The organism is Shewanella donghaensis (assembly GCF_007567505.1).
Classification (GTDB): domain Bacteria; phylum Pseudomonadota; class Gammaproteobacteria; order Enterobacterales; family Shewanellaceae; genus Shewanella; species Shewanella donghaensis.
This window is the reverse complement of record NZ_CP041783.1, coordinates 3,460,287-3,517,957: the sequence shown is the minus strand read 5'-3', so window position 1 is coordinate 3,517,957 and position 57,671 is coordinate 3,460,287. Positions and strand designations below refer to the sequence as shown.

The following is a 57,671-nucleotide window of genomic DNA, read 5'->3' as shown; positions in this document are numbered from 1 at the left end:
GGGCAGCCTGAATGGCTCAATGAGTGTTCAAGCTAGTAGTAAGCAACATAGCAGCTTTGATAATAATGCTGAAGAGCAAGCGTTTATGGGCTTTGTGATGCCTGACATTGCCAATAACGTCCCATTATTAAACCAAAATACTGTTACGACCCATCAACAGGGTCCTAATCATCAAGGTGCTCATATTCAAAGTGATCATCACAGTGCTGTAGCAAACAGTATTCTTGTCAGTCAACTGCCAGCCAATTTGCAGACTGAATTAAAACAGTTGCCACAATTAAGCACACAGTTAACCCATGATACCCAGGGACAGCTGCATTTTCAGCTACCTGCTGATGTGATGGCGAAATCATTAAGCACTGAAGCGGCGTCGTTAATTCAGCAGCAGGCTGGCCAGGTAGATAAACCTGCCGCACTGCCTGTAATGCCGACAGCACCTGTTTACCAGCAAGCGTTGATGCCAGCCACATCGCCTCAGCAAACTGCAGCCATACAGCCCCAAACCTATAACCCTAGCTTGAAACATTTCTCGGAAAATCAGCCACAGAACGCTAATTTCACACCTAACCAATTCAATAGCCAGTTTACGACTAGCGCCCTTGGCAATACTGAAGTGGCCAATAGTGAACTTGATAGTATCAATCAAGTGATCCAGCAGCTCACCACAGCGGCCAATAAAAGCCCAAGCAGTGTTAGCCAATGGGGCCCTGTTTCAGTCACGCAATCAGCGCCATTATTACACCAGGCCCACGAAATGATGTCGCCGTTAAGGGAGCAATTGCGCTTTCAAATCGATCAGCAAATTAAACAGGCTGAACTGCGATTAGATCCGCCAGAGCTTGGCAAGGTTGAACTGAATATTCGACTTGATGGTGACCGCCTGCATGTGCAAATGCATGCTGCTAACCCCGCAGTTAGAGATGCGCTACTTATGGGGCTAGACCGCCTTCGTATGGAGCTTGAAATGGACCATGGTGGCCAGGTTGATGTTGATGTTGATGTTGATGTTGATATTAGTCAGCAACAACCTGGGCAAGATGCTCAAAAACAACAGCACAATATCCAGCCCGAATTGCACATTGCACCTCAAGCAAATGAGCAAGTACATACCGCAGCAAAGAATCAACAAGACCAGGTAGATTTACTCGCCTAATTAAGGAATAAAAAATGGCTATTGGTAAAAACAAACTTAGTAAAATTATCGGCTTCGCCATTCTATTTTGTACTTGGTCTGCTGGTGTTTTTTGGATGGGATGGAAATCTCCAGAAATGATAGGAGCCCCATTCTCTGTTTATCAACCCGCGCCTAAACCAGCCAGTTTTTTCCCATTGGATAAATTTGTGTTCTCTATTCAAGGCACGAATAACTCACATTATTTGTTATTGGAACTAGCCTTAAAAAGTCGATCTAAAGATGCTGAAACTACGATTAAAAATGCTGATTCCTTGATTAAAAATGCCTTGATGAAAATGTTTTCAGAGAAGAGTCACCAGCAACTGATCACCGGTAACCAATTGGATCCGTTACAAATAGAAGCCCTAGAATTACTCACTGCCGTTTTGAGTGAGAACGACTTCAACATCGAACTCGAAGACGTCCTGTTCACCAAAATGGTTATCCAGTAGAAGGAAACTGTCATATGCAATCAGGCCAACTCGCTTACCAAGCCGCCTCTGACGGAGAAAATGTTAATCGCCTTACAGAAGCTCAGGTGATGAAACAATATTTACCGCTAGTAAAAAAGTCAGTATCACACCTAAGGACTCATTGTGGAGCTGCGCTGGCAATTGAAGATATGGAACAAATAGGCTTAATGGCGCTACTCGAGTCGGCTAGGCGTTACCCTGGCGAATATGACAATGGTTTTCTCTCATATGCTGGTCAGCGGATCCGTGGCGCAATTCTCGATGAATTACGCCGTCAAGATTGGCGGCCTCGACCTGTGAGACAGCAAGCCCATGAGCTCAATGACACGGTGCGTAAACTCATTAGAGAGTTAGGACGTGAGCCCACCGATATGGAAGTGGCTGCGACTTTAGATTTATCAAAAGAGCAATATCGCGAACGATTGTTTGCGACACAATCAGAATCAATGAAAAGCCTTGATGAAATGCTCAATGATGGCATTAATTTCAAAGATAAAAGCTGCTTTATCGAACAAATAACCAATAAAGACACATTATTCAAAGCTATTTCAAAATTAAACAAAAGAGAACAGGTAATTCTGTCGCTTTACTATCAGCATGAACTTAATTTAAAAGAGATCGCTGCCACCTTAGGGTTGACTGAAACGCGAATATGCCAGCTGCATAAGCAAACGATAATCAACCTTCAGCAAATCTATCAACAGTGGGAGCGATAAAACCAGGTAGGAAATATGAGCAAGTTAGTAGGGATATTGATCATTCTTTTTTCAGTATTTGGTGGATATATGTGGGCTGGTGGCAGCCTAAAATCATTATGGCAACCTGCTGAAATTCTTATTATTTTTGGAGCTGGACTGGGCGCATTGATTATCGCCTCTCCTCGTGCTGTTCTTGATGAAATGCTCGAACAAATTAAAGACGTATTTTCTACAGAAAAAGAAGACCCTGAACTCTACCCTCAACTATTTGGGTTAATGAATATGTTAATGAGCCAGATCCAATCACAAGGATTAAAGGTACTTGATGAACATATTGATAAGCCCAACGAAAGCTCTCTATTCCTTATGTATCCAGCGGTATTAGACCACCCAAATGTACTGCAATTCCTTATCGACAACTTACGCTTACAGTCAATTGGCAAGCTCTCTCCCCACGATTTGGAACATATGCTAGCTGAAGAAATCGAACGCATCGAAGATGACAGTTTACGCCCATCTCATGCGCTATCCAAAATAGCTGAAGCCATGCCTGGCTTTGGTATTCTTGCTGCGGTTATGGGGATTATTATCACCATGTCTAATATCGATGGTCCTATCACTATGATTGGCGTAAAAGTCGCAGCTGCATTGGTTGGAACCTTTATTGGTATCTTCGCCTGTTATTGCTTTTTTGACCCATTATCTAAGTCACTGGAACATTTAGTTGAACGCAGAACAGCGCAGCTTCGTTGTGTTGCAGCCGCTTTAAGTGCATTTGCCAAAGGTAAACCACCAATGCTGGCTTTAGACGCTGGGCGTAAACAAATTCAGTCAGAAAACCGTCCATCTTTTATTGAGCTAGAACGCTGGATAGAGGAGCAACGTGGCTAATGGCTATTCAACAAGAACCGGTGATAATAACCCGCAGAAAACGTAAGAAAGGGGTAAGTGCACATGGCGGCGCTTGGAAAGTCGCCTTTGCTGATTTTACCTTAGCGATGATGGCACTATTTATGGTGCTGTGGATCATGCAAGTTGCTGATCAGAAAGAGCGAACTTTAATTGTTCAATATCTAAAGGGTGACATGTACTCATCAGGACCAATAAATCCATTTGATTTAAGTAATTCATCATCCTTGATTGACCTTAATGGTGGCTTATCGATTGAAACTTCTATTATGCCAAGCGCAGGGCAAGGAAAAAATGCCATTGCAATCGATAAACGTCATGCATTAGGCGAACAAAGTTCACCATCAGGTGAAGCTAATAAGCTTAACTCACTGCTGCCCGGAGAATTTGAAACTCAAATACAACTTGAAGTGCTAGCTCGTGAAATTGATCAAGTTATTACCAGTATGGACATGTATGCCAATGTAGATTTACAAATCGTCCCGCAAGGAATTCGAATTCTGGTACATGACAATGTCGAACAGTTTATGTTTACCCGTGGCAGTGCTGAAATACAAAATTATTTTGAAGATTTACTGCTCGCATTAGGTGAACTTCTTGGCCAAATCAATAATGGACTGAGTATTTCTGGCCATACAGATTCATTACCATTCGCAGGTTCGACTTTTACCAACTGGGAACTGTCAAGCAAGCGGGCATTGCTCGCCAGACGGATACTTGAAACGGGTGGAATGGGATATAAACAAGTGGTTCAAGTTACGGGGATGGCTGATCAATCACTTTATGTTTTAGATGATCCTGGGGCTGCAGCTAATCGACGAATTGAGTTGTTAGTGCTGACAAAAAAAGCAGAAGATGAGCTTCGCATGATGACGGGACAGCAAAGTCGGTATACCCCTAATAATGCACCGATTAGCAATAAAGTGGATCAAGCGATAAAAGCTGCTGAGGATAATACACCAAGAGTACGGTATTCAAACTAATGACTGACGAATCTAATGATATAGCGGTATTTATTAGCAGAGAAAATCGCGCCGAAGCCGAACTAACCGTCTCGGTAAATAATCGAGTACATTCTAGATTAAACCTTCGGGATTCACAGCAAGAACTGGCAATAGCTTGCGATGGAATTAGCGTTAAACTGCATCAAAAAAATTGGTTGTTAATGCAAGAGTTAGGCATAGCCAATATTAAGGATATCAGTTTAAGTGGATTGGGGTTAATCACGCCACTATCGCTTGAGCTGAATAGTATTTTATGGATTGAAATTCAGCAGCAGTTTTTTGAATTTAAAATTATGCGCATGTATTCCATTAATCAAAGATTAAATTTTATTGGCGGCAAATGGGAGTTAGGTCATCAACCTAAGTTGATCAAACTTTTAGCCGAAATTAATCGCTTAAAAAAATCTTGATTAGTTCTTAATATTCAGTGTGATTTCTGCCATAAAAATAGGGATGAACTTATGCAGACTAGAGATAAAAGGAAAGGACCAGATGGCTTGCAAAAGCTATTTCTATATCTGATTCTTCTTGAATGGTTTTTACTGATTTACACCACAACAACTATTAGCAGAATGACCTTTCGACAAGGGATGATGACCTTGGTGCTGTTACTCGGATTTAACCTAATATTAGGCAAACTCTGCACTAAAAGAGCTAAGCGGTCGACTGATGGTTATATTATTTATCCAGTTATCTGCGGCGGATTATTGTCGTTTTTATTAATGCTATTCTTTATTTTTTAACGTAAAATTTTTTAATCAGTCAGAAAAATAACCCTAATAATCCTCAGATTTAGATCCACCAACAGCATTAAGTGTTTTTACATCAACACACGGTTTAGAATTAGCACTGCAAGCTAAAAGTGTCACTTCAATACCTGCGGGATGTGTTTTTTCCGCCAATGCGAGCCCTAAATGATTGACCTTTTTATATAGCGCTTTGTAGCTGTCACTCTCTATTGACGCAAACTTAAAACTATCACCAATAGCAAATAATCTGGGCTTATTCAGTATGAGTCGATTTGAGTTTTGATCTGATAATTGTTGATAGGTTAAAGCAAGTTGGCCAGCTAAATCATCACGACTAATCACTGCTGTTATCTTTGATGAATCATCGAAATCAAACATGACGGTCGGTGATAAATTTTCAATTGGGGTATTTGCTGCCACGCTATGTTGATAGGCTTGCTGCCATGTATTTTTAAGCCCTTTATAATCCGCTTGTTGCTGCCATAAATCCGTTAAAGCTCTTTGCATACTCAACCCTGAATTTGGGGTATCAAAAAGCAACTGATTAACACTTTTTGTATCAATTGTGGTATCGATTACATCAGTTTTCAGATCTACTTTGATGAGGCTTTCATGGAGAAGTAACTGCCAAGCTGTTGCTGCAAAATCAGCACTGACTTTCACATGATAGTCATCAAGTAAGTCTTGTTGGACGAGATATTCAGCGAAAGAGATAAAGCGTTCACGCTCAAGATTGGTGACGGGCAAAACTTCAACTGATGAGTGATCCTTTAGCTTACAAAAACCGCTAGTGGCAGATTTTTTGTAATCAGTGCAAACCTCAATTCCTAATTTTTCAATCTGGTATTTACGCACTTCAAATTGACGAAAGTTGATCACACTAACCGTCGCACTCTGGCGATCAGATAAACTGTTTAGCGCAGCCTCTGTAAACTCAACCTCAGCAAAACACCCGTTACACTGGATGTTAACCCTCAAGTCATGAGTGTTAGCCTGAGTCGCTGCAGTTACACTAGCAAACATCCCTATTATGACAACCACGGCCTCAATAATGCGGTTGTATGCTCTCATATTATAAAGTCCATTTTATTCAGCAGTTCCTATTTATAACCATTTCCCAATAGCAAACTTACAATTGCATCGACGCTATTTTATATAACATAGTAAGTCATCTATTCTTGAAGCTACATCTTGTGATGTCGCTAAACAAAAACACTAACAGCCTTCTAAATCAGACTCAACTAAAGGTAAATCAATCGCGCTTTGCGGTTCAGAATATCGTATCTCGCAATCATTAACGGAATAGTCTGCAGCAGGTCTAATTCTTAGACCATCTCGACCCGCTTTGGTATATCGAGTCAATTCAAAGTCATCACCATCAACGATATTAATCGCTCTAGCAATACCCGCTTCTGTATCTCGAGGGTAACCATAGGCAAGCCTAATACTTGCCCCTTGAACAATAATCAAATTACTGCTGCCAGCGGGTATTGTAGAATCACAATCAGCACGGATCACACACGCTGAATGAACCAACTCTTTAGCGCTACCAATTGCACCCGATACGCCACGCATATTGGCACTGTAAGCATCTTCTTTTAACGAAATAAAATTCGGCGCTGCAACAACTGCAAGTATGCCGAGAATAATAATGACCACCACAAGCTCTATTAAAGTAAAGCCATAAGATGATTTTCTAGCGTATCTTGATAATATTGCCACTGACACTCCTTAAAAATAATGAATACATATGGCTATGTATACATACAAACTTGATTCTTGCCTTGGTGTTTTGCATTGTACATTGCCGTATCTGCACGATGGATCAAGCTGTCAGTATCTTTATCTTCACCTTTCGCAATAGCTAAACCAATACAAGCACTGATAGAAATTGAGTGGTTATCAATCTGAACCGGCTTTCTCAATAATTGTAATACTTTCTCAGCCGCACATTTTGCGGGTTCAATAGATTCTATATTAGGCATTAAAACAATAAACTCATCACCGCCATAACGAGCCAGTATATCGTCGATAAAAAGGTGTTTGTTAACTCGCTCAGCAAGACTCTTAAGCAGTTTATCTCCTACACCGTGACCATACTTATCATTCACCTTTTTGAAGCCATCAAGGTCAATAAACAATAATGAGAAATATTTTTGTTGTTGCAGTAAATCAGCAATTTTATTTCTGATTGCCATCCTGTTAGCAAGCCCAGTAACCGCATCATGATGAGCTAGATGTAACGCTTGTGCTTGCGCCTTAGCAAGATCTGCGGTTCTGTTGGCCACCCTATATTCTAACTCTTCCCGCCCACTGCGGATCTCCAGTGCCATTTGTCTAAAGCTATCAAAAAGTTTGGCAAACTCTGCAGTATGAAAGCCCCGATATAGCCTGGGGGTCTCATCTTCGCCAATATCTGTTAAGCCGCGAGTTTTGTTGGTTAAAATATCAATAGGACGTGTTATAAGTCCGACAATCCACCAACTAAACAAACTACATACAACTAATGAAATAATACCCACCAGCAAAGTAAATTGAATAACGTCAAAAGCGCGCTGCTCAAGCTCAGCTATGGGTTGCGGGATCATAACTCCCCAGCCAGTGGTAGGCACAACATCGAAGCCTGCGATCATATCGGCCTTAACTGCTGGAGAGTAAAATTGACTGACACCGGTTTCACCGGCCATCATTTGCTGCACGATACTTATCTTACTGATATTTTTAGCTTCAGCTTGCCACTGCTTATTGGGATGGGCTAACACATTGCCCAATTTATCAACGATAGCTGCGTGCCCTTTTTCACCAAAGACTAATGCTGACTGCAATTGTTCAATATAAGTGGCATGCATGGTGGCAAGCCAAATTCGGTTATCTGTGGTTTGCCTAATCATGTAAAGAGTCGGCTCGACCACTCCCTCTTTATGAATCGGGGTGAAATGAGGATGATTTAAATTAGAGAGATTAAATGGATTTTCTGGGTTGGTAAGTGACTTAGGCTGAGAGGCTTCAGGGCCAAACAATATCGCAGTCCGTTGTCCATTTTCGTCAAAGACCCCAACAGACACCACATCAATAACGTCTAAGAGTTGCATCAATTCATCATCAACAACTTGTTCACTGCCGATATTGGTTACAGTGGTGAAAATAGCCAAAGCGTCAACAGCATATCGGTTTAGTGCTTTAGTAATATTGCTGGCAAGTAACAAGTGCTTGTCGTGAACCATATTGAATTCATTGTTTAACGCTGAATTAACCGACCACAAAGAAAGTGTACTGATAGGAATGACGGAAATAAGTGTCATCACCAAAAAAATGAGGTGTCGAAAAGGTAGCTTCATTGAGTATCCATGCTCGAATTTTAATAATTCTATGCCTTATCGAGACATAGTTAACTAAACGATGATGCTAAACATTGCTGTTAAAAATAAACAATACATAGGCTTCAAAATTTCTCATGAAGCGAGGGATTTTCACGGCAAAATAACGTTAACAACTGTTACAAAATTAAGGGTCGCATTGTCACACATGGTTAAAGCCCGTTCAACTAATAGCTTATGATAATCGAACAAATACCCTACAAGTTTGACCTCGTACGCAGAACAATTCATGACAATGAAATAAAAAACGCCATAAATAGTAATTTATGGCGTTTCATCAATTAATTTCAATGCTTAAGTAATGATATTCAAGAACCTGCGTTGTTATGGCGCTGAGGATAAATATTGCTTGCCATTAATTCGTTCGATGATTTGTGTCGCTGTTAAATCATGGACTACGTTTATAACAGTGGAAGCAGCATCAGTGATAGCCCCTAGCACCACTAATATTGGAATCACTTCTAGTGGCAAACCTAAGGTCGTCACAATAAAGATTTCACCTAAAAAGGCCCCCCCAGGAACCCCACCAATAACAAACGCTGACAATATCGAAATCAAGATAGTTAACATGAATACGTCAGAGGTAAACTCGAGCCCCAACAGCGAATAAATAAACACGATTTTAAGCGCGGTGATCATTGCTGCGCCGCCTTTATTTAAGTTAACCAATAACGGTAAACTTATTTCCGCAATTTGCTCATTTAAGCCCATTTTACTCGCTGCGCGGATATTGACGGGAAGTGTCGCTAACGAAGAACTGGTACCCAATGCAGTTACTGCCGGATCCAGCATATTTGCCCAAAAGGTTCTAACCCCTTTTACTCCACCACCAATCCAGGCATAAAAACTGGACCCTACGGTTAAATAGAGGAATGTCGCAACCAGAAAGATCCCCACAGCACGAGCAAATGTGCCCATAAGCTCAGCATCTTGACTGGCCATCGTTGCAGCAAAATATGCACCTAAACCAATTGGCGCGGCATACATCAAAATGGCAATGATCTTCATAATCACAGTATTAAGACTATCCAGTAAAGCGGACACTTTAAGGCCATCCTCACCTGACTGACCAATCGCTATACCACTAATTACCGACATAATAATCAGGGCGAGAATATTCGATTTTGACAACAATCCCACAAAGTCGTTGGTGGTTAATAAGCTCACAAAATCCATTTGACCTGTAGCTTCAACAGTGTCAGCTAATTCGAGTGTGACTCCCTGAGCAGGATCATAGGCCAATGCCAATAACACAATCCCGACAGCAGGGATCATGGCCATGAGAACTGACACTCCCATGATAGTGGCCAAAATAGAACCGAGCTTTTTGAGATCTGTCATTTTGGCAATAGATGACATAACACTGACAGCCACCAACGGCACTATAATCATGAACAATAAATTAAGAAAAATTTGCCCTATGGGTTTGAGTTTTATTGCCACTTCAGGCACTAAAAAACCTAGCATTCCACCGAGCATGAGTGCCGAAAGTAAAATGATTGATGAGCGGTAGGCGCTAAGAGCGTTCCACATATTGCTTTTCCATAAGTTCTGTTGTTTAAAATTAAGAGAGATAAACCATAACGTGAATGTGCAAGCATAGTCTATATACAGTTACTTGAAGCCGTTGGTTATATCCTTAAAAAACTAATTAATTAACTAAAGCTATTTAGTTCTGGTCAAAGAAGCTCCTAATCTTAAAAATAAAAAAACCTGCAAAAGCAGGTTTTTTATTTTAAGTGCTAATTAAATAAGCACGATACTCATTATCGAATGACTATTATCGCCCCCCTCTTGCACGACCTTCTCTAGCCACTCCCGACTGACGAGCTTGTCTAGAACGATTGAGACTTTGATGATCAAAGCCGCCCGATGGACGCGTTCGATTGATAGAACGATTGGTGTTACTAGGCTGATTAAAAGTAGGTTGCCTTGTGGGTGTAGTTTGGCGTGTTGATGTTGCAGGCCGAGTTCTCGTCGATGGGAAACTACTCTGATTGAGCTTAGACGGCTTATTTAAACTCGATGGCTTAGTCACATCTCTCGTGGACGGTGCATTATTCCACTTGCCATCACTACGGTTTTCCCAGCTGCCTTTGTTATCGCGGGCAACGTTACCGTTTCGATCGGCAAAAACATCATTACGACGTTCTTTGTTATGAGTCGCCTTATTAAGGTTCTTATTCGCAAGCGCAGGGCTAGCAATACGATTGCGGGTTTCAGGGCGGTTATACAAGTTGGTTTTACCCACCCTGTTACCTTTAATATTGTTGGTACTCATGCGATTAGAAATCTTAGTTCGATTACCTACACTGATACTATTTCCAATATTAATATTGCCAGTATTAATCACCACAGGACGTTTATAACCGCCACCGTAAATACCGCAACAAGGACGACGGTAACCATAACCTCCGCCCCACACTACACCAGCTCGGTAAAAGCCATTACTCCAACTAACGCCAACATTCCATCCAGTCCATGGGTTATAACCCACATGTAAGCCCCAGGTTGGAGGTCGAGGATAATAGTAGCGCCCCCAATAAGGTGGATAGTAGTAACCCGTTCCATAAATAGGCACGCCGTAATAAGGATATGACCACATATAACCTGGTGTGTAGCCTACATAGACAACTTCAGGCGTTGAATCATAAACCTGTACATATGTGGTGTTATAAACGGGTGAACTTGCAGGGATCTTAGCGATTTCCTCATTAGGGATATTGTCAGCAACAATCCAAGGCCCTTTAGCGGTTGTTGATGTAAACCACACTCCATTGTCAACGGCGTAGTAAGCTTGTTCGATCAAAAGCACTTGTGTCGCTGTGTTTACGGCATACGAAATTGCCGTACCCGTAACCGCTTCGAACTTAGGCTCACCATCGTATTCGACTTCAAGTTTGGCTTCATCACGCTTGATTGCCGCGGTTTGGGGAATTTGTGCATCAAGCATGGCTTGATTGGCTTCATCAGTCCCAGCTACCGACACCCTTAAACCACCAATATCAGATTCTGGTGGAATATCTTTAAAGCTTTCAGGCAGCTTGTCAGCTCTGACGAAAGCCCAAGGTCCAGCCTGTTTCTTCGATTTAAACCAACGACCGGATAACAGCACATACATATCACCTGAAGTGGTCTCTCTTACCCATGGTGTTTCTGTATTACTCACATACAGCAATTTACCAGCAATAAGACTCTGCCATTGAGGAGAACCATCTGTTGCGACTAATTCGGTTGGAGTATCGGAGGCGATAATATGCGGCGCATTGGCAGTACTTTTGGCTGGTTCCTCTTCAGTGTTGACCATTGCCACTAAATCTTCAGGTGGATATAGCGTTACTTGCCAAGGTCCCATAGCATCATCCGCCACGTACCAAAAAGTACCACTGCTTAAGTACAGCTTTTTAGTTTCAATGTTGCGAGCAACTGCAAAAGGCGTATTCAAAATCCTTTCGTAAGGACTGTTTTCGATTTCTCGGAACTGAGGTTCGCCATCATAAGAAAGCAGCACACTCAACTTGCTGCTAAATAAAATCTCCGGCGCATCATTTTTAATATTGTCTAAGCTACGTTTAACTTGCTCCGCACTTTCAAGACTAGCAGATAATCGCGCCATCGAAATATCAAAGCTAGAGCTTGCTAATGCCTCGGTAACAGTATCGGTAAATGTTTGTTGATCTTCAGCAGTTGATGACGGCCAACGCACTTCAGTCACTTCAATATTTCGCACTAAAGCTTTATCGTCTTCAGTATCAATTCTGGCGCTAAACCAAAAAGCACCAAATACAGGATCTTCTTGCCCTTTAACTTCGAATGACATAGCTGCACGGCTCATTAAAACGTTTCCATCTAAGGATTCGGGTTGTGGTTGATAAACCACTAGCGTACCCAGCTTGGTTTCAACATCTTGCGGCCATTCCACTGCAATCGCTGAAAATGGCAGTAAAATCAAGATAACCCACAGGGTCACTTGTTGTAGGCATCGACCTATACCATTAATGATCATCATGCGTCCTTATTCTTAATATCGCTTAGCTGAATCCAGGCGAGATTGACTAATTTGGGCTTAACTACTTAAACTTGGTAATTAAGTATATGTAATAAAATCCATTTCTTTTGATAGTTTACTCATCTTTAACATAAAAGCGTCAGTCGTTGGTTGTTTAACCTGCTCTCTCAATCATCCTGATGGGTAAATAACGATATAGATATTGAGTGCAAGTAAACTAGAAAATTCAAAACTTTCCATTCAAAGATCAAAAAAGCCCTTACTGAAAATCAGTAAGGGCTTTTTACAAGCAATTCGTGTTAACTATTCTTATAAGCGGTCTATAAAACCTTTTTATAAAGACTTCTTATAACGAATAATAAAGTTCGAATTCAACTGGGTGAGTAGTACGTGCAACACGCTCTGCTTCACCTTGCTTGATAGCAATGTATGAATCGATAAAGTCATTAGTGAAGACTTCACCTTTAAGCAAGAATTCACGGTCCGCATCTAAGTTTGCAAGTGCATCTTCTAATGAAGTGGCTACTTGTGGGATCTCAGCCGCTTCTTCTGCTGGTAAGTCGTATAAATCTTTATCCATTGCTTCACCTGGGTGAATCTTATTTTGGATACCGTCTAGACCTGCCATTAATAGCGCAGCAAAACCTAAGTAAGGGTTTGCATGTGGATCAGGGAAACGAGTTTCAATACGACGACCTTTAGGGCTTGGTACCACTGGGATGCGGATTGAAGCACTACGGTTACGTGCAGAATAAGCAAGCATTACAGGCGCTTCGAAATGTGGAACAAGACGCTTGTAAGAGTTTGTACTTGGGTTAGTAAATGCATTCAACGCTTTAGCATGCTTGATAATACCACCAATGTAGTAAAGAGCCATTTCACTTAAACCAGCGTACTTGTCGCCTGCGAATAAGTTAACGCCATCTTTAGCTAAAGATTGGTGAACATGCATACCACTACCGTTATCACCCATAACAGGCTTAGGCATAAATGTTGCTGTTTTACCGTATGCGTGTGCCATGTTATGCACAACATACTTAAGAATTTGAACTTCATCTGCTTTAGCAGTTAGCGTGTTAAAGCGAGTAGCGATTTCGTTTTGACCCGCTGTTGCAACTTCATGGTGATGCGCTTCAACAACTTGACCCATTTCTTCAAGTACTAAACACATAGCACTACGTAAGTCTTGAGATGAATCAACTGGCGCTACTGGAAAGTAACCACCTTTAACAAATGGACGGTGACCAGTGTTACCATCTTCATAGCTAGTACCTGAATTCCATGCAGCTTCTTTTGCATCAACTTTAGCAAAACAACCTGACATGTCAGCACCAAACTTAACATCATCAAATAAGAAGAACTCTGGCTCTGGACCAATTAATACAGTGTCAGCAATACCCGTAGACGTTAAGTATTCTTCTGCTTTCTTAGCAATAGAACGTGGGTCACGATTGTAACCAGTCATTGTGCCTGGCTCTAAAATATCACAACGAATAAGAGCAGTAGTTTCTTCAGTGAAAGGATCAAGAACAAACGTGCTCGCATCTGGCATAAGTACCATGTCAGATTCGTTAATGCCTTTCCAGCCAGTAATAGACGAGCCATCAAACATTTTGCCGTCTTCAAAAAAATCTTCATCAACTTGATGTGATGGGATAGAAACGTGTTGCTCTTTACCTTTTGTATCGGTAAAGCGTAAATCAACAAACTTAACTTCCAATTCTTTAAGTTGCGTTAAAACAGATTCAGCTGACATTCTAAAGCCTCCGGTAGAGTAAGGGTATTCCCTTTTATAATTCAAGTTTACTACTAAACATCAAGTGTTAGTGCGCAAATATCACATAATTGACAATCAATAAGCGATTATCATGCCAGATAGATAAGTAACTGATTCTATTAGCCATGACATCTTCGAATAATTTCAAAATAAACAAATTGCACCGCCACAGTGCATCACTATGCCCCCGTATGGTGCATAAGTCTATATTGGTGCGTCACGAAAAATACTTCTATTGTCATTTGTCACATTTCTGAATAGTTACTACTCTATAATGCAATAAAGTCGAAAAATAACGGTTATTTTTTAGCTAATCATAAAGTGTACAAAAATAATCCTATCCGCAAAGCGTCTCGTGGAGTAGAATGGCACGCTTTTTTATGGTGGCTAAACTTAAATGTCGCTATAAACTCCTATTTATTTGTTTGATGGTATAGAGGTTTTATCCGTGCTAGAGAATTTACGTAACATCGCCATTATTGCTCACGTCGACCATGGCAAAACGACCTTGGTAGACAAGCTTTTGGCACAGTCAGGCACAATTGAAAGCCGAGGCGAAGCCACAGAACGTGTAATGGATTCTAACGATCTTGAAAAAGAACGTGGTATCACCATTCTGGCTAAAAATACCGCCATCAAATGGAACGACTACCGTATTAATATCGTAGACACTCCTGGTCACGCCGATTTCGGTGGTGAAGTTGAACGTGTTCTATCTATGGTAGATTCAGTATTACTATTAGTAGATGCAGTTGACGGCCCAATGCCGCAAACTCGCTTCGTAACTAAAAAAGCGTTCGCTCAAGGCCTTAAGCCAATCGTTGTTATTAACAAGATTGACCGTCCTGGCGCACGTCCTGATTGGGTTATCGACCAAGTATTCGACTTATTCGACAACTTAGGCGCAACTGACGAACAGTTAGATTTCCCTATCGTATATGCTTCTGCATTAAATGGTTTTGCGACTCTTGATCCAGACGAAATTACTGACAACATGACACCTTTGTTCCAAGCAATCGTTGAGAAGGTTTCTTCTCCTGATGCTGATTCAGAAGGTGATTTCCAAATGCAGATTTCTCAAATCGATTACAACTCATACGTGGGTGTTATCGGTATTGGTCGTATTAAGCGTGGTAGCGTTAAACCTAACCAACAAGTGACTATTGTTGGTGCTGATGGTAAGACTCGTAACGGTAAAATGGGCAAAGTATTAGGTTACATGGGCCTTGACCGTCACGAAGTTGAAGAAGCTACTGCTGGCGACATCGTTGCTATTACAGGTTTAGGTGAACTGAAAATTTCAGACACTATCTGTGCACCAACAGCTGTAGAGGCTTTACCACCACTTTCTGTTGATGAACCAACGCTAACAATGACTTTCCAAGTAAACACTTCTCCGTTTGCTGGTAAAGAAGGTAAGTATGTTACTTCACGTAATATCCTTGAGCGTTTAGAGCAAGAGCTTATTCATAACGTTGCATTACGTGTTGAAGAAACTGAATCTCCAGATCGTTTCCGTGTTTCAGGCCGTGGTGAATTACACCTAGGTATCTTAATCGAGAACATGCGTCGTGAAGGTTACGAGTTAGCTGTTTCACGTCCAGAAGTAATCGTTAAAGAAATTGACGGTGAAATGTGCGAGCCATTTGAAACACTTACCGTTGATGTTGAAGAAGAACATCAAGGCGCTGTGATTGAAAAATTAGGCATACGTAAAGGCGACATGAAAGACATGCAGTTAGATGGTAAAGGTCGCGTACGTATCGACTTTATCATTCCTAGCCGTGGCTTAATCGGTTTCCAAACTGACTTCATGACAGCTACATCTGGTAGTGGTCTTATTTACCATTCATTCGACCATTACGGTCCAGTGAAAGGCGGCGATATTGGTCAACGTGCACGTGGTGTATTGATTTCAAACGCTACAGGTAAAGCACTGACTTTCGCATTGTTTAACTTACAAGAACGTGGTCGCCTATTTATCGGCCATGCTGCAGAAGTTTATGAAGGTCAAGTTGTTGGTCTACATGCTCGTGCAAACGACTTAACAGTTAACTGTTTGAAAGGTAAGCAACTTACTAACATGCGTGCATCTGGTACTGATGAAGCACAAGTGTTGACTCCTCCAATCGACATGACACTAGAGCAAGCGCTTGAGTTCATCGATGATGATGAGTTAGTAGAAGTAACACCTTTAAGCATTCGTGTACGTAAGCGTTTCTTAACTGAAAACGAACGTAAGCGTCATAACCGTAAGTAATATGGTTTTGCTTAACTAATTTCTCATTTATGAGAAACAAAAAACCCGCTTAATGCGGGTTTTTTATTGTCTAAAATTCACTAATTAGTAATAAAGCTAATTAATTCAATATCATTCGATAGCCTAAATGGCCCACCATCGATGTTATAAACTTCTACCCTATAACTAAATTTAGCTTTTAATTCATTGAATATGAATATATATTCACCAGCTATGATAATTTAAATAATAATGTAGAAGAAATTGAGGTAACTAATGACAGTAATTAATCAGGTTAATGTAGCCAAGCAAGCAAATGTCTATTTTGATGGCAAAGTCATCAGTCGTACCATTCACTTTGCTGATGGCAGTCATCAAACTCTTGGGGTGGTATTGCCGGGCGAATATACTTTTGATACAGCAGTAGCTGAGGTAATGAACGTCACTTCAGGATCATTTGAAGTACAACTACCAAACACAACTGAATGGAAAACCGTTCCTGCAGGTCAGCTTTTTACACTGGATGCGAAAGTCACATTTAAAATTCGTATCAGCGAAATCAGCGAATACTGCTGTGAGTACAATTAATTAGCCGATGTTAATAGCTAGTTAATGCTGATTTTTAATCCAAAAAAGGCTAATATTAGATTATTTAAAGCTGAAGGTGAAGGAACCCCAAATGCGTTTAACCCTAATTATTAGTCTTATTTTATGTAGTATGATCTTTTCAATCAGCCATGCCACAGTATATCGCTGGGTAGATGATCAAGGAAAAGTGCATTACAGCGACCAACCCGTCGAAAATGCAGAGCCTTTAGAGCTCAAACAAAATACTCAAAATAGCGTCACGGTTCAAATTCCTGCAGAAACAGAAGGCTCAGGAAAAGCTGCAGAAGCAGCAGAGTATCGCATTCGCATTGTAAACCCGACTCAAGAAGAAACCATTCGTAACAACAACGGTAACTTCACTGTCGTGGCCAGCGCCGCACCAGAATTACCTAGTGGTTTTTTAATTGCCCTCTATATTGATGACCTCCTCTATGGTCAACCTCAATCAAGCAGTATTTTTAATGTCACCGAAGTTAATCGCGGTGAACATAACCTAGTGGTTAAAATTTTAGCCCAAAACGGCAAAGTCCTTGCATCAAGTTCTCCAAGAAAGATTTTTCTACACCAAGCATCTGTTTTATCAATTGCTAAACCGGCAACAAGGCCAGCTAAATAACTATATATATCATAACGATAAATATAATTAACTAGGAATTGTATGAACAAATTGTCAGTGTAGAACAAGTTGCACAACGCACCAAAACGGTGCAACATGATGGTGCAACTCTATTATGCAGGACAATTGATGGACACAAACAATCTGCTGAACCATTTGGTTACCGCTGTATTCGTTATTGATAACGAATTACGGCCGCATTACGCCAATGCCGCAGCTGAACAGCTTCTTGGGATCAGTAGCAATAAACTGCTGGAACAGCGTTTGCCTGAGCTATACCAGTTCATGGGCGTTGACTCTGAGCTGTTAAAAGATTCTGTCACCGCCAACCAAGGCATCACTGTAAACACCGCTGCACTCATCACCTTAGACGGTGTTCATCACATGATCGACATTACCCTGAGTCCGATGGAACATGAGGACAACTTGAGTTTACTTGAGCTAAGGCAAGTTGATCAGCAACATCGAATTCACCAACAGCTCAATCTCGATGCTCAACAACAGGCAGCCCAATTTCTAGTTCGAAATCTCGCTCACGAGATTAAAAACCCATTAGGTGGGTTAAGAGGCGCAGCCCAGCTATTGTCCCGAGAGCTCAAAGAGCCTCGTCTAAAAGAATTTACCGATCTTATTATTGAACAAGCAGATAGATTGCGGAATTTAGTCGATAAATTGTTAGGCCCACAGCGCCCAACACAACACTCTGATCATAATATTCATCAAGTGGTGCAGAAAGTATTACAACTTATCGATCTGACATTACCTGCCAATATTACATTAGCTCGAGATTATGACCCTTCCATCCCAGATATGCATATGGATCCCGATCAGTTACAGCAAGCAGTGCTTAATATTGTCCAAAATGCGACTCAAGCATTAGAGCACCATGGTGGTGAAATTCTGATTAGAACTCGCACTCAGCATCAAGTCACTATTGGTACTAAGCGCCACAAACTCGTACTCGCATTATCGATAATCGACAACGGCCCAGGGATCCCAGCAGAGCTATTAGACACGCTGTTCTATCCCATGGTCACAGGAAGAGAAGACGGCTCAGGCTTAGGGCTATCAATAGCCCATAATATTGCGCGTTTACATGGAGGTCGCATTGATTGTGTATCGGCACCAGGACACACCGAGTTTACAATTACTTTGCCATTACAATAATTTGCCACTGATGGCTATAGAGGAAGCAGTATGAATATTAGCGAACAAGTTTGGATCCTCGACGACGATAGTTCGATTCGCTGGGTATTAGAAAGAGCGCTAGCAGGGGCAAAGTTAACAACTGCGAGTTTTGCAGCGGCAGAATCTTTATGGCAAGCCTTAGAAATATCTCAGCCAATAGTCATTGTTTCTGATATTCGTATGCCAGGTACCGATGGGCTGACACTACTTGACCGTATTCAAACACATTACCCGCATATTCCTGTCATTATTATGACCGCACATTCCGATTTAGATAGCGCGGTTAGTGCCTATCAGGCCGGTGCTTTTGAATATTTACCCAAGCCATTTGATATTGATGAAGCCATTGCGTTGGTTGAACGCGCCCTGACCCATGCAACAGAACAAGTGCCAACACCGGTTGAAGAGCCTGAAAAAGTCAAAACACCTGAAATTATTGGTGAAGCGCCTTCGATGCAAGAAGTCTTTCGCGCCATTGGTCGTTTATCGCGCTCGTCAATTAGTGTGCTGATTAACGGTCAATCGGGTACTGGTAAAGAGCTTGTCGCAGGCGCTCTGCATAAACACAGCCCCCGCAAAGACAATCCCTTTATTGCGCTAAACATGGCGGCGATCCCAAAGGATTTGATTGAATCTGAGTTATTTGGCCATGAAAAAGGTGCCTTTACCGGTGCTGCCAATGTGCGCCAGGGGCGATTTGAGCAAGCCAATGGTGGCACATTATTCTTAGATGAAATCGGTGATATGCCGTTAGATGTGCAAACGCGTTTATTGCGAGTGCTGGCTGATGGACAGTTTTATCGTGTCGGTGGCCACATTGCAGTGCAAGTTGATGTAAGAATCATCGCTGCTACTCACCAAGATTTAGAGCAACAAGTACAAAAAGGCGATTTTCGCGAAGATTTATTTCATCGCTTAAATGTCATTCGTGTACATTTACCACCACTTTCACAACGCCGTGAAGATATCACTCAGCTAGCTAATCACTTCCTGACAACCGCAGCAAAAGAAATTGGAGTTGAGCCTAAAATACTCACCAAAGATACAGCCAAAAAGCTCGAACAACTGCCTTGGCCTGGTAATGTGCGTCAACTAGAAAATACCTGTCGCTGGTTAACCGTGATGGCATCAGGGCAAGAGATTTTACCCCAAGACTTACCCCCTGAATTACTCAAAGATCCCGTTAATAGCAGCGAAAGAACCAACGGAGTATCCGATTGGCAAGTGGCATTAACTCAGTGGATTGATGAGAAACTTGCTGCAGGTGAAAGTGATTTATTAACTGAAGTGCAACCAGCATTTGAGCGTATCTTATTAGAAACTGCGCTAAAACATACCCAAGGGCATAAGCAAGAAGCAGCTAAACGTTTGGGTTGGGGACGAAATACATTGACCCGTAAGCTCAAAGAACTGGCAATGGATTAATATTCCATAAGCTAGAATGTTATAAAGCAAAAAGGAGTCCAATTTCGATCACGAAAGGACTCCTTTTTATTATCTATAATTCTGCTCTAAATCCCTTAATTAAAAAGCGATTCATTGATGGTTATTACAGAATAAGTGTTAACACCGCCACAATAATGAACGCGATAGAACCTAATAAGGTTTCCATCACCGTCCAAGTCTTCAACGTTGTCTTTTCATCCATTTCCATCAAGCGGCCGACTAACCAAAAGCCTGAATCATTAAAGTGAGATAACACCGTTGAACCACCCGCAATCGCGATAACAATAAAACATAAATCTAAGTCAGTTAGACCCGTTGTTGCAGCAACCATAGGAGCAATTAACGCCGCCGTAGTGGTTAATGCCACAGTAGCTGAGCCTTGTGCAACACGCAGACAAGTGGCAATAACAAAAGCGGCTACGATTAATGGCATGCCAGTGTCTGATAATGCATTAGCTAATGCTTCACCAATGCCACTTGCACGTAAAACACCACCAAACATACCACCAGCACCGGTCACTAAAATAACCGCACAAATCGGCGCTAATGAATCACCACAAAGCTTTTCAAGGTGCTTCATACCGTAGTCTTTAGCAAAGACGACCAAGCAAACCAATAGCGTAATCAATAGTGCTACAGGTGTTTTACCTAACATTCGCAGCGTTTCAACTAATGGGGAAGATCCATCAATCATTCCCGCTACCGCTAAGGTATTTAAACCTGTATCCATAAAGATTAATAAAACCGGTAACACTAGAATCATCATCACAGTACTAAACTTTGGCAACTTAGCAGGATCAATGACTCCATTAGCATTAAAGAATACTTTTGATAATGGAATATCAAACTTCTTACCTGCATATAAGCCAAATAAGTAAGCACCCACATACCAAGTCGGAATCGCAACCATCATACCGACAAACAGCAACATACCAATATTGGCACCCAGTAAGTCAGCTGCGGCCACTGGGCCAGGATGCGGGGGAACAAAAGCATGCATGACTGCAAATGCACCCGCTGATGGCAAGGCATATTTAAGCGGCGAGCCACCAAACTTATGTGCCACACTTAAAATAATCGGCATCATCACGATAAGACCGGCATCAAAGAAGATAGGAAAGCCAAATAATAGCGAAGCCACACCTAACGCTAACGGGGCTTTTTCTTTACCGAAGCGACCAATCAAGGTATCTGCCAGCACTTGTGCGCCGCCAGTCACTTCTAAAGTTTTACCAATCATAGCCCCAAGGCCAACAAGTAATGCCACTGAGGCGAGTGTTCCACCAAAGCCAGACATCATGGTCGGAACAACTTGTTCACTTGAAATACCCGCTGCTACAGCAGTGGCAAAACTCACTAATGTTAGCGACACGAATGCATGCACTTTGAGTTTGATGATCAGTATCAGTAATGCAAAAATTGCCATTGCTGCAACGGTTAATAAATAGGTTGGATCTGCTACTTGAGCTATTGATTCCATTTTCTGTCCTAGGGTATTTTAGTATTAGTATTATGGGGGTTCACAACGCTACATCTCATCAGTAAACTGTATCGCAACAACAAGATGCGTCGTAAAACTCGCGAAGTATATAGCTCAAAATAACTGCAAGGAACGAAAATGACCGGTAAAAGCATTATTGTAATGGGCGTGTGTGCCTGCGGTAAAAGTAGCGTTGGTGAACAGTTGGCAAATGTTATCAATGCTAAGTTTATTGACGGCGATGACTTACACCCAAAAGCTAATATTATAAAAATGGCCAGTGGTGAACCGCTTAATGATGACGACCGAGCGCCTTGGCTTGAACGGATCAGAGATGCCGCTTTTAGCGTTGAGCAAAAAAATGAAACTGCTGTGATCGTATGCTCAGCACTTAAAAAGAATTATCGAGAACAAATACGCGATGGCAATAATCAGGTGATATTTCTGTATTTGGAAGGGAGTTATGAACTCATTTTGAATCGCATTAATGCCCGCAAAGGTCATTTTATGAAACCCGGCATGGTTGATAGCCAATTTTCGACGTTGGAAGACCCAAGTGGTGAACCTAACGTTATTACGGTCAACATTGATAATACCATTGCAGGTATTGTTGAACAGGCAGCGCAAAAGCTAACATCTTTAGCCTAGTATTTCATCGAAAAAACCAGATCCTCTCTAGAAATAAATCCTCTCAACCTAGTAATAAAAAAAGCCGCTTACGCGGCTTTTTTATTGTACTAATTATTAAATGGGGTCTTGGTGAATAATCACTTCGGCATCAGCAAATTCAGCCCGCAATCGATCTTCTGTGCCATCGGTAATTTCATGTGCCTCTTGTAATAACAGTTGGCCATTAAGCTCGATATGGAACTGTATAAAGGTCGTTTTACCCGCCTGACGAGTACGTAAATCATGAATGCCATTCACTCGAGGATCTTGTACTGCAATTGCCACGATTTGAGCCCGAGTATCTTCATCTAGCTCGCGATCCAATAATGACTGAATCGAGCGGTAACCTAAATCGATAGCTTGATGACCGATATAAAGCGCAATCAATACTGCAAACAATCCATCAGCCCACCACCAGCCATACTGAGCCAAAACTAACGCTAGCAGCACTGCGCCATTTAAAAACAAATCGGACTTATAATGTAATGAGTCAGCTTCAACCACGGTACTGTTGGTTTTCGCTAACGCTTTCTTCTGTAGCATCACCAAAGCAAATGTCATGATAAGCGCGATAATAGACACCACCACACCAACACCCACATTAGTTACTTCAACGGGATTAAATAACCGTTCGCCACCATAAAACATCAATAAAAAAGCTGAGCCAAGAATAAAGGCAGATTGTGCAAGGGAGGCTAACGGTTCAGCTTTACCATGACCGTAACGATGATCGTCATCGGCAGGTAAAATCGCATAGCGAATCGCAATGAAGTTAACAATGGATGCGAGAGCATCAGCAAAGGAATCAGTCAGTGAAGCTAACATGCTCGCCGACCCTGAATAGAGCCAAGCGAGCATTTTTATCACGATAAGGATTAACGCTGTAGCCACAGCCGCACGGCTGGCGAGCTTTACCCAAAAATCGTATTCAGATTCTTCAGTCATAATAGAGAAAACACTAGTCATTAAAACAATTTAGTTGATCTCTAGTATAGCTGAGTCGTTGTTAAATTAACGAGAACCTTTACTTTTTACCTTAGTAAAACGTGACTCAAATTTCTGTTGTTGCTCTTCAGTCAGCAATTGAAACACTTCATTTTGCATTTTAAAGAAGTTAAGCATGTGCTGCTTTTGCTTAGCTTGTTTATCAGCAATCATTAGCTCTGCTTGAGCTTCATCGAAATTAGCATTACTAATCAATGCCAACATATCAGTTTTATGAGCGCTACGTTCTTCAGCAGAAGGACGGTCATCTTTATCTGCTCTGTACTTTGCCACAATCGCTTTAACATCCGTTTTTTGCGTATCGCTTAGGTCTAATGAACGTAGCATTTTACGCATGCCTTTTTCCATGCTTTTACCATGATGCTTGCCGCCATGGGCTCTTTCACTTTTTTGCGTTTGCTCAGTTTGAACTGACGTATCAGTGTTAGCAGCATAAAGTTGACCGGCTAATAATGCAGAAGAAGCCACTATCGCAATAACACTCGCTTTGATTTTTGATGCTGTTTTCATAATTTCACCTTATTAAGTCATTTATTCCAACTACACATTCCGTAATTGGTTTGAAAATTTGCGCTATCAACACAGTGAACAAATACAAGCTGCATTGATAACTGAATCCGGGGATACCTACATCGTGTTTCGTAGGAATGAATTAAGTTTACCGAATGCAATGTCAATGAGGGTTAAGGCTCAGTAAAAGAGTGTAAAGATGTTTTTTTAACCAAAGTGACAACTTAGCCTTATTTCAATAGTTTGCGATGAATCACAGTCGTTATCGCTATAGTGGGAGCGAGTTCACGTATATAAAAACAGATAGTTTCCATACTGAACAAAGTTAAGAATCTGCTATCAGAGTTACTAATTAGTATCTAACGTTGTACGCAGTTTATATTGAGGTTACAAATGAACAAGTTTGCCACCAGCATCATTTTTATATGCAGTTTACTATTTTCACTCAGTGGAACCGCACAAGCTGTGGAAGTTCCAAATAATAACAATGCCAATGTATGGGTTAACCAAACTCAAAATGAGCCCAGTGTTAACTTACACTTCTTCTGGTCAGAAACCTGCCCGCATTGTCGTGAAGCACACCCTTTTATTGATGCTTTAGCGGAACGCTATAGCTGGATTAATTTACAAGCCTCGCTAATTAGTGAACCTGGTAGTGTTGATAAATTAATGAAGATGGGAGAATTGACTGGTGTTGAACCTAAGTCAGTGCCCTACTTTGCCGTTTGTGGCGAAGCAATTGTGGGTTACAACAATCATGATGTCACTGGACGCTATATTCTAGAACGCCTTGAAGCGTGTTATAGCAAATATGGTGGTAAGATAAAATCGGGTGATTTAATGGCTGATTTTTATCAAGATAAATCTACCGCCGACGCCCCATTATTTGAAACATGTTCCGATGACTCAGACCCAAATAACCCTAGCACTTGCGGAATGGATTTCGATAGTGAAATAACCCAAGATAACACCCCACACATACAGCCGGTTAATATTCCATTAATTGGCGCCGTTCAGCCGGAGAAAATGTCTCTGCCCGTTCTCACCTTAGTACTTGCTGGTGTCGACGCCTTCAATCCCTGTGCATTCTTTGTATTATTATTCTTACTGAGCATTATGGTAAATGCAGGCAGCCGTGGCCGCATGTTATTAGTCGGCGGTATTTTCGTGTTCTTCTCAGGCTTTATTTACTTCATCTTTATGAGTGCTTGGCTCAACTTGTTCCAACTACTTGGCGGCAGCGATGGGGGCTGGATAATTACAGGCGCAGGCTTAATTGCCTTAATCGCCGCCACAGTGAACATCAAAGACTTTTTCTACGGTAAAGGCGATGTCAGTTTATCGATGTCGGTCGAAAACCGCGGCAGCTTGATAAAACGTATGGGCAAACTGTCTAAAGCAAGTTCCTTACCAGCACTTATTTTCGGTTCTGCCGTACTGGCAATATTGGCTAATGCCTACGAATTACTCTGTACTGCGGGTTTCCCGATGATTTACACCTCGGTGTTATCAATTTCAGGGCTAGATAGCATGGAACGCTATTTGTATCTCATTGCCTACAACGTTATCTATATCATTCCGTTAGCGACGATTGTTATCGTTTTTGCTGCAACATTAGGTAAACGTAAGCTCACTGAAAAAGAAGGTGAAGTACTCAAACTCATGTCGGGCATCATGATGCTAGGCTTGGGCGGAATGCTGGTTATCAACCCTACGGCATTACAAGATGTGGTGTTCTCTGTTGGCTTGATTGCGGGATCGATTTTACTGACTTATATCGTGGTTAAAATTAAGCGTTATTTGCAAAAATAGGTCATGTTGTAATTAACATGATAAAAGCGAGTGCCAAAATGGCGCTCGCTTTTGTTTATTGGTTTTCCAAAACTTAGTTTGACTTAAGAGCGTGGCGAGGTATTTAGCTAAAATCCAAAGCTCAATCCAATCGGAACTATTTAGCAAAAAATATTACACTCAATTTCACTTTTTTTACCATGAGGGCCGAATTTTCAATGCTTTACAGCTGCAACAACCCAATATGTAAAAGAATGCAATGATGCTACAACTTAGAGCGCCATTCGTTATATAGTAACGGCTAATTATTGAGTGAGGTTTCCATGAGTCGAATTTTATTAATCGATGATGACGCAGGTTTATCAGAATTATTAGCCCAGCTTTTAGAGCTTGAAGGGTTTACCCTAACTCAGGCATTTGATGGCCAGCAAGGCCTCGATTATGCTCAGCATCAAGATTTCGATTTAATCTTACTTGATGTGATGTTACCAAAACTCAATGGCTTTGAAGTTTTACGCGCATTACGCACTCAAAAGCAAACGCCAGTATTGATGCTAACCGCTCGTGGTGATGAAATTGACCGTGTTGTGGGTTTAGAAATCGGCGCCGATGATTATCTACCAAAACCTTTTAACGACCGAGAGTTGATTGCTCGTATTCGGGCTATTTTACGTCGTTCAAATCTAACTCAGGCCGAATCTAATGCTCAAGAGACTATTACTTTTGGCGACTTAAGCTTAGACCAAGCCAGGCAAGAGCTTTACTGCAATGAGCAACTGATAATTCTAACGGGTACTGAGTTCTCCTTATTGCATAGCCTGATTACCCAAGCAGGTGATTTAGTCACCAAAGAGCAACTCAGTGAAACCGTACTGGGTAAAAAACTGATGCCGTTTGATCGCAGTTTAGATATGCATTTATCTAATCTTCGTAAAAAATTACCTGAGCGTAAAGATGGTCGCCCTCGCGTTAAAACCATCCGTGGCAAAGGCTATATCTGGATCCCGTAATGATCATGTTGTCGTCGTTGAATCGTTTATTTGTTAAGTTACTGCTGGGCTTTTGGCTCTGCAGTTCACTGACTATTGGCTTTGTTGGCATCTTGCCTTTTTTACAAAAAAGTCATGATCAACTCCCAATGGATCAAGGGCAAAAACGTTTACTTAAACGGACTGCTAGCCATTTTATTGAAAGCCCCAAGTTACTCGAAAATCCTAAGGCATTGAAACGTCTGCATCGTAACAGGACGCCAGATGGTAAACCTTTGCGATTCTTTATTCTTAATGACCAAGATGTCGTCATCAACAGCCAAAAAGTGCCCCGCACCTTTAGGCAGTTTCTTCTATTGAGTGAAGAATTTGATGCCCCTATGAGCCACCAATTTCGAGATGAAATGGTCTTTGGCCCTTATACATTTATATCTGACAATAGTGAATATCGCATTTACGGAAGAGTGGCTGATAACCACCCACGACCTTGGTTTTTTTTCTTTAACGACCATAAATTACTCACCGTTCTCATTGCAATGCTTCTATCGGGTATCTTATGTGGCCTTTTAGCATGGTATCTAGGCAAGCCGCTGCGTTCACTCAAATTAAGCGCCAACGCACTCGCCGGCGGCGACTTAACCAGTCGTGTCGATGAAAAAACCGCTGGCCGTAGAGATGAAATGGGCGAATTAGCCTTAGCGTTTAACAGCATGGCAGAATCCATTGAAACCATGATGCATAACCAGCAACGCTTGATGGGTGATATATCCCATGAACTGCGAACACCATTAACGAGACTGCAATTATCTTTAGCGTTAGCGCGTAAGAAAGAACAAAGCACTGTTGAGATAGAGCGCATCGGTTATGAAGCAGAACAGCTTGAAGCACTTATTGCAGAGCTACTGACATTATCTCGGGTAACCATTAGTAACAGCGAAAATAAAGTCCATTTAGAGCTAGCTGAATCATTGAGTCAAATACTAGATGATGCTGAATTTGAAGCAGAACAAAAACAAAAAAAATTGCTTATTGATATACCTGAAACGATTAGCCTTGATCATTATCCTAAAGCCCTATCTCGCGCGATTGAAAATGTACTGCGTAATGCAATACGCTATGCCAACTGTGATATTTCAATCACTGCAATTAGCCAAGATCAAAGCGTAATCATCACCATAAAAGATGACGGCCCAGGTATTGAAGAAGCGGATTTAGAAGAAGTGTTTAAACCATTTTATCGACCTGACAGTTCAAGAGATAGAGAATCTGGAGGCTGGGGTTTAGGCCTCGCAATTACCCAAGCGGCGATAAAACTCAATAATGGCAGTATTAAAGCGAATAATATTAAACCCAATGGATTGCAGGTATTGATTAAATTGCCAGAAAAGGCCTCTTAGTCATATGACCCATTTATTTTACTAACTCACTTAGTGTCACTATCCTTAAGCTATTATTTATTTGCCTAAGCAATAATGAAAAATTCATTTTGAATAATATCTTCAACTATTTTTTCATGGAATTTTTGTAAACGGAAAGATTAGCTTCTCTTACTGTTTACCGCCAAAATATCCGGCACTGACGTTACAAAATCAGTAGGGTTGATATGAAAAAAGTCTAAAAGCTTATTTGGTTCAATCCATAGCCTACACCTTTATAAACTTCTTTTACCCTATGGTAACGAGACTGCCTACTGTCATTTATGTGTAAAGATAATTAATTATGGGTGTCCATACTATTGCTCACACTATTGATTTTAATAGTTTTACCCTAAAAATTCGAAAAAATAAGCGGTTGCTATTTTAAATAACAATCGCTTTATTGAAATAAGTTTAGCTTAACATTGGCGTTACGTCAGAGCTAAGTTAATCGAGTGGTACCGGATCCCCCCAGCCTATTACTTTTATACTTTCTGTCCTGCTTATCACTTCGATGATTAGATCCATTTCGTATTCTTCATCTCGATCTGACGTTCGAGTTCTGATAGTGCGATGTATCCTCGCTCTCCATGGTGTATTTAGCATTTCTATTTCAAGAGCTGCATTCATTTTCTTACTATGTCTCGGTGGAATCGTTGTTCCAGGGATAGGTATTTGAGTTTCGTTTGTCGTCGAATCTGAGGTGCTCCTAGATTCGCCTCCGCTCGCCGTAACCGACATATTGACACTGCCTATTCCGTAGCTAATACCTGTTTGGATTGTCATACCCACTTCCCAATGATACTCGTGGTTCGTTGTATTCTGTGGAATAAACTTTGCCACAACAGCTTGAACCTGAAGAGGACTTTCACTTGCAGGGTTTTCCGCTAAATACTTTGCACCTTTTAATCGTCCAGAACCAAGTTTCTTAGAAGAATAGACCACTTCAGGCTCTCCAACCTTTTTAGGTTTTCCCTGAAGTGTGTCTGTAACTGCTAAGGAAACGATGTCAAAGAAAAAATCATAGCGGCGCGAGCCTGTGTTTGCGGGAGCTCGATTGGAACTACCACCAAAATTCGCAGCTGAGGTATAGCCAAGACTGCGAACGCCACTAGCATTTATCTCGGAGTGCAAGTAGTATTTTTTACGAAACCTGCCGTCCTCATCACCTCCTTGAAGAAAGGAAATGCGGAAGCGATTGCCGTCAGGCTCGAATTTTTCCAATTTCATTTCGTAGGCACGATCTAATTTCCCAGCCTTTCTGTTCATTGGACTGTTTTCTGGTGCAATATCGTCACTAAGAACATTTGGCTCGCCCTCCGAGGGCGGAGCCCACTTCAAGAACCTATTTTCACTGCCTATCTTTGTGGTAATTAACCGTATAACAAGATCGTTTGTGGTGCTGTGGTCACCAAGAACCTCCACCATATACTCCCCCTCTCTGCCATTCTGAGCTGTCGGCCCATAAAGATTTGAACCATCTGACAAGATCCCCACTGGAGCAATATTAATACCTCCCCAAGCATCATAGAAATACACTATTTTTCCTGATGTGAGCGCATGAGCATGATGGACAGGTTCAGGTTTATTTGGATCCCTTTTCTTTTTAGCTTCGTCAAGATAGCTCTGCTTATCAATTTGAAACCAGGTCCTAGCTTGGGCTGATTGAAATGGCAATATACAAACCACTATTACCATTATTACTACTGAAAGTTGTTTTCTCACCTTTTGCTCCTTTGTTAAACCGCTAGGTTCATTTTGAGTATGCTTTTTGAATCGGAGTGATGAGTGACCACAAGGGGCATCTCCGATTGGTGTAAAGGGCAGTGAAATCTCTCACTGGTATCCTTTAGTGTAGCTACAGTTTGAGTAGATAGAGAAATGGGTCACGCGATTTGTCTTTTTCGGGTTTAAAAATGCAATATAACTTCACTCGCGCGCGCCTAAATGGCCCATTGTTGCAATTTACAGCCCTTGTTCGACATAACTTTGTCCGCTTACCAAGACCTTATCTTTGCGCGCATAAGCGCTAAAATATTCGTCATCATGTTTAATTATCACAAGGTTGCCATCACCTTTAAATTCATTACCCACGTAAACTATCCTGCCTCAACAAAATTCAAGAATTAGATAGCCTAATTTTGCTCTTATACTAAAGCCCTATTGCTGCCATCGAAGCCAGTCTAATGATCTTATGCTTTCCTACAGCTAACGATATCCATCCGTTTTTTGCAGTTTAATTGCAGATTTAATTGCAGATTTAATTGCAGATTTAATTGTATTTAAGGATGTTGGGATTTGCTTTTCAATGTATTACATTGATTTTTACCATACTCATGCGAGCTTGAAGGGTCAATTGACAGAATGGTTGATTTTTGAACAGGCTTTACTTTGTCACTTTTCACTCGAAACACCTTTGTAGATACATGCAAGAGTGCCCTAGAAAGGTCAGGCCATCACTGTATAGATAATCATTTGAGTCATGACTATTGGATCAGAGTAAACTAAAAATTTGACTCCATCTGCTCCCAAAAAAAGTCATTACACTCTGATTTAATGACCTTAATTCATATTGAAATTCGATAGTTTTTTATAATTTGCAGATAGTTTTTACTAGAGAATAACAGCCTATTTAGAATAGTAATTTGCGGAATAAAAGTGAGATTTTACTTTTTGAATATGTAAACCTATATTACAGATAGCAAAAAGCCCACTTATCTTTGGATAAGCGGGCTTCGTACTATTAGTTGAGCTGGCCGATAAGCCGGGTCCTGTCTTGGACAGTTATTCATCTAGGCCTGCAATCGCTCACAGGCTCAAGCGACCTACCCGGTCCCAACGCGAGCAGCGCCATACGGGACCCTATTTGGTCTTGCTTCGGATAGAGTTTACCTTGCTACGAACTATTACTAGCCGCACGGTGCGCTCTTACCGCACCCTTTCACCCTTACCAACCGAAGTTGGCGGTCTCCTCTCTGCTGCACTTGTCGTCGGTTTACACCGCCCAGGCGTTACCTGGTATCCTGCTCTTTGAAGCCCGGACTTTCCTCCCCGTTCTTGCGAACGCAGCAACTGTCTGGCCAACTCGGCGCGGATTATAGCGTAAGCAACTGCAACACACCATCTATAATGTCGCTTTTATAATGTCGCTTTATGCGAAACCACTTATCACTTCAGGCTTTAGCCACTGTAAACACGAGCAACTTAACTACAGGCCGATTTCTAAACCATATTTATAAAGTGCATTCTTTTTAAGCCCATGTATTTCACCCGCCAATGCTGAGGCTTTCTTAAGTGGCAGTTCTTGGCATAAAAGCTTTAAGGTATTGATCACCACTGTTGGAATTTCTGATTCAGAGTCAATACGATGACCATGGATCATGATAACAATTTCACCTTTTTGCTGATTCAAATCATCTTTCACTCTTTGCAGTACGCTTGCCACGCTGCCAGATAAAAAAGTCTCAAATGTTTTGGTCACTTCACGGGCCATGACGATTTCACGGTCTTCGCCTAAAGCGGTAACAACTGACTCTAAGCTGTGTACGATTCGATGCGGCGACTCATAAAAGATTAATGTTCTTGGGTCTTCTTTAAGTGCTGATAGTTTATCGATACGACCCTTCTCTTTTGATGGTAAAAATCCTTCAAAAGAAAAACGATCAGACGGTAAACCTGATGCACTTAATGCGGTAATAGCTGCACAAGGTCCCGGTAATGGAATAACATTGTAACCCGCTTCACGCACTTGTTTGACCAAGTGATAGCCAGGGTCTGAAATCAGTGGTGTTCCTGCATCTGAAATGAGTGCTACAGCTTCGCCATTACTCAGCTTTTGAATAATCCACTGTGCTCTGTCGCGTTCATTATGATCATGCAATGCCGTTTTACGGGTCTCAATCCCAAAATGACTCAGTAATTTTCCACTATGACGCGTGTCTTCACAGGCAATGAGTTTAACGTTATTTAGCACATCAATTGCACGGCTGCTGATGTCTCCTAAATTGCCTATAGGAGTGGGAACGATATAAAGTGCGACCGATAGGTCCATAACTACCTCTGTATTGACTATCATCAAGACTTTCGCCAAGTGAAAGAGCAGGTTAAACTAGAGTCAGCATCTTACCAGAGTGAAGCCCTGTGTTAAAAAGACTGAATACAACTAAATTTGTTTTCGCCGCCATTTTATCTGCCGTATTATTTGGTTGCGCAACTCAACCTACTGAAAATAAACAGGCTATTGATAGTTCGATGGCATCCGTTGAGCAAACGGCTAATGTTTATTTATCTGCAGCTAGCAATGCTCAGCAGCCACAAATTCGCGACCGCTATTTGTTACTTGCTGCACATGCTTATATTAATGATGGCAATATTGTTGCAGCAAATAAGCTTTTAGGCTCGATTAAAGCCGATTTACAAAGCGATTCAAGCATTCAAGCTGAGTATATTTACCTGACTGCGCGATTAGCGGAAAAGACAAGTTCTGATGCTGCTGCATTAAATATTTTGCAATACCCTACGCAATGGAAACTCCCTCAATGGCAGATGGTGACTTACCATCAATATAAAGCCCGCTTATATAATCAAACTAAACAGCCTATTAATGAGTTAAGACAACTCAGCTTACTCAGTTTATATCTCCCTAAAGAGCAAGCGCTGGAGGTGAATGATACGATTTGGCGCACACTACAGCCCTTACATGAAGAAACCATTAAAAGCTTCATGCGAGACAGCAGTAATCCCACATTTTCAGGCTGGTTACAGCTCGCTTATATTGCCAAACATTATGCGGTTGATCCTTCGCAGTTAGTCCGTTACTTAGGTGAATGGCAACAAGCCAACCCTAATCATCCTGGTGCAATGAAGCTGCCATCTGATTTAGAGCAAGCCTTAAATGCTAAACCCTTTAAACCACAAAATATTGCGGTTTTACTGCCACTATCGGGTAATCGAGCTTCAATAGCAGAGCCAATTAGACAAGGTATTTTAGCCAGCTATATGGCTGCTTTTGATGACAATATTGAGCTTAACTTTTTTGATTCTAATCTTGGTGTTGAGCAGGCTTATCAAGATGCCATCACTGCGGGTGCTGAGTTCATTATTGGTCCATTACTGCCTTCAGCGGTTGAGCAGTTACAAGCACTCAATGAGCAAGGTCAGCTCAATGTGCCGCAACTGTACCTTAATCAAACTGATACTTTTACGCCTAAGAATGACCAATTCTATTTTTCACTATCTCCAACGCAAGAAGCCAGTGATGCTGCGCAAAAGCTTTATGATGACGGCATAACCTTACCCTTGTTGTTAGTAAGTAATGACTCTACAGGTAAGCGCATGGCAGAAAGCTTTAATGCTAAGTGGCTTGAGTTAACTGAAGAGAATGCCGAAATACATTACTACGATGGCGGCGATCAGATGAAGCTTACGGTGCAAGAAGCATTAGGCGTAAAAGATAGCCAAGCGCGTATCGCGCGTATGAAAGAACTCATTAGCAACAAACTAGAAGCTGACTTTCGCTCCCGCAGAGATATTGACGCCATTTACATGATTTCTGCAGCTAAAGATTTAGTGTTATTGAAACCCTTTCTTGATGTGAACTTTAGTGTTTTTGCTGACCCAGTTGCACTGTATACCACTAGCCGTAGTCGCTTAAGTGGCAATTCGACACAGTCAGCACAAGAGCTGAACAATTTGATGATTAGTGACATTCCATGGTTGATGGAGTCAAATCCCGAAACCACCATGGTGAGTAAACTATGGAGTAATTGGAATAACAGCCAAAAGCGTTTGTATATCATGGGTTATGATGCACTTGATTTAGTGAGCCGTTTAGCACAAATGCGCGCATTCCCTGGTTACCAATTTAACGGACGAAGCGGCGCATTATCAGTGGATGAAAACGGCGTAATTGAACGTAAGCTCAGCTGGGGTAAATACCAGCGAGGCCAACTGCGTCCACTATGAGCTAATTAATAATGAATCAAGGCCAACACGCTGAATTAATGGCTCGAACTTACCTTGAACAACAAGGTCTACAGTTTGTGGTTCAAAATCAGCGTTATCGCTTTGGTGAAATTGATTTAATCATGCGAGATAAACAATCATGGGTATTTGTAGAAGTGAAGTATCGCTCGTCTACTCAGTTTGGTGGCGCATTAAGCGCTCTATCGTCAGCACAGATATCTCGTATAAGAAAAGCTGCTGCACAATATTTACAAACACATAAAATCAATGCTCCATGCCGCTTTGATGTGATCGCAATTAACGGATCCGACATTCAATGGCTTCAGGGGTGTTTTTAAGCGACCATTTTTAGCTATAATGCTGTACACATATAGATTTAATGCATGATAGCAACAAATTACCTTGTAAGGATTTAACCGATGTTAGAACGAATTAAAGATAGTTTTACAGAATCAATTCAAACCAAAATTGATGCTGCAGAAGCCTTACCTGAGTCGATAGAAAAAGCGGCTGAAATGATGGTGCAATGTCTTTTAGGTGGTAACAAAATCCTTGCCTGCGGTAATGGTGGTAGTGCTGGTGACGCGCAACATTTCTCTGCTGAGTTATTAAATCGTTACGAAATTGAACGTCCACCGCTACCTGCAATTTCATTAAGCTGTGACACTTCTACCATTACAGCCATTGCCAATGATTATAGCTATGATGAAATTTACTCAAAGCAGATTATGGCGCTAGGTCAACCAGGTGACATTCTGTTGGCCATTTCGACCAGTGGCAATTCTGGCAATATTATTAAGGCTATGGAAGCTGCGTTAAGCCGTGATATGACAATTGTAGCTCTTACTGGTAAGGATGGCGGCGCAATGGCTGGTTTAATGAGTGCTGGTGATGTCGAAGTACGCGTACCTTCAAATGTGACTGCACGTATTCAAGAAGTTCACTTACTCGTGATTCATTGCCTATGTGACAATATTGACCGCACGCTGTTCCCACAGGACGAGCCAGCATGATAAAAGCAGTTCTTGTCATAGCAACACTGTTTCTGCTTCAAGGCTGTGCTGGTGTTGTTATGGTTGGCGCTGTTGGTGGAGCCAAAATGGTCAATGATGAGCGTAGTATGTCTACGCAAATTAGTGATACTAATGCTGATTTTAATATCAGCAGTGCTCTGTCGCAACATCAAGACATTCATAACCAAACCAATATTACTGGTGTGGTGCTAAACAGTAATGTATTGATGATTGGTCAATCTCCCAACTCTATGTTGCGAGATAAAGCCGTTAAGGTGGTTCAAGAGCTCGAAATTGGTGGCAGATTGCATAACCAAATTCGCATTGGTAATCCGACCTCATTTACTACTCGAAGCAACGATACTTGGGTTACTACCAAAGTAAAAACGCGGATGCTAAATGAAAAAACCTTGGATATGACTCGAGTAAAGGTGGTCACTGAGAATGGTGAAGTATTTTTATTAGGCTTGATTGAGCGTGAGCAGGCCGATATCGCTGTCGAAATTGCTCGGAATACCTCTGGAGTTCGAAAAGTCATCAAAGTATTCGAGTATGTAGAGAAAGAAGACGACTAACCTTTTGTTGTTTTTTGTTCTGTTTGGGTTGCGTTCACGATTTTAAAGAGCCTTATTTTTATTGCGTGTAAATCATGGTTAGCGAAGTATTCTATCGTTACTTCATCAATAATAAATGGGTTCGCACAGATTAGTCCCAATAAAAAAGCCTGCAATTGCAGGCTTTCAAAAGACTTATATCTATTCAATAACAAGACTACACAATCATACCGATTTTTTCGTAAACTTTTTTGATCGTCTCTTCTGCGCGAGCTTGAGCTTTTTCAGCACCAGCTTTAAATACCGCATTGAGATAATCTTCATCAGCTCTAATCTTATGAAAACGCTCTTGCAATGGCTCAAGCATGGCGACAACCGCTTCACCTGTTGCCACTTTTAGATGACCATACATTTTGCCTTCAAAGTCTTTTTCAATCGACTCGATTGACTGACCATTACAACCTGACATCAAACTTAATAAGTTGGAAACACCTGGTTTTTCGTCTACGTCAAAACGCACTACTGGTGGCTCTTCACTATCAGTCATCGCCTTTTTAACTTTCTTCATAATCGCTTTAGGATCATCAAGTAAACCAATAACGTTGTTACGGTTTTCGTCCGACTTTGACATTTTCTTAGTCGGCTCTTGCAGTGACATAACTTTCGCGCCCGTTGGAGGAATAAACGGCTCTGGTACTGCGAACGTATCACCATAGGCATTGTTAAAGCGCGTCGCGATATCACGAGTTAGCTCTAAGTGCTGCTTTTGGTCTTGGCCAACAGGTACTTCGTTTGCTTGATATAGCAAGATATCAGCAGCCATCAACACGGGATAATCAAATAGACCCACATTGATATTGTTAGCATGTTTTTGCGACTTATCTTTAAACTGCGTCATACGACTTAGCTCACCCATTTGGGTGTAACAGTTTAACGCCCAACTTAGTTGAGTATGCTGCGGAACTTGAGACTGTAAAAATACCGTGCTTTTTTCAGGGTCGATACCGCATGCGAGGTAAATAGCTAACGTATCTAAACAGGCTTCACGCAATTTCGCAGGGTCTTGTCTCACTGTAATTGCATGTAAATCAACTACACAATAAATACAGTCGTGGCTATCTTGCATGCTAACCCATTGACGAAGTGCGCCCATGTAATTACCAATACTCAGCTCACCTGATGGTTGAGCACCACTAAACACGATAGGTTTTGCAGTCATTCGTTTATTGCTCCATTGATTTTGCATTCATTTCAGCGGATATATTCAATCGCACTAAAATTTCATTAAATTGTTCACATACTGCAGTTGGGCTGCTCAGCCCGATATCTTCGCCGTAGTTGTAGCCATAGGTCAAGCCTATTGAACTCACTCCGGCAGATTTAGCTGCTAAGATGTCATTTTTTGAGTCACCAACCATAAGTAGTTGCTCAGGCTCAAGTTGCCATTGCTGCAAAATATGCGTCAAAGGTAACGGATCGGGCTTCATTTTCTCTAGCGAATCGCCACCTAATACCAAGCTAAAAAAACCATCAATTTCAAATGCCGCTAATAATGGCTCAGTAAAACGAAATGGCTTATTAGTGACGATAGCCATGGGATACCCGGCAGATTTTAATGCATTCAGTGTCGATATGACTTGAGGATACAGCTTGCTATGCATTTGTAAGTGTTGCTGATAATGCACCATAAATAATGGCATAGCGGCATCAAGTTTACCGTCTGAATAATCGCTGCCCATTGCAAACACTAATGCTCTTTGCATCAACACTCTAGCACCGTTGCCAATCCAACTTCTCACTTGAGATTCATTACATACTGGCAGCCCTAACTCAATAAGCGTCGCTGACGTTGCAGCAGCAAGATCTGGCACGCTATCCACTAAAGTGCCATCCAAATCAAATGCAATAGCTTTAATTTGAGAGAAATTTATCATTATTATGCATCAACTTTTGCAAGTTCATCACGCATTTGGTCAACAACCACTTTATAATCAGGTTGATTGAAAATAGCAGAACCAGCAACAAACATATCTGCTCCTGCTGCAGCAATTTCAGCAATATTATCCACTTTTACGCCACCATCAACTTCTAAACGAATGTCGTAACCGCTTGCATCGATGATGTCACGTACTTGCTTAAGCTTATCAAGGGTAGATGGAATAAATGATTGACCACCAAAGCCGGGATTGACTGACATCAATAAAATCACATCAAGCTTATCCATTACATGATCAAGGTAATGTAATGGCGTACCCGGATTAAATACTAAACCCGCTTTACAACCCGATTCATTAATCAGCTGTAAACTGCGATCAAGGTGCTCTGTGGCTTCTGGATGAAAAGTAATAATAGATGCCCCAGCTTTAGCGAAATCAGGAATCAAACTGTCTACAGGCTTAACCATTAAATGCACATCAATGTCAGCAGTAATGCCATAGTCGCGCAAAGCTTTACACACCATTGGGCCAATTGTTAAGTTTGGCACATAGTGGTTATCCATGACATCAAAATGAACAACGTCAGCACCGGCATCTAAAACGGCTTTAACATCATCACCCAAACGGGCAAAATCGGCAGATAAAATAGATGGGGCAATCAAAAATGGACGCATAGTCTTCTCGAGGCGATTAAAAGTGCCACTATTTTACCCTCTGCAGCGTAAACGCTCTAGTCACAAACCGTAATAAAAACTTATGAAAGCTGATTAATGTAAACTTTCATAATCTGTAAGTATTAAATTGATCTAGATCACGGTTTATTGATGTTCATTATCTAAGCAAACTTGCTATAATGATTATAAGTCACTTTGTTTTTTAAACTTTATTGTATCAAAGTGCGTATAAGGCAATGTTTGCAGAATAACTTAATGTTTTGTTGTGATATTTTTGGAAATATAAGACAAGGATAGCCCTAATGATATTCAATCAGCTAAAGATAAGCACCAACCAAGCAGGAAAAGTGACAGTAAAGCCTGTGGTAAGCTTATTTTCAACTACAGCATTGATGTTAGTAGCCTACGTAGCCATGTCCGAAAATCAGCAAAACTTGCAAGCGAAGCAGTGTGATTGTTCAAATGATGTCACTTACAACTCAAGCTTACCAAGCAGCCATCCAACTAACCGTTGCGCTATTGATTCAGATAATGTGAGCTGGGGAGATTGGGTTACAGGTAATAGCCGTTCAAGCCAATTTCATTTTTTAGACTTACTTGAACTGTTACACAGTAACGATAAAAGCAAACCTATCAACGATATACCTACTAATAACCCTAACGCAATTTAATGTCTATTTGGCGAGTTTTCACCAGTACCGTTGCCGCTTTTTTCGGGGTACAAACCGAAGATAACCGTCAACGTGATTTTAATCATAATAGCTCCCCACTACCTTTTATCTTAATGGGGATTGCTCTGGCGATTTTTATGATTTTATCACTCATCTTTATCGTTAATCAGGTGTTGAGCTAAGTTCGTCTATTCCACTCACTAGCTAATCAATCACTTCTTGATAATGATGATCATATAACGCCATCACTTCAGCGACCTTCTTACGAGAAGAACCTTTTTGACTGATATTACGCTGCACAGCTATAGAAGCCATTTTAGCGCCCCGATATAACTCTCTAGTAAGCGGAATATCATGATTACTAATCAATACCGGTATATCCCGTACAAGCGCTGTATGGCGTGATTGTCTAGCTAGTAATGCTTGGTCATCAAGACTGAATCCTGGACCAACGTAGGTAGTAAAACTTGCCGTGGTTGATAGTGGTGCATATGGTGGATCGCAATAAATCACATCACCTTTGTCAGCCATATCGAATGCTTGTTCATACCCGACACAGTAAAAGGTGGCTTTTTGCGCTTTTTCAGAAAAATAAAGTAATTCATTCTCTGGAAAATAAGGTTTTTTATAAGACCCAAACGGCACATTAAAGCCGCCTTTACGATTATAACGACATAAGCCATTAAAACCGTGACGATTCATATACAGGAAGTACACTGAACGTTTAAATGGGTCTTGAGTTTGATTGAATTCTTCACGCACTCGATAATATTGTTCTTTAACGTTCATCTCTGGTACAAACATCGCTTTAGCCGCAGCAATGTATCTATCAGGCTCGTTTTTGACAATATTATAAAGGTTAATCAAATCGTGATTAATATCGCATAGCAGGTATGAGTCATAATCAGTATTAAGAAATACCGAACCCGCTCCTACAAATGGTTCAATTAACCTTTCACCTTCAGGCAAATGCTTTGCTAGCTCGTCAACGAGTTTAAATTTTCCACCCGCCCACTTAAGAAAGGCTCTATGCTTTTTAGTCATGAATACCAGTTACTAGCAAAAATAAAGCTGATGATTGTACTCTTTTTAATAAGAATATTCATTGTTTGAATCCAGTAAACTTAAGGGTTTTGTTCATTTAATTCAAACTCAGTTGATAGCCTTTAAGATCGCTAAACTTTCTAACCCAAGGTGCACTCAATCCAAGCTCACTTTGTAAAGCTATTGCCTTACTTTGTGCTTCAGCGGCATCATCAAACTGACCAAACAACACAATATAACGATCTTTAAATTTTGCCTCAACTAAAGATGGTTCATCTTCTAGTTTTGATAAAATATTTTGTAGGGACTTTTGATCTTTGACGCTCGCAAGTTGCAGAGTGTAACCTGAACGCTGCATTAAAGGCGTAATATTATTTACCACTGCTGCATCGACCTGCTTAACGGGTTCATCTATTGGGTCAATGGATTGTTGCTGTAATTTATCTATCTCAATAATTGCTATGGATTCATCTACATCGTCAGTATGGATATCTTCGCTAGAGCTAGTATCAACGTTAGACGCACTGCCGTTATTTTGTAATCCTAAATTCAACGTACTCGTTTTAATAACGGCCAGTTCAGTATTGTCGGTTGCCACAGTATCAACGTTATTAGCTTTAGAGATTGAAGAATTTTGCATGATATGTTGTTCAAAAGGTATTGTTGAGTCTGGCTTATTTATTTTCACCAAGTAGCCATGCTCTAATAACCAAGATTGCAATAATTTTTGAGCATAGAAAAAATTAAACCATTCAACATCAGAGTTAGGGGCGCTATACAAAACGGGCAGTTGAGGGGCATCAACCGTCGAATCAACATCTTGATCGTCATAAAAAAACCACATCACTGCAATTGTTAACATCACAATTGCACCAACAACTGCTGTCGAGGCAAATTTAGGCCAACGCTTTTTCTGATCGACTTTATCCTCTAATGCGACATTTAATAATGCAATAACTTCAGCAGGTGTGCCTGATTGCTTTTCAATTTGTGCCTGGATAATTTCTCGGGGAATAAACGGGGATTTATTACTTCGCACGAGAAGTGTGCGATACAAACCTTCCCGTTCAACCATAGATAATGGTTCAATATCTACACTGAGTAGCAAATCTTTAGTGGCTGCTGTTAACTCAGTTAATTCAGCAAAACTTTGTGTCGTCACTGTAAAAGTGAGTGATACGGGTTTACCAGCACATTGTATTTGGGTTAAGACTAAGCATTCAGCCCATAGCTCTTTAGGTAACAAATGCGCGTCATCAATAATGATATGCAAGGGTTTTGTTAAACTTGATTGAATCCGCATCAAGGTATCTGATAATGGCAAAGCATCATCGAAAATTGGCGACGAGATAAGTTGTACAAGGATTTTTCGGCGGATTTCAGCACTGTCTGCATGCATAGGACAGATAACTAATGCAGAGTTATAATTATCTAACTCACTTGCCAGAGCAGTAACTAGGGTCGTTTTGCCGGAGCCTTTAGCACCTGACACTAATACAAGTTGCTCACTGTAGCTGGCAATATGTTGAAGTCGTTGTACTAAAGCTTCTTGAGAAGGAAGTAGTAGCGTTTGTTGTATATCCACAAGCCCACCGTTAAACTTAAGCAAGCTTAAACTTGGCTAATAACGTCTGCCAATAATGTCTCTTCAACATCAGAGAACACGTCAGCTGACCCTATTGAAGTCGGTAAGACTAAGCGAATTTGACCGGCGAGCACTTTTTTATCCCTTTGCATATGCTTCATAAAATCTGCAAATGTCATCGAGTCAGGAGAGGAGGTTGGTAAATCAAATGCCATCATTAACCGTGTAATACGATCAACATCTTGCTGTTCAATTAAACCTAATTTCTGTGCTGTGACTGCTGCCATTATGGTACCTGTCGATACAGCCTCACCATGCAACCAAACACCGTAGCCCATTTCAGCTTCTATAGCATGACCAAAGGTATGTCCTAGGTTAAGAAGTGCTCTAACACCGCGTTCGGTTTCGTCTTCTGCCACTACGTCAGCTTTAATCTGGCAACACTTGGCAATAGCATAGCTTAATGCCTCGGTATCTAGTGCTTTTAAACTATCGACATTTTGCTCTAACCAAGTGAAGAACCCAGCGTCCCAGATGATGCCATACTTTATGACTTCTGCCATTCCCGCGGCAAACTCGTTAGCTGGTAATGTCGATAAACAATTTGTGTCGATCAATACAAGTTGGGGCTGATAAAACGCACCAATCATATTTTTACCGAGCGGATGGTTTACTGCAGTTTTGCCACCAACAGAAGAATCGACCTGTGATAACAATGTGGTAGGAATTTGAATGAATTCAACTCCTCGCTGATAGCAAGACGCAGCAAAGCCGGCCATGTCACCAATGACACCGCCACCTAGCGCTACAATCACGCAATCACGAGCATAATTATTTTCTAACAATGCAGAAAAAATTAAATCTAAGTGAGTTAAATCTTTATATTGTTCACCATCCGGTAATACAACGACACCCACATCACTGCAACACGCCATAGCTTGCTGAACTTGTTCTAAGTACAACGGTGCAATGGTGTCATTAGTGACGATAAGTGCTTTTTTACCGGAAAGGTAATCGGTTAGATAAGCATTTTGTAGCAATAAATTCTGGCCAATATAAATGGGATAACTTCTTACACCTAATTCAACCTGAACTTGTTGCATAAACCTACCTAAAAACCGAGTTGCTCAATAATTTGATTTGCGACAATTTTCGCACTTTGTTCATCAGTCTTAACAATAACGTCTGCAATCTCTTCATATAAAGGATTACGAACTCCAGCAAGATCCTCAAGCACTTCGCGAGGGTCATCAACCTGTAGTAAAGGTCGACGCTTATCACGTTGAGTTCGAGCAACCTGCTTATCAATTGTAGTCTCTAGGTATACAACAATACCGCGAGCTGATAAGTGATTACGAATGTCTTTGCTTTGTACAGATCCGCCGCCAGTAGCTAGGACAATGCCCTGCTTTTCCGACAGGTCGGCGATGACCTGAGCCTCGCGAACACGAAAACCTTCTTCGCCTTCAACGTCAAACACCCATGCAATATCTGCACCTGTGCGTTGCTCAATCTCGTGATCTGAATCGTGAAAATCTAAATGCAGCAGTTGGGCCAGATGGCGACCAATTGTGCTTTTGCCTGCGCCCATAGGGCCTACCAGAAAAATATTGCGTTTTTCAGCCATTTTATATACGTCTGAATCTTATATGAAAAGTATGCCTTGCCGACTTAAAACTCAAACCGACCTAAAATTTAACCTTGCTCTAATGAGACTTGACGTCGGATTATCTCAGTTATTCACCAGTTGTTGCAAGTCATGTTGACGATTTAAAGTAAGTTTATTCAAAATAAATATTTATAAGCTGTAATTTGTTCGAACATGTCCATGCCCGCGATATGTAATGACTAAAATATTATCAATGAATTAATAACGTTAGCGCAAAAAAATGCCAGCAATTAAGCTGGCATTATTATTTCTGTGAGTTTACATTTTTTCAGTCACAATTTTAGGTGTCACGAATATTAGTAACTCTTGGCGCTCATTTTTATCAGATGTATTGCGGAATAAGAACCCAAGTAATGGAATATCTCCTAAAACAGGAACTTTACTCACTCGGCTAATCAAGTTTTGCTGGTAAATACCACCAAGTACGATAGTTTCACCATTATCAACGAGCACTTGTGTTCCAATACGCTGCGTATCAATAGAAACTGCTTCACCAGTACCAGTTTGAACGACCTCACCTCGAGTATCTTGAGTAATTGTAAGGTCTAGAATAACTCGATCATCAGGTGTAATTTGAGGCGTAACACGTAAAGATAATACCGCTTTTTTAAAGCTTACTGTAGTTGCACCACTTGAGGCAGCTTCGACATAAGGTATCTCCACACCCTGCTCAATAAAGGCTGCTTTTTGATTTGAGGTAGTGATACGAGGACTGGCAATAATTTCACCTTTATTCTCTTGCTCTAGAGCACTTAGCTCTAAATCAAGTACGGTGCCATCAGCCATTTTAGCCACACTAAACGCAATACTGGCAGCATTTGTCGCTGAAGAAGGTAAATTCACATTCAAGCGGTCACTTAACGCAGGTATCAGTCCAGAAGCAATATCATTTGCCCCTTCAAGCGAGCCAGAAGTCCCTTTAGTACCCTGTTGATCAGTGATGCCCCAACGAATACCTAAGTCTTCAGAAACGTTATCCTTAACCGTAACCATACGGGCTTCGATTAATACCTGTTTAATCGGAATATCTAACACTTCAACTAAACGGTGAATAGTTTCCAACGATTCTGCGGTATCTTTAACTAAGACGGTATTAGTACGCTCATCAACAGCCACGCTGCCACGACTAGATAGTAAGCTCGAATCAGCCCCTTTCATCAATTCTGCAATATCGACAGCTTTGGCATAGTTTATTTGAATGTATTCTGAATAAAGTGGCGCAAGTTCTTTAACCTCTTGCTGATTGGCTAAATCTTGTCTTTCACGTATTGCCAACTCTTCACTTGGCGCGACCATCAAAATATTGCCTTCAATACGCTTATCTAAGCCTTTGGTTTGAAGAATCAAGTCCAATGCTTGATCCCAAGGCACATCATCTAAACGTAGTGTAATATTTCCTTCTACCGTGTCACTGGTAACAAGGTTAAAATCATTGTAATCAGCAATAATTTGCAAAACGGTTCTGACTGAGATGTTTTGAAAATTTAAAGATAAAGAACGGCCGTTATATTTTTTGTCTTCTTTCGCAATGGCAACGCGCTCAACTTTATTAATACTCACTTTGAAAACATTACCGTCTTGCTTGTAACTATAATCGTAGTTGCCATCAACATCGACCATGATTCGAGACGTTAAATCTTCTTTAAATGTCTCAAAGCTTGTCACTGGCGTATTAAAATCCTGCACGTCCATGACATATAAAAGCTCACTTTTAATATCAGTGTTATAAAGCTTAACTTCAAGTTTTGATCCCACTTGAGCAACATTAGCTGCCACTGAGCGGTTATTTAAATGAATCAGTAAGTCACCACCACCACTATTGTTACGGCGAAAATCAATGGTGTCGATGCCATTTACAAATGGGTTATCAGCACTATCAGGTCCCGACATGGTGTCATTCACAGTCAAGCGATAGGTATTACCTACAACTTTCCCTTGATAAGGCTTAACTTCAGTTAAATCTACAACAATATTAAGAGCGCCATTTTGCTGAGTGGTCTTTAAACCTTCAACTCCGACTCTATCAATAGTTATTTCATCTTTATCAAGGCTAGAGATACTGTCAGCGAAACTCAACAATATCTGGGCAGGAGACCCTGATAAGTCAACTTCAGGCTGAATAATGTCTGACTCAAAAACAAGTTCAAGCTCTAATTGATGATCAACGATTGAATGATACTTTACGTCCAATAACTTATTTGCGGCTAACGCGCTCGGTAAAACACCAAGCAATAACACAGCACCAAGCACGGTTCTGTAAAGTGAGATTTTTTTATTCGATATTAGTATCGCGGCAGAAGATTTCATTATTCCCTCATCCTTCGCTTATTATTTGCCAGAAAGTTCTAGATTGCTCGCTCTTTCAGCCCAGCAACCTGAACCGTCAGGTATTAATTCTATAATTTCAATGTATTGCGGTGTAACATTAGCGATTTGCCCGTAATAAAGCCCAAGATACTCACCAACACCTAACCGATAAACATTGGCGTCTGATGATTCAATTAAGGCCCAAACAGTACCGTCTTCACTTAATGTTCCGCGCATTCTTAAATTATCTAAAGCATAAGTTTCTAAACGACCTTTACGACGTTTTAAATCTGGCTGTAAACAATCCCTTGTTGTATCCACCACATCCTCTGTAAGTTCTCGAGATGGTGGTACAAAAGGACTTCGCATAAGTTCAGCTTGATACCCAAAATGCTCAAACTTAGGCGTTTCTTTCAGAGGTGGAATACGAGCAACATGCTGTGATTTTGTTGTAGTAACATACAACTCCAAATCACTTCTGTCACCAATACAACCTGTTAGCATTAACATCACGAGTAAGAAAGGTAAGAATTTCATTATTTCTTCCCCTTTTTATCTGGGAGTCTAGCACCCTCTTTAAATCGATAGGTTTTCGCTAGAATGTCCATCGATAAACTACCTGAATCATCTCGTTTAATCACAAAGTCATGCAAACTGACAATACGCGGCAGTTTTGCAACACCACTGACCATATGACCTAATTGATGATAATCGCCAACCACTGACATTTTTATTGGAAATTCTAAGTAAAAATCACGTTCAATTTCAGTATCCCAATCTAAGCTATTAATGCGAAGACCGGCATCTGTAGCAACAAATGTGGTGTCATCAAGTAACCCAGGCATTTCATTTTCAGATGGCAGCATTTTTAATAGTTCTGCAAATTGTGCTTCCATCACCACAAGTTGTTCACGATAGAGCTTTAAATTTGCAGCTAATCGATACTTTGTTTGAAAGTCTTCCCTAAGCACTATTTCTTTTCGACCTTCAGCATTAAGCGAATCGATAGCATCTGACACAAATAAGTAATAGCTTGCACCCATAACACACAAAGAAAGGAAAACAGCAAAAACAACTTTGACTAACGTAGGCCAAGCCCCAATATTCTCAAAATCAATATCGTTAAACTGATCTAAGTCGAGGTTCATTTTTGACCTCCTAGTGTTTTATCATTTTGCAATTGATCATCAAAAATTGTGACTCTCAACCTAAACTTTTGAAGTTGTCTCAAGTTTTCATTATGACTAACAATAGACTGCATGCTTGGATCATTTAAATAATGTGAGGTTTTTACTTTTCTCATCATATTCGCGACATTATTATTAGATTCACTACGTCCTTCGATCCACAGTAGGCTACCTTTCTTCTCTATACTAGAAAGATATATTCCAGGGGGCACGACTCTGACAAGTTCGTCTAGTACATGTGTCGGCAAATTACGTGATTGCTGAAGATCTAAAATAATTTTAGTTCGTCTTTCGATATCTTTTTTACGTTGTTTAATTTTGGTAATTTCAGCAATTTGAGAATCTAAAAACGAAATTTCAGATTGTAAATATGCATTTCTTGCACGTTGTTCATCTGTCACGACTTCAATAAAACTTAAAGTAATGAAAACAATTAAACACGTCACCAAAAAAACTAGCGCTAATACCCCAATAAAATCTCGTTTTTGTTTTTCCCTAGCTTCTTCACGCCAAGGTAATAAATTTATGTTCGCCATTGAGCGTAACTCCTTAGCGCTAAACCACAAGCGACCATGTATTTGCTAATACTAGGTTCTAATTGGTTTTTGATATCATCATCTGCATGTAAACACCCTTGGAAAGGGTCTGCAACAATTGAATGGACGCCTAAATCGTTAGTTAATAACGTCGTCATACCTTCAAGTTTTGCAGTTCCACCACATAAAACAATATAATCCACTTTATCTTTACCATTAGCAGTGCAATATATTTGAAGTGTTCGTTTTATTTGCTGTAATAATTGCGTTTGAAAAGGCGATAGTACTTCAAACATATAATTACGTGGTAATTCACCTGTTATTTTGGCAGTTTCTGCATCATCATATGGCATACCATAGAAAGATAATATTGATTGGGTAAATAGTTCACCACCAAATGCTTGCTCACGAATAAATGTCGTTTCACCATCTTCTACAACCGCAAACGTTGTCATATTCGCACCAATATCGACCAAAACGATTGATTTTTCATTCGCGCCTTCTGGTAATTGTGCAAGAATCAATTCCGCAGAGCGCCCTAAAGCATAAGCTTCTACGTCAACGACTTTGGTATCTAGTTCGATAGCATCAAGTGAATCCATTCTTGAATCAATATTATCGGTTCGACAAGCACTTAACAAAACATCCACTTTCGTCGGGTCCGTGGTGTTTGGGTTGAGTGTTTCGAAATCGATACTGACCTCATCAAGTGAATAAGGAATGAGATTATCTGCTTCAATGTCTATCTGTGCTTCCATTTCTTCTTCATTTAATGAAGCATCCATGTAAATCACTTTCGTCATTACAGCAGAACCTGAGACAGCTACAGCAGCAGACTTAATGCTTTTAGGCAGCCCACGCTTAATATGTCTCAATGATTCATTAACCGCTTCTGAATCGCGTATTTCATGATCAACTACTGCACCTTTACGTAAAGGTGCAGATATATAATTTTGAATTTTATATCCATCAGCAGTCTTACCCAACAAAATGGCTTTTATCTCATGAGAACCAATATCGATTCCGACCATTTGAGGAGCTTGACGCTTCCAAAATTTAGAAAGCATATTCCATCATCACATTTATTTTTTATATTTTAAAATAGATTAGCACAAAATCAACTCGTTATAAGTATTTGTATAAAATGTTTCCAAATTTAACAACTTGTTTTTTTTGTTTTCATGTTTTTACTTCACCAAAAACGCTCCCGCTTATATACTATTAACCATACTTTTGATTTTTTGGATATTTTCGGTGAAGTGGCTTAAACGAATTCTAATTACTATTTTTAGCTTATCTTTGTTAGGCATTGGTACAATTGCGGCAGCTTATTTTTACGTTTTGCCTGATTTACCGGATGTTAATAGCCTAAAAACAGTAAAATTACAGACACCACTTCGCATTTACAGTGCCGATGGCTTATTAATTTCTCAATTTGGTGAAAAAAGAAGAATTCCAGTTGAATATGAAAATGTGCCTCCACAATTAATTAATGCGGTACTCGACACCGAAGATGCGCGCTTCTTCGAACATAAAGGTATCGATCCGATCGGGATTGTTCGTGCCGCAGTGATTTTGGTCACAACGGGTAAAAAAAGCCAAGGGGCGAGTACTATCACTCAACAAGTTGCCCGTGGTTTTTTCTTATCGAGAGAGAAAACCTATATTCGAAAAACAAAAGAAATCTTCCTCGCATTAAAAATTGAAAAAGCTTTAACAAAAGAAGAAATTCTTACGCTGTATTTAAATCGCTCTTTCTTAGGTAATCGTTCATACGGTGTTGGCGCTGCTGCGCAAGTTTATTACGGCAAAGATCTAGCGCAATTAACCTTGCCTCAAATGGCTATGATTGCTGGTTTGCCACAAGCCCCTTCAGCAGCAAACCCTATTAGGAATCCAGAACGTGCAATGACCCGACGAAATTGGGTGCTAAGTCGCATGCTTGAAAAACGAAATATTACCGAAGCTGAATATCAAGAAGCCATTAATAGCCCTATTACCGCTAAGTATCATGGTGCAGAAATTGACTTATATGCCCCTTATATCTCTGAAATGGCCCGTGAATATATGGTCAAGACATACGGTGAAGAAGAGGCCTACACTAACGGATATAATGTTTACACTACTATTTCATCGGATTTACAGCTAAAAGCACAAAGTGCACTGCGCGATAATGTTTTTGCCTATGACCAACGCCATGGTTATCGCGGCCCAATAGCGACCTTATGGACTGATACACCATTAGCCACCAGCGCTATTATCAAAAGTTTAAAAAGTACCTCTACGATGCAGGGTATTGTTCCTGCAGCGGTAATGACGGTAAGTGAACAACAAGTTACCTTGCTAAATGCGCAAGGTGAAGAGATTCTCATAGAGTGGAATGGGCTAAAATGGGCTCGTAAATTTATTACCGATCGACGCCAAGGCAAACCACCCAAAACGGCTGCTGATATTGTCGCTGTGGGTGAAAAGGTTTGGATTCGCAACAATGGGGAATATTGGCAATTGTCCCAAATTCCGCAGGTTTCCAGCGCTACGGTATCTTTAGAGCCACACGATGGGGCTATTCGTACTCTAGTTGGCGGCTTTAGTTTTACTCAAAGCCAATATAACCGAGTCACTCAAGCTAAACGTCAGCTTGGATCCAATATCAAGCCTTTCATCTATTCCGCAGCGCTTGAAAAAGATTATAATCTTGCAACGTTAATTAATAACGCACCGATTAATAAACCTGATACTCGTCAAGGCACAGCTTGGAGACCGAAAAACTCACCAGATATATATGGTGGCCCAACCCGTCTTCGAGTAGGTTTAGCACAATCAATTAATGTTATGTCTGTTAGAACAATGCGCCATATTGGTTTAGACAACACCATTGCTAAACTAGTTAATTTTGGTTTCGATCCCAATGACTTGCCTCGAAATGAATCTGTGGCATTAGGTTCACCTTCCGTAACTCCATTACAAGTTGCCACAGCATTCAATGTCTTTACTAATGGAGGTTATTTGGTTGAACCGTACTACATAACCAAGATTACAGACTCTTATGACAATATTATTGAGGAAGCATCTCCTGCATTAGCCTGCACACCAGAAATAATTAATGTTGTTGATAGCGAAACAGTTGCCACTAACACTATTGACGACCCTTTTGCAGCAATGGCAAATGAGTTTATTCAGTCGCAACAAGCTACGACCCTAACAACTGAAGCTTTAAACAGTGCAGATAAACATACTGAGCATGCTGTTTGTGGTGATGAAAATGCTCGATACGCACCAAGAATAATTACCGAACAAACTGCATTTTTGGTTACTGAAGCCCTTAAAAGTGTTATCTGGGGTGGGGGTGATTGGAGTAAAGGCACTGGCTGGAATGGTACTGCTTGGCGTGCATCACGTCTTATAAAACGTCGAGATATAGCGGGTAAAACAGGTACCACCAATGAATCTAGAGATACTTGGTTTAGTGGCTTTAACCCAACGCTTACCTCTACATTCTGGGTTGGTTTTGATGACCATGGACGTAGATTAGGCCGAACGAGTTGGGTAGCTGATGGTCCAGAAAATCAAATATCAGGTGCTGAAGCTGGCGCAAAAACGGCAGGGCCTGGTTGGAATGACTTTATGAACCAAGCGCTAAAAGGCACTGAAGAGTTCGCTACAATTCCTCCGAAAGGTATTGTGTCAGCACGCATTGATTTAGCTACGGGTAAATTAACGCGCAAAACAGACCACACTACATCGTTTGAATATTTCGTCGAAGGCACTGAGCCAACTGAATATGCCACAGAAGAAGTCATCGACGACAATATCTTTATTGACAATCCGGCAGATGATTTATTCCAGTAAATGAGTCCACCAGCGATTAATTCAAGATTAGTATTAATTTAATATTTGCTTGATTGAATTAAAAAAGTCCGCAGTGATTAATCACTGCGGACTTTTTATTTAAGCCTAAAGAAACAATATAAACTAATAAGGCTTACACATTATTTAGCTATTCGCTTGTTTCTGAGCTAATGCATGCTTTACTTGTACTAACGAGGTACCACCTAAAGCTTCACGTTTTGCTAAACATGACTCAATAGTTAAGCACTCATAAACATCATCACTGATAATTGGGCTAAATTGCTGTAGCTCTGAAATAACAAAATCTTCTAGCGGAGTTTGTTTTGCAATGGCTGCCACAACGACTTCACCAACAACATGGTGCGCCTCTCTGAATGGCATACCTTTAGCGACCAGATAATCAGCCAGCTCGGTAGAGTTTGCATAACCCTGCTGCGCTGCTGCTAAGGTTCTTTCACGGTTAACTTGCAGGCCACTTAATACTAATGCTGCCATTTCAAGACAAATAGACCAGCTATCCATTACATCAAATAAGCCTTCTTTGTCTTCTTGCATATCTTTGTTATAAGCAAGTGGCAATGCTTTCATGGTAGTAAGAATACCCATCAAACTGCCATAGACACGGCCAGTTTTGCCCCTGATCAACTCTAAAGCATCAGGGTTTTTCTTCTGTGGCATCAATGATGAACCAGAAGTCACTTCGTCATCAAGCTCAATGAAACCCGCTTCGCCACTGTTAAAGAATATTAAATCTTCAGCCATACGACTTAAATGCATCATGCTTATTGAAGCGTCGCTACATAACTCAACAACATGATCACGATCAGAAACTGAATCTAGGCTATTTAAGGTTGGCGCAGCAAAGCCTAATGATTGTGCAATTTGATGTCTATCCATCGGATAAGCCGTCCCTGCAAGAGCGCCAGTGCCTAATGGACAAGTGTCAGCACGCTTTAGTGCATCTTCTAAACGGCTAATATCACGCTCAAACATTTCAACGTAAGCTAAACACCAATGACCAAATAATACTGGTTGGGCTCTTTGTAAATGGGTATAGCCCGGCATTACAGCGTCAATTTCACGCTCTGCTAGTTTAACCAGTTCAGCTGAGAGCTTTTTAAGTAGCGATAGTGAGTGCTGACCTTCTTTTTTACACCATAGTTTTAAATCTGTGGCGACTTGGTCATTACGCGAACGGCCTGTATGCAGCTTTTTACCCAGGTCACCTACTTTGGCAATTAAAGACTGCTCCACAAAACTGTGAATATCTTCAGCGCCAGAAGCAATAATCAATTCTGGTTTGTCAGCAACGTCTGCGAGTAACTCATTAAGCGCACCGTGCAATTGCTCACATTCTGCTTGAGTTAAAATACCTACTGAAGTGATTGCTGATGCCCATGCAATTGAGCCAACAATATCTTCTTCAATTAAACGATAATCCACTGGTAACGAATCATTAAATAATTTAAATAATGCACTGCTTTCTTGACTGAATCTTCCGCCCCATAACGCCATGTCGATACCCTCTTTTAACTTATTCTATAAAAACGGGGCTATATGAGCCCCGTATCAATCTTAAATAACAGGAAATTTACTTCGTATTTAATGCTCTAATACGGCTTGATAAAGAGTAAAGGCGGATAAAGCCTGCTGCATCTTTTTGGTCATAAACATTGTCGTCACCAAAGGTCGCAAACTCTTCAGAATATAAGCTGTTTGGAGAACGCTTTTTCACAACACTGGCTTGGCCTTTATAAAGTTTCACTACCACTTCGCCGTTAACTAATTGCGCTAAAGATTCTGACGCGGCAATTAACGAATTACATAATGGTGTGAACCAACGTCCATCATAAACAAGGTGAGCCATTTGTGCGCCAACCTGTTCACGCCAGTCACGGCTTGTTTTATCAAGCACTAACTCTTCGATTGCACGAAGGCCTGCAAACATCACTGTTCCACCTGGGGTTTCATAACAGCCACGAGACTTCATGCCCACTAAACGGTTTTCGGTAATATCAATACGACCAACACCGTGTGCTGCTGCTAATTCATTTAGCTTCATTAGTGCGTCATATGGAGATAGCGCAACATCATCAACATGAGTAACACGGCCATTGGCAATGGTTAGCCCAACATACTCAGGGGTATTAGGTGCATCTTCTGGCGCCACAGTCATGGTCCAAACTTCTTTGCTTGGCTCATTCCACGGATCTTCTAACTCACCACCTTCATGAGAGATATGCCAAGCGTTGGCATCACGGCTATAAATCTTAGTAGCTGATGCGGTGGTTTCAATATTTCTTTCAGCAAGGTAATCAAGCAAATCTTCACGACTCACCATCGACCATTCACGCCAAGGAGCAATAACGGTTAACTCTGGTGCAAGTGCGGCAAAACAACCTTCGAAACGTACTTGGTCATTACCTTTACCAGTACAACCATGACATACCGCATCAGCGCCAACTTTACGTGCAATTTCAACTTGAGCTTTAGCAATAATAGGACGCGCCATTGAAGTACCTAATAAATAAGTACCTTCATAAATAGCGCCTGTTGCAATGGTCGGATAAATATAATCGGCCACCAGCTCTTCTTTCAAATCGACGATATAACACTCTGATGCACCTGATGCGATCGCTTTTTCGTGCAAGCCTTCAAGCTCTTCTGCACCTTGACCGACATCGGCACAAAACGCGACAATTTCACAGTTATCATAGGTTTCTTTCAACCATGGGATAATCGCTGAAGTGTCTAATCCACCAGAGTATGCTAATACGACTTTTTTTATATTGGGTTGTGCTGCAATTGACATGTTAATTCCTAACGTAATTTGTTTATAAAAGCTCGCTAACGCCAGCTGATGAAAATATGATTTATTAACCTAACAAAGTAACCAATACAGCATTTTGTGCATGCATTCTATTTTCTGCTTGTTGGAGGATAAGTGAACCTTCACCATCCACCACTTCCGCCGTTGCTTCCACTTCACGGTAAGCTGGTAAACAATGCATAAAGTAATTGGCACCCACCTTATTCATTAATTCACTATTAACTTGATAAGGTTTAAATTTCGCTTCAATTTCAGCCATAGGTGTTGTATCGCCCATGGAAATCCACGTATCTGTGTAAATGGCGTCTTGTGGACCCATGTCACTGACATCAGATATTAGAATAAGCTCACCACCATGCTTAGCTGCTAATGCTTGAACTTCACAAACCACTTGTCCATCAGGGAAGTGACCAGGAGGGCAAACTACTGTCATAGTTGCACCTAAGATAGCAGCTCCATACATTAATGAGTGTGTCACATTGTTACCATCACCTAAGTAGGCTAATTTAACCTTACTGACATCATCAAATTTCTCAGATAATGTCAGGAAGTCAGCCAAGCCTTGGCAAGGATGATATAAATTACACAATGCATTAATCACTGGAACAGATGCATGCTCTGCAAGAGCCGCTATCGTTGTATGTGAAAATGTTCTCGCCACAATCGCATCAGCCCAACAAGAAATATTGGTCGCAAAGTCGGATACTGGTTCACGCTTACCTAATGCACCATTTTGTTGATCTAAATAAACTGAATGACCACCCAACTTATTAATGCCAATATCAAAACTGACACGAGTACGTAATGACGGTTTTTCAAAAAGCATTACCACACTTTTACCCGCAAGCGCCTGATTGTAGTCAGCAGGATTAGCTTTAATTTTTTTAGCCAAAGCCAGTAAATCTAATAGCTGGGTTTGCGATAAATCTTTAATCGATAATAAATGTTCCATTAGTTTTAACTCCTAAGGCTGAATTTGGGTTCCAACGGACTGACCGTTAGTTAATGCAATTAGTTGTTGAGGCTGTTTCCAAGATGCAACTTGAACCGCTTTCCCCATCCATTGAGCAACTTCAAGTGCTGCTTCAACTTTCACTTTCATTCCTTTCTCAATAACACCCTGCTCAATTAACCCAGCAATTTGTTGCTGATTAAGCTGTGTGATGAGCTCACCTTTAGCATCTAATACACCAGGAACATCTGATAATAAAACCAGCTGGCCAGACACTAACTTAGCTAACGCGGTTGCCGCTTGGTCTGCATTCACGTTCAACATATCACCCGTTGGGGATATGGCGATTGAGCTGCATATTGGTAGCCAGTTTTGTGACAGTAAATAATTTAAATAACTCGGGTCATTTGGTGATACTTCACCAACCAAACCTAACTTTTCATCTTTAATTTTGGCATTAACGATTTTGCCATCGGCTAAGCTCATGCCAACACTGACGATGCCAGCTTTAATTGCCGCGGCCTGTAGAATTTTATTTGATGTACCCGCTAACGCACCAACCACAATAGGAATTTGATCAGCAGGGGTAACACGTAAGCCTTCAAGTTTAATGGTTTGTTTGCCGTTGGCTTCAAGTTGCTCATCAACCAAACAACCACCGCCATGAACAAAAATAACTTTTTGTCCTTGTTGCATCATTTCAGCGACAACTGACATAAGTTCAGCCATGCCAGGCTCTGATTGCAACAGCGCACCACCCACTTTTAGCACGATAACAGGGTTAGTATTAGACATAATCAAGGCTCCTGTTATAGACCAAAGTGAATTTTAATACACTGTAAGCCTTGGCTTGCAGCACCTTTCATTAAATTATCAATGGCGCTAGCAACGACAAGGTAATTACTTTGAGCATCGTACTTCCAGCCCACGATACAATTTGGCGTTAGTACCACATCATCAATTTTAGGAAACTGATTATGCTTGACGCTCACCAGTGGCGAGTCATCATAGACGCCATATGCCTTGGCAATATCAGCTTCGGTCGTACCCTTTTGCAGCTGCACGGTAATTGTGGCTAAAATACCACGTTTAAAATTACCTAAATGCGGTGTAAAGATAACTTCTTGGCCTAGCTGAGTGGCGATTTCTGGTTGATGTCTGTGTCCTAGTACCCCATAAGGAGTTAAACTAACTTCACAAAAGCTGGTATGTAACTGTGCTTTCCTGCCTGCTCCAGTAACACCACTGACAGCGTTAATAACAGGATAAGCATCAGTTAAAAATGGTTTTAAAGGCTTTAAAGCAGTTAATGATGCCGTCGGATAACAACCCGGAACCGCAATCATTTTACTGTTAGCAATTTCTTTAGCATTCCATTCAGCTAAACCGTAAACCGCATCAGCAAGTACTTCTGCTTGAGTATGTTCAAAACCATACCATTTAGGATATTGCTCTGTATCAGCAAAACGATAAGCACCACTTAAATCAAATACGGCTAAACCTTGCTTATAAAAGAATGCGGCTAATTCCAAACTGACAGAATGCTCAGTCGCTAATACAACGGCATCAGCATGATCGACAATGGCTTGTTTAGCCTCAGCCGTTAATGGCGAGAGAGGAATCTGGATGTGTTGATAAGGAGGATATAGCTCCGCTAACAAACGGCCTTTGTCTAAACTGTTTTCAGAAACATATAACCCCTGAATAGACAGTGTAGCTTCAGCATCAATAAGAGCCGTTATCTGAGCGCCGGTATAACCACTTGCACCAATTATTGCGATATTTTTCATTATTATGTCGTCTTTAAGTAAGTAAACTATTAAACAAATTTGATACGTGAGCAGGGTGCTCGAGATTAAAACTATCGTCGAAGATAGTTTATATTGGGATCTGTTACAGTGAATTGAATCGCAAATAAATACATAGTAATAATCTTTAATCTTAATCAAGTTATGGTGAATACCTTAGCTGTTTGCTAGACTAACACAAAATATTACTTATGCAATAATAATGAATACATATTTCATTAATGAATATCAAAAAGGTCTTTATGAACTCACTACCTGAATTGAAAGATGCTTTTAAACAGCTAATTGCACTCCCTTCTATCAGTGCTTTAGACGCAGAACAAGATATGAGTAACCATGCAGTTATTGAGTTGTTGCAGTCTTGGTTTACTGAGTTAGGATTTGAATGCACAATAAGTACTGTTGCCGACAGCAGAGGTAAGCAAAATCTCGTTGCGACAATAGGCTCAGGCAAAGGCGGACTATTATTAGCTGGTCATACTGATACAGTGCCATTTGATGAAGGACAATGGAGTCAAAGCCCATTTGAGTTAACTGAAAAAGACAATCGATGGTACGGTTTAGGTACCTGCGATATGAAAGGCTTCTTTGCTCTGATCATGGAAGCATTAAAAGATATTCCATTAGCAGAACTAAAGCGTCCTCTGCATATCTTTGCCAGTGCCGACGAAGAAACCACCATGAACGGTGCTAAAGCATTTGCCGAATCGACTTCTATAGCGCCCGATTATGCCATTATTGGCGAGCCTACCAGTTTAAAACCGGTATATATGCATAAAGGCCATTTAGCTCAAGGCATAAGAGTCATTGGCCGCAGTGGCCATTCATCCGATCCTGCTCGTGGCCTTAATGCTATCGAAGTGATGCATCAAGTCATCGGCCAATTGATGAAATTAAAACAACACTTAAGTGAAAACTATCGAGAGGACGCATTTAGTGTGCCCTACCCAACTATGAACTTTGG

At 40.9% G+C, this 57,671-nt stretch carries 53 protein-coding genes and 1 other RNA gene (2 of these 54 cut by a window edge); 24 read left to right on the top strand and 30 right to left on the bottom strand.

Annotation, left to right across the window (positions count from 1 at the left end):
- The 7 genes in view from FPK91_RS15125 to FPK91_RS15095 are tightly spaced (at most 51 nt apart) and all read left to right on the top strand, a layout consistent with a single transcriptional unit that may run on beyond the window.
- A protein-coding gene (locus tag FPK91_RS15125) for a flagellar hook-length control protein FliK (protein WP_144212016.1) crosses the window boundary here: on the top strand, nt 1–1,153 show its 3' portion. It extends 23 nt beyond the left edge of the window; only the last 1,153 of its 1,176 coding nucleotides appear in the window; its start codon lies off the left edge, out of view; the stop codon is at nt 1,151–1,153.
- A gap of 14 nt (nt 1,154–1,167) precedes the next feature.
- On the top strand, nt 1,168–1,626 hold the full coding sequence (locus FPK91_RS15120; protein WP_144212014.1) for a flagellar basal body-associated FliL family protein: 459 nt from the start codon (nt 1,168–1,170) through the stop codon (nt 1,624–1,626).
- A 14-nt stretch (nt 1,627–1,640) separates the two neighbouring features.
- A complete protein-coding gene (locus FPK91_RS15115; RefSeq protein ID WP_144212012.1) occupies nt 1,641–2,363 on the top strand; it encodes an RNA polymerase sigma factor FliA in 723 nt (240 codons plus the stop codon).
- A gap of 15 nt (nt 2,364–2,378) precedes the next feature.
- A complete protein-coding gene (motA, locus tag FPK91_RS15110; RefSeq protein WP_144212010.1) occupies nt 2,379–3,236 on the top strand; it encodes a flagellar motor stator protein MotA in 858 nt (285 codons plus the stop codon).
- Nucleotides 3,236–4,237, top strand: coding sequence for a flagellar motor protein MotB (locus FPK91_RS15105; RefSeq protein ID WP_144212008.1), 1,002 nt, complete (start codon nt 3,236–3,238; stop codon nt 4,235–4,237). The genes motA and FPK91_RS15105 overlap by 1 nt, the downstream gene beginning before the upstream one ends.
- On the top strand, nt 4,237–4,668 hold the full coding sequence (locus FPK91_RS15100; RefSeq protein WP_144212006.1) for a hypothetical protein: 432 nt from the start codon (nt 4,237–4,239) through the stop codon (nt 4,666–4,668). Before FPK91_RS15105 ends, FPK91_RS15100 begins: the two co-directional genes overlap by 1 nt.
- Before the next feature lie 51 nt (nt 4,669–4,719).
- On the top strand, nt 4,720–5,001 hold the full coding sequence (locus tag FPK91_RS15095) for a hypothetical protein (RefSeq protein ID WP_144212004.1): 282 nt from the start codon (nt 4,720–4,722) through the stop codon (nt 4,999–5,001).
- A gap of 33 nt (nt 5,002–5,034) precedes the next feature.
- Here FPK91_RS15095 and FPK91_RS15090 read toward each other — a convergent pair whose 3' ends face one another.
- The 6 genes from FPK91_RS15090 to glnA all read right to left on the bottom strand — a co-directional run bounded on the left by FPK91_RS15090 (nt 5,035) and on the right by glnA (nt 14,149).
- Entirely contained in the window at nt 5,035–6,078 is a 1,044-nt protein-coding gene (locus tag FPK91_RS15090) for a hypothetical protein (RefSeq protein ID WP_144212002.1), read from the bottom strand.
- A 144-nt stretch (nt 6,079–6,222) separates the two neighbouring features.
- A complete protein-coding gene (locus FPK91_RS21225) occupies nt 6,223–6,729 on the bottom strand; it encodes a type II secretion system protein (protein ID WP_158638094.1) in 507 nt (168 codons plus the stop codon).
- A gap of 32 nt (nt 6,730–6,761) precedes the next feature.
- Entirely contained in the window at nt 6,762–8,345 is a 1,584-nt protein-coding gene (locus tag FPK91_RS15080; RefSeq protein ID WP_144211997.1) for a sensor domain-containing diguanylate cyclase, read from the bottom strand.
- A 363-nt stretch (nt 8,346–8,708) separates the two neighbouring features.
- A complete protein-coding gene (locus tag FPK91_RS15075; protein ID WP_144211995.1) occupies nt 8,709–9,917 on the bottom strand; it encodes a dicarboxylate/amino acid:cation symporter in 1,209 nt (402 codons plus the stop codon).
- Nucleotides 9,918–10,164: 247 nt separating this feature from the next.
- Nucleotides 10,165–12,393, bottom strand: coding sequence for a carbohydrate-binding family V/XII (locus FPK91_RS15070; protein ID WP_227006582.1), 2,229 nt, complete (start codon nt 12,391–12,393; stop codon nt 10,165–10,167).
- Nucleotides 12,394–12,739: 346 nt separating this feature from the next.
- Nucleotides 12,740–14,149: a glutamate--ammonia ligase gene (gene glnA, locus FPK91_RS15065; RefSeq protein WP_144211993.1), complete on the bottom strand. Its 1,410-nt coding sequence runs from the start codon at nt 14,147–14,149 to the stop codon at nt 12,740–12,742.
- A 469-nt stretch (nt 14,150–14,618) separates the two neighbouring features.
- On the opposite strand from glnA, the gene typA reads away from it, so the two are divergent.
- From typA to glnG, 5 genes are all read left to right on the top strand, one after another.
- Nucleotides 14,619–16,430 carry a translational GTPase TypA gene (typA, locus tag FPK91_RS15060; protein ID WP_144211992.1) on the top strand — a complete coding sequence of 604 codons (1,812 nt, stop codon included), beginning with the start codon at nt 14,619–14,621 and terminating at the stop codon, nt 16,428–16,430.
- 255 nt (nt 16,431–16,685) lie between these two features.
- On the top strand, nt 16,686–16,997 hold the full coding sequence (gene ppnP / locus FPK91_RS15055; protein WP_144211991.1) for a pyrimidine/purine nucleoside phosphorylase: 312 nt from the start codon (nt 16,686–16,688) through the stop codon (nt 16,995–16,997).
- Nucleotides 16,998–17,088: 91 nt separating this feature from the next.
- Nucleotides 17,089–17,634: a DUF4124 domain-containing protein gene (locus tag FPK91_RS15050; RefSeq protein WP_144211990.1), complete on the top strand. Its 546-nt coding sequence runs from the start codon at nt 17,089–17,091 to the stop codon at nt 17,632–17,634.
- A gap of 129 nt (nt 17,635–17,763) precedes the next feature.
- Complete coding sequence (gene glnL, locus FPK91_RS15045; protein ID WP_144211989.1) at nt 17,764–18,801, top strand: nitrogen regulation protein NR(II); 1,038 nt, start codon at nt 17,764–17,766, stop codon at nt 18,799–18,801.
- 30 nt (nt 18,802–18,831) lie between these two features.
- Nucleotides 18,832–20,247, top strand: coding sequence for a nitrogen regulation protein NR(I) (gene glnG, locus FPK91_RS15040; protein ID WP_144211988.1), 1,416 nt, complete (start codon nt 18,832–18,834; stop codon nt 20,245–20,247).
- A gap of 124 nt (nt 20,248–20,371) precedes the next feature.
- On the opposite strand, the gene FPK91_RS15035 is transcribed toward glnG, so the two are convergent.
- On the bottom strand, nt 20,372–21,748 hold the full coding sequence (locus tag FPK91_RS15035) for a GntP family permease (RefSeq protein ID WP_144211987.1): 1,377 nt from the start codon (nt 21,746–21,748) through the stop codon (nt 20,372–20,374).
- Nucleotides 21,749–21,886: 138 nt separating this feature from the next.
- Between FPK91_RS15035 and FPK91_RS15030 the strand changes: the two genes are divergently transcribed.
- On the top strand, nt 21,887–22,396 hold the full coding sequence (locus FPK91_RS15030) for a gluconokinase (RefSeq protein WP_144211986.1): 510 nt from the start codon (nt 21,887–21,889) through the stop codon (nt 22,394–22,396).
- A gap of 96 nt (nt 22,397–22,492) precedes the next feature.
- On the opposite strand, the gene fieF is transcribed toward FPK91_RS15030, so the two are convergent.
- Nucleotides 22,493–23,362 (bottom strand): cation efflux pump FieF, encoded by an 870-nt coding sequence (gene fieF / locus FPK91_RS15025; RefSeq protein ID WP_144211985.1) that lies wholly within the window; start codon nt 23,360–23,362, stop codon nt 22,493–22,495.
- A 66-nt stretch (nt 23,363–23,428) separates the two neighbouring features.
- Nucleotides 23,429–23,932, bottom strand: coding sequence for a Spy/CpxP family protein refolding chaperone (locus tag FPK91_RS15020; RefSeq protein WP_144211984.1), 504 nt, complete (start codon nt 23,930–23,932; stop codon nt 23,429–23,431).
- A gap of 393 nt (nt 23,933–24,325) precedes the next feature.
- Here FPK91_RS15020 and FPK91_RS15015 point away from each other — a divergent pair, with 393 nt between their 5' ends.
- From FPK91_RS15015 to FPK91_RS15005, 3 genes are all read left to right on the top strand, one after another.
- Nucleotides 24,326–25,744 (top strand): cytochrome C biosynthesis protein, encoded by a 1,419-nt coding sequence (locus FPK91_RS15015; RefSeq protein ID WP_144211983.1) that lies wholly within the window; start codon nt 24,326–24,328, stop codon nt 25,742–25,744.
- Between the two features lie 302 nt (nt 25,745–26,046).
- On the top strand, nt 26,047–26,733 hold the full coding sequence (locus FPK91_RS15010) for a response regulator (protein WP_144211982.1): 687 nt from the start codon (nt 26,047–26,049) through the stop codon (nt 26,731–26,733).
- Entirely contained in the window at nt 26,733–28,109 is a 1,377-nt protein-coding gene (locus tag FPK91_RS15005; protein ID WP_144211981.1) for an ATP-binding protein, read from the top strand. The genes FPK91_RS15010 and FPK91_RS15005 overlap by 1 nt, the downstream gene beginning before the upstream one ends.
- Before the next feature lie 465 nt (nt 28,110–28,574).
- On the opposite strand, the gene FPK91_RS15000 is transcribed toward FPK91_RS15005, so the two are convergent.
- From FPK91_RS15000 to rsmI, 4 genes are all read right to left on the bottom strand, one after another.
- Nucleotides 28,575–29,852, bottom strand: coding sequence for a hypothetical protein (locus FPK91_RS15000; RefSeq protein ID WP_144211980.1), 1,278 nt, complete (start codon nt 29,850–29,852; stop codon nt 28,575–28,577).
- Between the two features lie 240 nt (nt 29,853–30,092).
- A complete protein-coding gene (locus FPK91_RS14995) occupies nt 30,093–30,221 on the bottom strand; it encodes a hypothetical protein (protein ID WP_158638093.1) in 129 nt (42 codons plus the stop codon).
- Nucleotides 30,222–30,871: 650 nt separating this feature from the next.
- An RNA gene (gene rnpB / locus FPK91_RS14990) (RNase P RNA component class A) lies at nt 30,872–31,215 on the bottom strand.
- A 120-nt stretch (nt 31,216–31,335) separates the two neighbouring features.
- Nucleotides 31,336–32,178 carry a 16S rRNA (cytidine(1402)-2'-O)-methyltransferase gene (rsmI, locus tag FPK91_RS14985; protein ID WP_144211978.1) on the bottom strand — a complete coding sequence of 281 codons (843 nt, stop codon included), beginning with the start codon at nt 32,176–32,178 and terminating at the stop codon, nt 31,336–31,338.
- A gap of 89 nt (nt 32,179–32,267) precedes the next feature.
- On the opposite strand from rsmI, the gene FPK91_RS14980 reads away from it, so the two are divergent.
- The 4 genes from FPK91_RS14980 (at nt 32,268) to FPK91_RS14965 (ending at nt 35,679) form a co-directional block, all read left to right on the top strand.
- Nucleotides 32,268–34,091 carry a penicillin-binding protein activator gene (locus tag FPK91_RS14980; RefSeq protein ID WP_144211977.1) on the top strand — a complete coding sequence of 608 codons (1,824 nt, stop codon included), beginning with the start codon at nt 32,268–32,270 and terminating at the stop codon, nt 34,089–34,091.
- An 11-nt stretch (nt 34,092–34,102) separates the two neighbouring features.
- Nucleotides 34,103–34,429 (top strand): YraN family protein, encoded by a 327-nt coding sequence (locus FPK91_RS14975; RefSeq protein ID WP_144211976.1) that lies wholly within the window; start codon nt 34,103–34,105, stop codon nt 34,427–34,429.
- Nucleotides 34,430–34,510: 81 nt separating this feature from the next.
- Nucleotides 34,511–35,104, top strand: coding sequence for a phosphoheptose isomerase (locus FPK91_RS14970; protein ID WP_144211975.1), 594 nt, complete (start codon nt 34,511–34,513; stop codon nt 35,102–35,104).
- Nucleotides 35,101–35,679 (top strand): BON domain-containing protein, encoded by a 579-nt coding sequence (locus FPK91_RS14965; protein ID WP_144211974.1) that lies wholly within the window; start codon nt 35,101–35,103, stop codon nt 35,677–35,679. The genes FPK91_RS14970 and FPK91_RS14965 overlap by 4 nt, the downstream gene beginning before the upstream one ends.
- A 196-nt stretch (nt 35,680–35,875) precedes the next feature.
- Here the strand turns inward: FPK91_RS14965 and trpS are convergent, their stop codons facing one another.
- Genes trpS through rpe form a run of 3 tightly spaced genes read right to left on the bottom strand, consistent with a single transcriptional unit; the run spans nt 35,876 to nt 38,269 of the window.
- Nucleotides 35,876–36,877, bottom strand: coding sequence for a tryptophan--tRNA ligase (trpS, locus tag FPK91_RS14960; protein WP_144211973.1), 1,002 nt, complete (start codon nt 36,875–36,877; stop codon nt 35,876–35,878).
- 4 nt (nt 36,878–36,881) lie between these two features.
- Nucleotides 36,882–37,592, bottom strand: a complete 711-nt coding sequence (locus FPK91_RS14955; RefSeq protein WP_144211972.1) for a phosphoglycolate phosphatase — start codon at nt 37,590–37,592, stop codon at nt 36,882–36,884.
- Nucleotides 37,593–37,594: 2 nt separating this feature from the next.
- The gene (gene rpe, locus FPK91_RS14950; protein WP_144211971.1) at nt 37,595–38,269 is read right to left on the bottom strand and encodes a ribulose-phosphate 3-epimerase; all 675 of its coding nucleotides are present in this window, start codon (nt 38,267–38,269) and stop codon (nt 37,595–37,597) included.
- Nucleotides 38,270–38,571: 302 nt separating this feature from the next.
- On the opposite strand from rpe, the gene FPK91_RS14945 reads away from it, so the two are divergent.
- Both FPK91_RS14945 and FPK91_RS14940 read left to right on the top strand, forming a co-directional pair.
- The gene (locus FPK91_RS14945; RefSeq protein ID WP_144211970.1) at nt 38,572–38,940 is read left to right on the top strand and encodes a hypothetical protein; all 369 of its coding nucleotides are present in this window, start codon (nt 38,572–38,574) and stop codon (nt 38,938–38,940) included.
- On the top strand, nt 38,940–39,122 hold the full coding sequence (locus FPK91_RS14940) for a DUF2970 domain-containing protein (protein WP_144211969.1): 183 nt from the start codon (nt 38,940–38,942) through the stop codon (nt 39,120–39,122). The genes FPK91_RS14945 and FPK91_RS14940 overlap by 1 nt, the downstream gene beginning before the upstream one ends.
- A gap of 22 nt (nt 39,123–39,144) precedes the next feature.
- Here FPK91_RS14940 and FPK91_RS14935 read toward each other — a convergent pair whose 3' ends face one another.
- The 9 genes from FPK91_RS14935 to FPK91_RS14895 all read right to left on the bottom strand — a co-directional run bounded on the left by FPK91_RS14935 (nt 39,145) and on the right by FPK91_RS14895 (nt 48,335).
- A complete protein-coding gene (locus tag FPK91_RS14935) occupies nt 39,145–39,984 on the bottom strand; it encodes a Dam family site-specific DNA-(adenine-N6)-methyltransferase (protein WP_144211968.1) in 840 nt (279 codons plus the stop codon).
- Nucleotides 39,985–40,081: 97 nt separating this feature from the next.
- A complete protein-coding gene (locus tag FPK91_RS14930) occupies nt 40,082–41,569 on the bottom strand; it encodes an ATP-binding protein (protein WP_144211967.1) in 1,488 nt (495 codons plus the stop codon).
- Nucleotides 41,570–41,595: 26 nt separating this feature from the next.
- The gene (gene aroB, locus FPK91_RS14925; protein ID WP_144211966.1) at nt 41,596–42,672 is read right to left on the bottom strand and encodes a 3-dehydroquinate synthase; all 1,077 of its coding nucleotides are present in this window, start codon (nt 42,670–42,672) and stop codon (nt 41,596–41,598) included.
- A gap of 8 nt (nt 42,673–42,680) precedes the next feature.
- Nucleotides 42,681–43,196, bottom strand: coding sequence for a shikimate kinase AroK (gene aroK / locus FPK91_RS14920; protein WP_144211965.1), 516 nt, complete (start codon nt 43,194–43,196; stop codon nt 42,681–42,683).
- Between the two features lie 300 nt (nt 43,197–43,496).
- On the bottom strand, nt 43,497–45,545 hold the full coding sequence (locus FPK91_RS14915) for a type IV pilus secretin PilQ (RefSeq protein WP_144211964.1): 2,049 nt from the start codon (nt 45,543–45,545) through the stop codon (nt 43,497–43,499).
- A gap of 21 nt (nt 45,546–45,566) precedes the next feature.
- Nucleotides 45,567–46,082 (bottom strand): pilus assembly protein PilP, encoded by a 516-nt coding sequence (locus FPK91_RS14910; RefSeq protein WP_144211963.1) that lies wholly within the window; start codon nt 46,080–46,082, stop codon nt 45,567–45,569.
- Entirely contained in the window at nt 46,082–46,693 is a 612-nt protein-coding gene (locus tag FPK91_RS14905; RefSeq protein ID WP_144211962.1) for a type IV pilus inner membrane component PilO, read from the bottom strand. The genes FPK91_RS14910 and FPK91_RS14905 overlap by 1 nt, the downstream gene beginning before the upstream one ends.
- Nucleotides 46,690–47,268: a PilN domain-containing protein gene (locus FPK91_RS14900; RefSeq protein ID WP_144211961.1), complete on the bottom strand. Its 579-nt coding sequence runs from the start codon at nt 47,266–47,268 to the stop codon at nt 46,690–46,692. The genes FPK91_RS14905 and FPK91_RS14900 overlap by 4 nt, the downstream gene beginning before the upstream one ends.
- Entirely contained in the window at nt 47,256–48,335 is a 1,080-nt protein-coding gene (locus FPK91_RS14895; protein WP_144211960.1) for a pilus assembly protein PilM, read from the bottom strand. Before FPK91_RS14895 ends, FPK91_RS14900 begins: the two co-directional genes overlap by 13 nt.
- A gap of 187 nt (nt 48,336–48,522) precedes the next feature.
- Here FPK91_RS14895 and FPK91_RS14890 point away from each other — a divergent pair, with 187 nt between their 5' ends.
- Nucleotides 48,523–51,117 carry a penicillin-binding protein 1A gene (locus FPK91_RS14890; RefSeq protein WP_144211959.1) on the top strand — a complete coding sequence of 865 codons (2,595 nt, stop codon included), beginning with the start codon at nt 48,523–48,525 and terminating at the stop codon, nt 51,115–51,117.
- A 144-nt stretch (nt 51,118–51,261) separates the two neighbouring features.
- Here FPK91_RS14890 and argH read toward each other — a convergent pair whose 3' ends face one another.
- The 5 genes from argH to argC all read right to left on the bottom strand — a co-directional run bounded on the left by argH (nt 51,262) and on the right by argC (nt 56,689).
- The gene (gene argH, locus FPK91_RS14885; RefSeq protein ID WP_144211958.1) at nt 51,262–52,632 is read right to left on the bottom strand and encodes an argininosuccinate lyase; all 1,371 of its coding nucleotides are present in this window, start codon (nt 52,630–52,632) and stop codon (nt 51,262–51,264) included.
- Between the two features lie 76 nt (nt 52,633–52,708).
- On the bottom strand, nt 52,709–53,929 hold the full coding sequence (locus tag FPK91_RS14880) for an argininosuccinate synthase (protein WP_144211957.1): 1,221 nt from the start codon (nt 53,927–53,929) through the stop codon (nt 52,709–52,711).
- Nucleotides 53,930–53,993: 64 nt separating this feature from the next.
- Nucleotides 53,994–54,899: an ornithine carbamoyltransferase gene (locus FPK91_RS14875; protein ID WP_144211956.1), complete on the bottom strand. Its 906-nt coding sequence runs from the start codon at nt 54,897–54,899 to the stop codon at nt 53,994–53,996.
- Between the two features lie 12 nt (nt 54,900–54,911).
- Nucleotides 54,912–55,694 carry an acetylglutamate kinase gene (gene argB / locus FPK91_RS14870; protein WP_144211955.1) on the bottom strand — a complete coding sequence of 261 codons (783 nt, stop codon included), beginning with the start codon at nt 55,692–55,694 and terminating at the stop codon, nt 54,912–54,914.
- A 14-nt stretch (nt 55,695–55,708) separates the two neighbouring features.
- Nucleotides 55,709–56,689: an N-acetyl-gamma-glutamyl-phosphate reductase gene (gene argC, locus FPK91_RS14865; protein ID WP_144211954.1), complete on the bottom strand. Its 981-nt coding sequence runs from the start codon at nt 56,687–56,689 to the stop codon at nt 55,709–55,711.
- A gap of 260 nt (nt 56,690–56,949) precedes the next feature.
- Here argC and argE point away from each other — a divergent pair, with 260 nt between their 5' ends.
- Nucleotides 56,950–57,671, top strand: the 5' portion of a protein-coding gene (gene argE, locus FPK91_RS14860; protein ID WP_144211953.1) for an acetylornithine deacetylase. The gene runs 430 nt beyond the window's last position; only the first 722 of its 1,152 coding nucleotides appear in the window; its start codon is at nt 56,950–56,952; the stop codon falls past the right edge of the window.

Coding starts and splice junctions, on each gene's coding strand:
- FPK91_RS15030 (WP_144211986.1), top strand. CDS start 21,887: ATGACCGGTAAAAGCATTATTGTAATGGGCGTGTGTGCCTGCGGTAAA.
- FPK91_RS15115 (WP_144212012.1), top strand. CDS start 1,641: ATGCAATCAGGCCAACTCGCTTACCAAGCCGCCTCTGACGGAGAAAAT.
- FPK91_RS14975 (WP_144211976.1), top strand. CDS start 34,103: ATGAATCAAGGCCAACACGCTGAATTAATGGCTCGAACTTACCTTGAA.
- argB (WP_144211955.1), bottom strand. CDS start 55,694: ATGTCTAATACTAACCCTGTTATCGTGCTAAAAGTGGGTGGTGCGCTG.
- aroK (WP_144211965.1), bottom strand. CDS start 43,196: ATGGCTGAAAAACGCAATATTTTTCTGGTAGGCCCTATGGGCGCAGGC.
- rpe (WP_144211971.1), bottom strand. CDS start 38,269: ATGCGTCCATTTTTGATTGCCCCATCTATTTTATCTGCCGATTTTGCC.
- FPK91_RS15020 (WP_144211984.1), bottom strand. CDS start 23,932: ATGAAAACAGCATCAAAAATCAAAGCGAGTGTTATTGCGATAGTGGCT.
- FPK91_RS14905 (WP_144211962.1), bottom strand. CDS start 46,693: ATGAACCTCGACTTAGATCAGTTTAACGATATTGATTTTGAGAATATT.
- FPK91_RS14955 (WP_144211972.1), bottom strand. CDS start 37,592: ATGATAAATTTCTCTCAAATTAAAGCTATTGCATTTGATTTGGATGGC.
- FPK91_RS14940 (WP_144211969.1), top strand. CDS start 38,940: ATGTCTATTTGGCGAGTTTTCACCAGTACCGTTGCCGCTTTTTTCGGG.
- FPK91_RS15010 (WP_144211982.1), top strand. CDS start 26,047: ATGAGTCGAATTTTATTAATCGATGATGACGCAGGTTTATCAGAATTA.
- FPK91_RS14965 (WP_144211974.1), top strand. CDS start 35,101: ATGATAAAAGCAGTTCTTGTCATAGCAACACTGTTTCTGCTTCAAGGC.
- FPK91_RS14915 (WP_144211964.1), bottom strand. CDS start 45,545: ATGAAATCTTCTGCCGCGATACTAATATCGAATAAAAAAATCTCACTT.
- FPK91_RS15100 (WP_144212006.1), top strand. CDS start 4,237: ATGACTGACGAATCTAATGATATAGCGGTATTTATTAGCAGAGAAAAT.
- FPK91_RS15015 (WP_144211983.1), top strand. CDS start 24,326: ATGAACAAGTTTGCCACCAGCATCATTTTTATATGCAGTTTACTATTT.
- FPK91_RS14880 (WP_144211957.1), bottom strand. CDS start 53,929: ATGTCAATTGCAGCACAACCCAATATAAAAAAAGTCGTATTAGCATAC.
- FPK91_RS15090 (WP_144212002.1), bottom strand. CDS start 6,078: ATGAGAGCATACAACCGCATTATTGAGGCCGTGGTTGTCATAATAGGG.
- argC (WP_144211954.1), bottom strand. CDS start 56,689: ATGAAAAATATCGCAATAATTGGTGCAAGTGGTTATACCGGCGCTCAG.
- FPK91_RS14935 (WP_144211968.1), bottom strand. CDS start 39,984: ATGACTAAAAAGCATAGAGCCTTTCTTAAGTGGGCGGGTGGAAAATTT.
- FPK91_RS14875 (WP_144211956.1), bottom strand. CDS start 54,899: ATGGAACATTTATTATCGATTAAAGATTTATCGCAAACCCAGCTATTA.
- FPK91_RS15050 (WP_144211990.1), top strand. CDS start 17,089: ATGCGTTTAACCCTAATTATTAGTCTTATTTTATGTAGTATGATCTTT.
- glnG (WP_144211988.1), top strand. CDS start 18,832: ATGAATATTAGCGAACAAGTTTGGATCCTCGACGACGATAGTTCGATT.
- fieF (WP_144211985.1), bottom strand. CDS start 23,362: ATGACTGAAGAATCTGAATACGATTTTTGGGTAAAGCTCGCCAGCCGT.
- FPK91_RS15120 (WP_144212014.1), top strand. CDS start 1,168: ATGGCTATTGGTAAAAACAAACTTAGTAAAATTATCGGCTTCGCCATT.
- FPK91_RS15075 (WP_144211995.1), bottom strand. CDS start 9,917: ATGTGGAACGCTCTTAGCGCCTACCGCTCATCAATCATTTTACTTTCG.
- FPK91_RS14910 (WP_144211963.1), bottom strand. CDS start 46,082: ATGAAATTCTTACCTTTCTTACTCGTGATGTTAATGCTAACAGGTTGT.
- FPK91_RS15005 (WP_144211981.1), top strand. CDS start 26,733: ATGATCATGTTGTCGTCGTTGAATCGTTTATTTGTTAAGTTACTGCTG.
- FPK91_RS14900 (WP_144211961.1), bottom strand. CDS start 47,268: ATGGCGAACATAAATTTATTACCTTGGCGTGAAGAAGCTAGGGAAAAA.
- FPK91_RS14895 (WP_144211960.1), bottom strand. CDS start 48,335: ATGCTTTCTAAATTTTGGAAGCGTCAAGCTCCTCAAATGGTCGGAATC.
- glnA (WP_144211993.1), bottom strand. CDS start 14,149: ATGTCAGCTGAATCTGTTTTAACGCAACTTAAAGAATTGGAAGTTAAG.
- glnL (WP_144211989.1), top strand. CDS start 17,764: ATGGACACAAACAATCTGCTGAACCATTTGGTTACCGCTGTATTCGTT.
- aroB (WP_144211966.1), bottom strand. CDS start 42,672: ATGCAACAAGTTCAGGTTGAATTAGGTGTAAGAAGTTATCCCATTTAT.
- motA (WP_144212010.1), top strand. CDS start 2,379: ATGAGCAAGTTAGTAGGGATATTGATCATTCTTTTTTCAGTATTTGGT.
- ppnP (WP_144211991.1), top strand. CDS start 16,686: ATGACAGTAATTAATCAGGTTAATGTAGCCAAGCAAGCAAATGTCTAT.
- FPK91_RS15080 (WP_144211997.1), bottom strand. CDS start 8,345: ATGAAGCTACCTTTTCGACACCTCATTTTTTTGGTGATGACACTTATT.
- rsmI (WP_144211978.1), bottom strand. CDS start 32,178: ATGGACCTATCGGTCGCACTTTATATCGTTCCCACTCCTATAGGCAAT.
- FPK91_RS15095 (WP_144212004.1), top strand. CDS start 4,720: ATGCAGACTAGAGATAAAAGGAAAGGACCAGATGGCTTGCAAAAGCTA.
- FPK91_RS15105 (WP_144212008.1), top strand. CDS start 3,236: ATGGCTATTCAACAAGAACCGGTGATAATAACCCGCAGAAAACGTAAG.
- FPK91_RS14970 (WP_144211975.1), top strand. CDS start 34,511: ATGTTAGAACGAATTAAAGATAGTTTTACAGAATCAATTCAAACCAAA.
- argH (WP_144211958.1), bottom strand. CDS start 52,632: ATGGCGTTATGGGGCGGAAGATTCAGTCAAGAAAGCAGTGCATTATTT.
- FPK91_RS15070 (WP_227006582.1), bottom strand. CDS start 12,393: ATGATGATCATTAATGGTATAGGTCGATGCCTACAACAAGTGACCCTG.
- FPK91_RS14945 (WP_144211970.1), top strand. CDS start 38,572: ATGATATTCAATCAGCTAAAGATAAGCACCAACCAAGCAGGAAAAGTG.
- trpS (WP_144211973.1), bottom strand. CDS start 36,877: ATGACTGCAAAACCTATCGTGTTTAGTGGTGCTCAACCATCAGGTGAG.
- FPK91_RS15035 (WP_144211987.1), bottom strand. CDS start 21,748: ATGGAATCAATAGCTCAAGTAGCAGATCCAACCTATTTATTAACCGTT.